Origin of the sequence: Nocardioides flavus (ex Wang et al. 2016), from assembly GCF_014653115.1 — a bacterium.
Lineage (GTDB): Bacteria > Actinomycetota > Actinomycetes > Propionibacteriales > Nocardioidaceae > Nocardioides > Nocardioides flavus.
In genome coordinates, this window is the sequence record NZ_BNAD01000001.1 from 340,597 (window position 1) to 396,087 (window position 55,491).

At 73.0% G+C, this 55,491-nt stretch carries 54 protein-coding genes (2 of these 54 cut by a window edge); 21 read left to right on the forward strand and 33 right to left on the reverse strand.

What is annotated here, in order from left to right; all coding sequences use genetic code 11:
• From IE200_RS01640 to IE200_RS01670, 7 genes are all read left to right on the forward strand, one after another.
• Nucleotides 1–1,257, forward strand: partial view of an SAM-dependent methyltransferase gene (locus IE200_RS01640; RefSeq protein ID WP_191277609.1) — the 3' portion only. The gene continues 93 nt to the left of window position 1, outside the view; 1,257 of the gene's 1,350 nt are visible here — the last part of the coding sequence; its start codon lies beyond the left edge, outside the window; it ends in the stop codon at nt 1,255–1,257.
• Entirely contained in the window at nt 1,254–2,582 is a 1,329-nt protein-coding gene (locus IE200_RS01645) for an SAM-dependent methyltransferase (RefSeq protein WP_191277610.1), read from the forward strand. Before IE200_RS01640 ends, IE200_RS01645 begins: the two co-directional genes overlap by 4 nt.
• Nucleotides 2,583–2,586: 4 nt before the next feature.
• A complete protein-coding gene (locus IE200_RS01650) occupies nt 2,587–3,363 on the forward strand; it encodes a DUF1295 domain-containing protein (protein ID WP_191277611.1) in 777 nt (258 codons plus the stop codon).
• A 72-nt stretch (nt 3,364–3,435) separates the two neighbouring features.
• The gene (locus IE200_RS01655; protein ID WP_229855950.1) at nt 3,436–3,990 is read left to right on the forward strand and encodes an RNA polymerase sigma factor; all 555 of its coding nucleotides are present in this window, start codon (nt 3,436–3,438) and stop codon (nt 3,988–3,990) included.
• A 34-nt stretch (nt 3,991–4,024) separates the two neighbouring features.
• Nucleotides 4,025–4,924 carry a hypothetical protein gene (locus IE200_RS01660; RefSeq protein ID WP_191277612.1) on the forward strand — a complete coding sequence of 300 codons (900 nt, stop codon included), beginning with the start codon at nt 4,025–4,027 and terminating at the stop codon, nt 4,922–4,924.
• Nucleotides 4,925–5,118: 194 nt separating this feature from the next.
• Entirely contained in the window at nt 5,119–5,598 is a 480-nt protein-coding gene (locus IE200_RS01665; RefSeq protein WP_191277613.1) for a cupin domain-containing protein, read from the forward strand.
• Between the two features lie 4 nt (nt 5,599–5,602).
• Nucleotides 5,603–6,154 (forward strand): protein-L-isoaspartate O-methyltransferase family protein, encoded by a 552-nt coding sequence (locus IE200_RS01670; RefSeq protein ID WP_191277614.1) that lies wholly within the window; start codon nt 5,603–5,605, stop codon nt 6,152–6,154.
• Here IE200_RS01670 and IE200_RS01675 read toward each other — a convergent pair.
• A complete protein-coding gene (locus tag IE200_RS01675) occupies nt 6,130–7,266 on the reverse strand; it encodes a heparan-alpha-glucosaminide N-acetyltransferase domain-containing protein (RefSeq protein WP_191277615.1) in 1,137 nt (378 codons plus the stop codon). The two genes, IE200_RS01670 and IE200_RS01675, sit on opposite strands and share 25 nt — an antisense overlap.
• Nucleotides 7,267–7,302: 36 nt before the next feature.
• The gene (locus tag IE200_RS20520) at nt 7,303–7,686 is read right to left on the reverse strand and encodes an MmcQ/YjbR family DNA-binding protein (RefSeq protein ID WP_229855951.1); all 384 of its coding nucleotides are present in this window, start codon (nt 7,684–7,686) and stop codon (nt 7,303–7,305) included.
• A 45-nt stretch (nt 7,687–7,731) separates the two neighbouring features.
• Here IE200_RS20520 and IE200_RS20525 point away from each other — a divergent pair, with 45 nt between their 5' ends.
• The gene (locus IE200_RS20525; RefSeq protein WP_229855952.1) at nt 7,732–8,046 is read left to right on the forward strand and encodes a hypothetical protein; all 315 of its coding nucleotides are present in this window, start codon (nt 7,732–7,734) and stop codon (nt 8,044–8,046) included.
• Between the two features lie 99 nt (nt 8,047–8,145).
• On the opposite strand, the gene IE200_RS01685 is transcribed toward IE200_RS20525, so the two are convergent.
• The 15 genes from IE200_RS01685 to IE200_RS01755 all read right to left on the reverse strand — a co-directional run bounded on the left by IE200_RS01685 (nt 8,146) and on the right by IE200_RS01755 (nt 27,858).
• A complete protein-coding gene (locus IE200_RS01685; protein WP_191277616.1) occupies nt 8,146–9,312 on the reverse strand; it encodes an acyl-CoA dehydrogenase family protein in 1,167 nt (388 codons plus the stop codon).
• Nucleotides 9,309–11,258, reverse strand: coding sequence for an acetyl/propionyl/methylcrotonyl-CoA carboxylase subunit alpha (locus tag IE200_RS01690; RefSeq protein WP_191277617.1), 1,950 nt, complete (start codon nt 11,256–11,258; stop codon nt 9,309–9,311). The genes IE200_RS01685 and IE200_RS01690 overlap by 4 nt, the downstream gene beginning before the upstream one ends.
• Nucleotides 11,255–12,877 (reverse strand): acyl-CoA carboxylase subunit beta, encoded by a 1,623-nt coding sequence (locus tag IE200_RS01695; protein ID WP_229855953.1) that lies wholly within the window; start codon nt 12,875–12,877, stop codon nt 11,255–11,257. Before IE200_RS01695 ends, IE200_RS01690 begins: the two co-directional genes overlap by 4 nt.
• Before the next feature lie 68 nt (nt 12,878–12,945).
• A complete protein-coding gene (locus tag IE200_RS01700) occupies nt 12,946–13,416 on the reverse strand; it encodes an SRPBCC family protein (protein ID WP_191277619.1) in 471 nt (156 codons plus the stop codon).
• Between the two features lie 25 nt (nt 13,417–13,441).
• Nucleotides 13,442–14,578 carry an acyl-CoA dehydrogenase family protein gene (locus IE200_RS01705; protein ID WP_229855954.1) on the reverse strand — a complete coding sequence of 379 codons (1,137 nt, stop codon included), beginning with the start codon at nt 14,576–14,578 and terminating at the stop codon, nt 13,442–13,444.
• A complete protein-coding gene (locus tag IE200_RS01710; RefSeq protein ID WP_191277620.1) occupies nt 14,575–16,323 on the reverse strand; it encodes an acyclic terpene utilization AtuA family protein in 1,749 nt (582 codons plus the stop codon). Before IE200_RS01710 ends, IE200_RS01705 begins: the two co-directional genes overlap by 4 nt.
• A complete protein-coding gene (locus tag IE200_RS01715) occupies nt 16,320–17,099 on the reverse strand; it encodes a TIGR03084 family metal-binding protein (RefSeq protein WP_191277621.1) in 780 nt (259 codons plus the stop codon). The genes IE200_RS01710 and IE200_RS01715 overlap by 4 nt, the downstream gene beginning before the upstream one ends.
• Complete coding sequence (locus IE200_RS01720) at nt 17,096–17,719, reverse strand: TetR/AcrR family transcriptional regulator (protein ID WP_191277622.1); 624 nt, start codon at nt 17,717–17,719, stop codon at nt 17,096–17,098. The genes IE200_RS01715 and IE200_RS01720 overlap by 4 nt, the downstream gene beginning before the upstream one ends.
• A 76-nt stretch (nt 17,720–17,795) precedes the next feature.
• Nucleotides 17,796–20,444: an ABC transporter permease gene (locus IE200_RS01725; protein ID WP_191277623.1), complete on the reverse strand. Its 2,649-nt coding sequence runs from the start codon at nt 20,442–20,444 to the stop codon at nt 17,796–17,798.
• Nucleotides 20,441–21,160, reverse strand: a complete 720-nt coding sequence (locus tag IE200_RS01730; protein WP_191277624.1) for an ABC transporter ATP-binding protein — start codon at nt 21,158–21,160, stop codon at nt 20,441–20,443. The genes IE200_RS01725 and IE200_RS01730 overlap by 4 nt, the downstream gene beginning before the upstream one ends.
• Nucleotides 21,157–21,774 (reverse strand): PadR family transcriptional regulator, encoded by a 618-nt coding sequence (locus IE200_RS01735; RefSeq protein WP_191277625.1) that lies wholly within the window; start codon nt 21,772–21,774, stop codon nt 21,157–21,159. Before IE200_RS01735 ends, IE200_RS01730 begins: the two co-directional genes overlap by 4 nt.
• A 171-nt stretch (nt 21,775–21,945) precedes the next feature.
• Complete coding sequence (locus tag IE200_RS01740; protein WP_191277626.1) at nt 21,946–23,484, reverse strand: hypothetical protein; 1,539 nt, start codon at nt 23,482–23,484, stop codon at nt 21,946–21,948.
• A complete protein-coding gene (locus IE200_RS01745) occupies nt 23,468–24,166 on the reverse strand; it encodes an ABC transporter ATP-binding protein (RefSeq protein ID WP_191277627.1) in 699 nt (232 codons plus the stop codon). The genes IE200_RS01740 and IE200_RS01745 overlap by 17 nt, the downstream gene beginning before the upstream one ends.
• Before the next feature lie 164 nt (nt 24,167–24,330).
• A complete protein-coding gene (locus tag IE200_RS01750; protein WP_191277628.1) occupies nt 24,331–26,553 on the reverse strand; it encodes a 3-hydroxyacyl-CoA dehydrogenase NAD-binding domain-containing protein in 2,223 nt (740 codons plus the stop codon).
• Between the two features lie 93 nt (nt 26,554–26,646).
• Entirely contained in the window at nt 26,647–27,858 is a 1,212-nt protein-coding gene (locus IE200_RS01755) for an acetyl-CoA C-acetyltransferase (protein WP_191277629.1), read from the reverse strand.
• A gap of 91 nt (nt 27,859–27,949) precedes the next feature.
• Between IE200_RS01755 and IE200_RS01760 the strand changes: the two genes are divergently transcribed.
• Nucleotides 27,950–28,540: a helix-turn-helix domain-containing protein gene (locus tag IE200_RS01760; RefSeq protein WP_229855955.1), complete on the forward strand. Its 591-nt coding sequence runs from the start codon at nt 27,950–27,952 to the stop codon at nt 28,538–28,540.
• Here IE200_RS01760 and IE200_RS01765 read toward each other — a convergent pair.
• Nucleotides 28,461–29,213, reverse strand: a complete 753-nt coding sequence (locus IE200_RS01765; protein ID WP_191277631.1) for a hypothetical protein — start codon at nt 29,211–29,213, stop codon at nt 28,461–28,463. The genes IE200_RS01760 and IE200_RS01765 overlap by 80 nt on opposite strands.
• A gap of 141 nt (nt 29,214–29,354) precedes the next feature.
• Here IE200_RS01765 and IE200_RS01770 point away from each other — a divergent pair, with 141 nt between their 5' ends.
• The gene (locus IE200_RS01770) at nt 29,355–30,677 is read left to right on the forward strand and encodes a cation:proton antiporter (protein WP_191277632.1); all 1,323 of its coding nucleotides are present in this window, start codon (nt 29,355–29,357) and stop codon (nt 30,675–30,677) included.
• Between the two features lie 36 nt (nt 30,678–30,713).
• The gene (locus IE200_RS01775) at nt 30,714–31,610 is read left to right on the forward strand and encodes an NAD(P)H-binding protein (RefSeq protein ID WP_229855956.1); all 897 of its coding nucleotides are present in this window, start codon (nt 30,714–30,716) and stop codon (nt 31,608–31,610) included.
• Nucleotides 31,611–31,640: 30 nt separating this feature from the next.
• On the opposite strand, the gene IE200_RS01780 is transcribed toward IE200_RS01775, so the two are convergent.
• The 4 genes from IE200_RS01780 to IE200_RS01795 form a co-directional block, all read right to left on the reverse strand.
• Complete coding sequence (locus IE200_RS01780) at nt 31,641–32,327, reverse strand: CPBP family intramembrane glutamic endopeptidase (RefSeq protein ID WP_191277634.1); 687 nt, start codon at nt 32,325–32,327, stop codon at nt 31,641–31,643.
• Nucleotides 32,328–32,337: 10 nt separating this feature from the next.
• Nucleotides 32,338–33,402 (reverse strand): LLM class flavin-dependent oxidoreductase, encoded by a 1,065-nt coding sequence (locus IE200_RS01785; protein ID WP_191277635.1) that lies wholly within the window; start codon nt 33,400–33,402, stop codon nt 32,338–32,340.
• A gap of 205 nt (nt 33,403–33,607) precedes the next feature.
• Nucleotides 33,608–35,116: a DEAD/DEAH box helicase gene (locus IE200_RS01790; RefSeq protein WP_191277636.1), complete on the reverse strand. Its 1,509-nt coding sequence runs from the start codon at nt 35,114–35,116 to the stop codon at nt 33,608–33,610.
• 326 nt (nt 35,117–35,442) lie between these two features.
• The gene (locus IE200_RS01795; RefSeq protein WP_191277637.1) at nt 35,443–35,865 is read right to left on the reverse strand and encodes an ArsI/CadI family heavy metal resistance metalloenzyme; all 423 of its coding nucleotides are present in this window, start codon (nt 35,863–35,865) and stop codon (nt 35,443–35,445) included.
• A gap of 21 nt (nt 35,866–35,886) precedes the next feature.
• Here IE200_RS01795 and IE200_RS01800 point away from each other — a divergent pair, with 21 nt between their 5' ends.
• A complete protein-coding gene (locus IE200_RS01800) occupies nt 35,887–36,300 on the forward strand; it encodes an ArsR/SmtB family transcription factor (RefSeq protein ID WP_191277638.1) in 414 nt (137 codons plus the stop codon).
• A 48-nt stretch (nt 36,301–36,348) separates the two neighbouring features.
• Here the strand turns inward: IE200_RS01800 and IE200_RS01805 are convergent, their stop codons facing one another.
• The 9 genes from IE200_RS01805 to IE200_RS01840 all read right to left on the reverse strand — a co-directional run bounded on the left by IE200_RS01805 (nt 36,349) and on the right by IE200_RS01840 (nt 46,818).
• Nucleotides 36,349–37,392: a LacI family DNA-binding transcriptional regulator gene (locus IE200_RS01805; RefSeq protein ID WP_191277639.1), complete on the reverse strand. Its 1,044-nt coding sequence runs from the start codon at nt 37,390–37,392 to the stop codon at nt 36,349–36,351.
• 9 nt (nt 37,393–37,401) lie between these two features.
• Entirely contained in the window at nt 37,402–38,880 is a 1,479-nt protein-coding gene (locus IE200_RS01810) for a GH1 family beta-glucosidase (RefSeq protein WP_191277640.1), read from the reverse strand.
• Entirely contained in the window at nt 38,877–39,695 is an 819-nt protein-coding gene (locus IE200_RS20530; RefSeq protein ID WP_229855958.1) for a carbohydrate ABC transporter permease, read from the reverse strand. The genes IE200_RS01810 and IE200_RS20530 overlap by 4 nt, the downstream gene beginning before the upstream one ends.
• Nucleotides 39,692–40,600, reverse strand: a complete 909-nt coding sequence (locus tag IE200_RS20535) for a carbohydrate ABC transporter permease (protein ID WP_229855960.1) — start codon at nt 40,598–40,600, stop codon at nt 39,692–39,694. Before IE200_RS20535 ends, IE200_RS20530 begins: the two co-directional genes overlap by 4 nt.
• Before the next feature lie 146 nt (nt 40,601–40,746).
• Entirely contained in the window at nt 40,747–42,045 is a 1,299-nt protein-coding gene (locus IE200_RS01820; protein ID WP_229855961.1) for an extracellular solute-binding protein, read from the reverse strand.
• 200 nt (nt 42,046–42,245) lie between these two features.
• Entirely contained in the window at nt 42,246–43,694 is a 1,449-nt protein-coding gene (locus tag IE200_RS01825) for a flavin-containing monooxygenase (protein WP_191278128.1), read from the reverse strand.
• A gap of 15 nt (nt 43,695–43,709) precedes the next feature.
• The gene (locus tag IE200_RS01830) at nt 43,710–44,909 is read right to left on the reverse strand and encodes an MFS transporter (RefSeq protein ID WP_191277641.1); all 1,200 of its coding nucleotides are present in this window, start codon (nt 44,907–44,909) and stop codon (nt 43,710–43,712) included.
• A gap of 21 nt (nt 44,910–44,930) precedes the next feature.
• Nucleotides 44,931–45,665 carry a glutamine amidotransferase gene (locus IE200_RS01835; RefSeq protein WP_191277642.1) on the reverse strand — a complete coding sequence of 245 codons (735 nt, stop codon included), beginning with the start codon at nt 45,663–45,665 and terminating at the stop codon, nt 44,931–44,933.
• Between the two features lie 4 nt (nt 45,666–45,669).
• Nucleotides 45,670–46,818: a CaiB/BaiF CoA transferase family protein gene (locus tag IE200_RS01840; RefSeq protein ID WP_308432983.1), complete on the reverse strand. Its 1,149-nt coding sequence runs from the start codon at nt 46,816–46,818 to the stop codon at nt 45,670–45,672.
• A gap of 86 nt (nt 46,819–46,904) precedes the next feature.
• Here IE200_RS01840 and IE200_RS01845 point away from each other — a divergent pair, with 86 nt between their 5' ends.
• Genes IE200_RS01845 through IE200_RS01865 form a run of 5 tightly spaced genes read left to right on the forward strand, consistent with a single transcriptional unit; the run spans nt 46,905 to nt 49,402 of the window.
• Nucleotides 46,905–47,228, forward strand: a complete 324-nt coding sequence (locus IE200_RS01845) for a WXG100 family type VII secretion target (RefSeq protein ID WP_191277643.1) — start codon at nt 46,905–46,907, stop codon at nt 47,226–47,228.
• 3 nt (nt 47,229–47,231) lie between these two features.
• Nucleotides 47,232–47,531, forward strand: coding sequence for a WXG100 family type VII secretion target (locus tag IE200_RS01850; protein WP_191277644.1), 300 nt, complete (start codon nt 47,232–47,234; stop codon nt 47,529–47,531).
• Entirely contained in the window at nt 47,528–48,832 is a 1,305-nt protein-coding gene (locus IE200_RS01855) for a WXG100-like domain-containing protein (protein ID WP_191277645.1), read from the forward strand. Before IE200_RS01850 ends, IE200_RS01855 begins: the two co-directional genes overlap by 4 nt.
• The gene (locus tag IE200_RS01860; protein WP_191277646.1) at nt 48,825–49,085 is read left to right on the forward strand and encodes a hypothetical protein; all 261 of its coding nucleotides are present in this window, start codon (nt 48,825–48,827) and stop codon (nt 49,083–49,085) included. The genes IE200_RS01855 and IE200_RS01860 overlap by 8 nt, the downstream gene beginning before the upstream one ends.
• A 5-nt stretch (nt 49,086–49,090) precedes the next feature.
• The gene (locus IE200_RS01865) at nt 49,091–49,402 is read left to right on the forward strand and encodes a hypothetical protein (RefSeq protein ID WP_191277647.1); all 312 of its coding nucleotides are present in this window, start codon (nt 49,091–49,093) and stop codon (nt 49,400–49,402) included.
• A gap of 7 nt (nt 49,403–49,409) precedes the next feature.
• On the opposite strand, the gene IE200_RS01870 is transcribed toward IE200_RS01865, so the two are convergent.
• Nucleotides 49,410–50,582, reverse strand: coding sequence for a trans-sulfuration enzyme family protein (locus IE200_RS01870; RefSeq protein ID WP_191277648.1), 1,173 nt, complete (start codon nt 50,580–50,582; stop codon nt 49,410–49,412).
• Nucleotides 50,583–50,678: 96 nt separating this feature from the next.
• Here IE200_RS01870 and IE200_RS01875 point away from each other — a divergent pair, with 96 nt between their 5' ends.
• Genes IE200_RS01875 through IE200_RS01885 form a run of 3 tightly spaced genes read left to right on the forward strand, consistent with a single transcriptional unit; the run spans nt 50,679 to nt 53,777 of the window.
• Nucleotides 50,679–51,161: an Lrp/AsnC family transcriptional regulator gene (locus IE200_RS01875; protein WP_191277649.1), complete on the forward strand. Its 483-nt coding sequence runs from the start codon at nt 50,679–50,681 to the stop codon at nt 51,159–51,161.
• A 55-nt stretch (nt 51,162–51,216) separates the two neighbouring features.
• On the forward strand, nt 51,217–51,768 hold the full coding sequence (locus IE200_RS01880) for a PadR family transcriptional regulator (RefSeq protein ID WP_191277650.1): 552 nt from the start codon (nt 51,217–51,219) through the stop codon (nt 51,766–51,768).
• Complete coding sequence (locus tag IE200_RS01885) at nt 51,765–53,777, forward strand: NADPH-dependent 2,4-dienoyl-CoA reductase (RefSeq protein WP_191277651.1); 2,013 nt, start codon at nt 51,765–51,767, stop codon at nt 53,775–53,777. Before IE200_RS01880 ends, IE200_RS01885 begins: the two co-directional genes overlap by 4 nt.
• A gap of 24 nt (nt 53,778–53,801) precedes the next feature.
• Here IE200_RS01885 and IE200_RS01890 read toward each other — a convergent pair whose 3' ends face one another.
• Nucleotides 53,802–54,272 (reverse strand): CBS domain-containing protein, encoded by a 471-nt coding sequence (locus tag IE200_RS01890; protein ID WP_191277652.1) that lies wholly within the window; start codon nt 54,270–54,272, stop codon nt 53,802–53,804.
• 196 nt (nt 54,273–54,468) lie between these two features.
• Between IE200_RS01890 and IE200_RS01895 the strand changes: the two genes are divergently transcribed.
• Nucleotides 54,469–55,491, forward strand: partial view of a long-chain-fatty-acid--CoA ligase gene (locus tag IE200_RS01895; protein ID WP_229855963.1) — the 5' portion only. Its footprint extends 663 nt past the window's final position; only the first 1,023 of its 1,686 coding nucleotides appear in the window; it begins with the start codon at nt 54,469–54,471; its stop codon lies beyond the right edge, outside the window.

The window sequence follows — 55,491 nt, forward strand, 5'->3', positions numbered from 1 at the left end:
GCGGCCGTCGCGAAGCGGCTGTTCCGCGCCGCCGTCTCCCGGCTGGCCGTCACCGTGGTCGAGGAGCCCACCGGACGACGACTCGGCCGGGGCGGACCCGTGATGCGCCTGCACCGCCCCGAGGAGTTCTACGCCCGCCTGGGGCGCGACGGCCTCATCGGCTTCGGCGAGGCCTACCTCACCGGCGCGTGGGACGCCGAGGACCTCGCCGGCTTCCTCACCGTGCCCGCCGCCCGGATGGCCACCCTGGTCCCGCAGCCGCTGCAGCACCTGCGCGCCCTCGTGACCCCCCGGCTGCCCAGCCACCACCGCAGCACCGAGGACAACAGCCAGGCCAACATCTCCCACCACTACGACCTGTCCAACGACCTCTTCCGGCTCTTCCTCGACGAGACACTGAGCTACTCCTCGGCCCTCTTCGACACCACGCAGCAAACGGAGTCCGCGGGGCCGGGCTCGGTCGCCGAGCACCTGGTCGCCACCACCCCTGAGCCGGTCGACCACGACGACCCGCGCCGCCACGGGCCCGACCTCGCCGAGGCCCAGGGCCGCAAGATCGAGCGGATGCTCGACCAGGCCGGCGTGACCGAGGGCACCCGGGTGCTGGAGATCGGCACCGGCTGGGGCGAGCTCGCCATCCGGGCCGCTCGCCGTGGGGCGCACGTGCACACGATCACGCTCTCGGTCGAGCAGCTCGAGCTCGCCGAGGAGCGCATCGCCGCCGCCGGGTTCGCCGATCGGGTCGAGGTCGAGCTGATGGACTACCGAGCGCTCGCGGCCGCCGGCCGTACCTACGACGCGGTGCTCTCGGTCGAGATGATCGAGGCGGTCGGCCACGAGTTCTGGGGCACCTACTTCCAGACCATCGACCAGGTGCTCGACCCGGGCGGCCGGGTCTCGATCCAGGCGATCACGATGCCCCACGACCGGATGCTCGCCACCCGTGACAGCCACACCTGGATCAACAAGTACATCTTCCCCGGCGGGTTCCTGCCTAGCGTCGAGGTGATCGACGAGATCACCCGCGACCGCACCACGCTGCGGCTCGTCGACCAGCTCGAGATGGGCACCCACTACGCCGAGACGCTCCGGCGCTGGGACCGCCGGTTCCTCGCCAACCGCGCGGCTGTCCTCGCCCTCGGCTTCGACGACCTGTTCACCCGGGTGTGGCACTTCTACCTCGCCTACTCCCAGGCCGGGTTCGCCAGCGGCTACATCAACGTCTCGCAGCTCACCTTCACGAGGGGGACCCAGTGACCCAGACCGCTCCGCGCCCCAGCACCGGCACCGCCACCGGCACGACCGGGGGCGTCGCCGCGCGTCTCGCCGAGGCGGTCCGGCCCTTCATCGGCGGGGATCTCCCGGTCCGCCTCGAGGCCTGGGACGGCTCGGTCGCCGGCCCCGACGGCGCGCCCCTGGTGGTGCTCCGCTCCCCCGACGCCCTGCGCCGCCTGCTCTGGCACCCGGGCGAGCTCGGCGCCGCGCAGGCCTACGTCACCGGCGAGCTCGACGTCCCCGAGCAGGACGGCTGGGACCTCGGCTCCGCGCTCACCCACGCCTTCGCGGTCGGGGCCGAGCGCGGTCTGTCCGGCGTACGCCTCTCGCCCCGCGCGATGCTCGACGCGGTCCGTACGGCCGCCGGCCTCGGCGCACTCGGACGTCCGCCGGCACCCCCCGCGTCGCAGGCGCGGATCAAGGGGCGGCTGCACAGCCTGGCCCGCGACCGGTCGTCGATCAGCCACCACTACGACCTCTCCAACGAGTTCTACTCACTGGTCCTCGAGCCGCAGATGGCCTACAGCTGCGGCTACCACGCCACTCCCGACGTGTCGCTCGAGGAGGCGCAGCGCGCCAAGCTCGACCTGGTGTGCACCAAGCTCGGCCTGGAGCCTGGGATGCGGATGCTCGACGTCGGCTGCGGCTGGGGGTCGCTGTCGCTGCACGCCGCCGAGCACTTCGGCGCGCAGGTGACGGGGGTGACGATCGCGGCCGAGCAGAAGAAGTTCATCGACGCCCGCATCGCCGAGCGCGGGCTCGGCGACCGGGTCGAGATCCGCCTGCAGGACTACCGCGAGGTCCCCGAGCGCGACCACTTCGACGCCGTGGGCTCGCTCGAGATGGGCGAGCACGTCGGCGCCAGCAACTACCCGACCTACGTCGAGGTGCTGCGACGCGCGGTGAAGCCGGGCGGTCGCGTGCTGGTCCAGCAGATGTCGCGCCAGGGCGCGGGCGGCGGCAAGCACCCCGGCGGCGGCCCGTTCATCGAGTCGTTCATCGCCCCGGACATGACGATGCGTCCCGTCGGCGAGACCGTCGACCTGATCGAGTCCGGCGGGCTCGAGGTCCGCGACGTCCACGCGCTGCGCGAGCACTACGTGCTCACCGTCCACGGCTGGCTCGAGCGGTTCGAGGCCAACGTCGACCGGATCCGCGAGCTGGTCGGCGAGGAGGTGGTCCGCGTGTGGCGGCTCTACCTCGTCGGCGGTGCCCTCGCCTTCCGCGACGGCCGGATGGGGGTGGACCAGATCCTGGCGGTGCGCCCGGGCGCGCCCCACACCCTCCCGGCCGTGCGTGCATGGTGACCAGATGGTGATCGCCGTGCTCGCCGCGTTCCTCGCCGCCGCCGTCGTCATGGGGTCGACGGCGGCGGTGAGCCGTCGCCAGGACAAGGTGGCGGTGGTCGACGTGGCGTGGGGCCTCGCGTTCGTCGCGATCGCCCTCGTCCTCGCGGTGCTCTCCGCCGACCTCCACTCCTGGCTGCTGGCCGGGCTCGTCACCGTGTGGGGCGGTCGTCTCGCCTGGCACATCGGTCGCCGCTCGCGCGGCCACGGCGAGGACCCGCGCTACGAGAAGATGCTCGGCGCACCCGGCTGGGGCGCCGGCGCCGGCACGGTCATCACCCGGGTCTTCCTCACCCAGGCCGTCGTCGCCTTCGTCATCTCCGCGCCCCTGCAGGTCGCGGCGGCGTACGACGTGCGCTGGTGGCCCGTGGTCTGGCTCGGCGTGGCCGTCTGGGCGGTCGGGTTCTGGTTCGAGGTCGTCGGCGACGCCCAGCTCGAGGCCTACAAGGCGAAGCCGCGGGAGTCGCGGCCGAAGATCCTCGACACCGGCCTGTGGGGCTGGACGCGTCACCCCAACTACTTCGGCGACGCCTGCGTGTGGTGGGGGTTGTGGGTCGCGGGTGCCCTGTCGCTCGGCTGGCTGCCCGGCCTGTCGACCGTGTTCGCACCGGCGGCGATGACCTTCTTCATCCGCAACGTCACGGGCGCCAAGCTTCTCGAGAAGACGATGTCGCAGCGCGAGGGATGGGACGAGTACGCCGCGCGGGTCCCGCTGTTCTTCCCGCGTCCGCCGCGCTCCTGACCACGGCGGGGTTCGCGGCGTTCGACGGGGGTTCTGTGCCGGCCGTGGGTGCCGTCGGGTGACAATGCGCCGGTGGCTGCGGAGGAGGAGGGGCTCGATCATGCGATCGAGGCCATGCGGGCGGGCGACGAGGCGGCGTTCCGTGTCGTCTACCGCCACGTCCAGCCACCCCTCCTGCGCTACCTGACGGTCCTGGTCGGCGCCGCCGACGCCGAGGACGTCGCCAGCGAGGCGTGGGCGCAGGCCTTCCGCGACCTCGACCGATTCAGCGGCGACGCCGACGGCTTCCGCGGGTGGGTCACCACGATCGGGCGCAACCGGGCGCTCGACCACCTGAGGCACCAGCGCCGGCGCCCGGTCGCGGACGACCCGGTCGACGAGCTGGTCGACCTGCCCGACAGCGCCGACGTCGAGACCGACACGCTCGGGCGGGTCAACTCCGAGGCCGTGATCCGGCTCATCTGCGCCCTGCCCCGCGACCAGGCCGAGGCGATCATGCTGCGGACCGTCCTCGGCTTCGACGCGCCCACCGCGGGCCGGATCCTGGGGAAGAGACCGGGCGCGGTGCGCGCCGCCGCCCACCGCGGGCTCAAGCAGCTGGCGAAGAAGATCGCCGACGAGCCGTAACACCCGCCCCCGCCCCGACGCTGAAAGGAGTGAGATGACCGCCCCCGAACCGCACCTGTCCCGCCGTGACGCCGAGCGCCTGCTCGACGCGCCGACGGAGCACGACAGCGCCCTCGGCTGGGCCCTCACTGCCGCGAGCGCGCCCGGGTTCGCCGAGGAGCTGACCCGCGAGGACATGACCGTCGCGGCCTTCCACGCAGCGCGGCTCACGCCGCCACCCGCGGCCCGGCGCGGCTTCGTGTCCCCCACCCGCCTCGGCAGTCGCGCCGCCACCCGGGCGGTCGTCGCCACGGGTGCCGTCGTCGCGCTGACCTCGGGCGGCTTCGCCCTCGCCAACTCCGCGCACCTGCCCGACCTGCCGCTCCTGCCCGACCGCGCCTCGGACCGTGCCATCGAGTCGGCCACCCGGACCCCCACCTCCGGCGCACCCACCTCCGGCGACACGACGTCCGGCTCCGCAGGGTCGCCGTCGAGCGCCCCGGGCTCCGCCACCGGCAGCACGTCCGGGTCGCCGAGCCGGTCCACCGCCCCGACCCCCGACTTCCGCGGCCTCTGCAAGGCGTTCCAGGCCGCCGACCGCGGGACCGGGTCCTCGCTCGGCAGCGCCGCCTTCGCGGCGCTCGCGACCGAGGCCGGCGGCGCCGACCGGGTCGCGACCTACTGCATCGACCTCATCGGGGCGCCGAAGGAGACCGGACGACCCACGGACAGGCCGAGCCCCACCGGCAGGCCGACGCCGACCACGAGGCCCACGCCGACGGTCAGGCCGACCCCCACCTCCCAGCCGAGCCCGACCGTGAAGCCCACGCCGACCGTCAAGCCGACCCCGAGCTCCCAGCCCACCCCGACCGATGCCCCGGGCAACGGCGGTGGCGCCGGCAGCGGCGGCTCCGGCGGCGGAGGCGACAAGGGAGGCAAGGGAGGCTCCACCTAGACGTCCGGTTCACACCGGCGGCGGCCGCGTTCCGCAGGACCGGCTCTCGCGCCCCGTGCTCCGACCTCCCGCCGGAACACGGGATCCCCCCAGAACACGCGAGGTCCGGTCCCACAACGCACAGGCAGCGGCACGGCCCACCCCCGGGGTCGTGCCGCTGTCGCGTGTCGGTGCGGGCCACTAGGTTCGGATCCATGAGCTATCCGCCTCCGATCTACGACGGCGAGTCCGGGGAGGTCTCCGCCCACGTCGTGCGGGCGGGGCTGGAGCCCGCGCTCGTCTACCCCAACGGCAACCGGGTCTTCTACCTCGCCCGCGGCACCGCGACCCAGGGCACGTTCGGGCTCTACCGCTGGGAGTTCGCCGGCCCGGAGAGCGGGCCGGGTCCCCACTTCCACCGCACCATCACCGAGTCGTTCTACATCCTCGAGGGGACCGTGACGATCTTCGACGGCAAGGACTGGGTGGCGTGCCACGCCGGCGACTTCGCCCACGTGCCGGCAGGCGGCATCCACGGCTTCCGCAACGAGGACGGTGCCGCCAAGATGCTGCTCCACTTCGCGCCGGGCGCCCCCCGCGAGGCCTACTTCGAGGGACTCGCGGCCGGCCTGGGCGATCTCGACGGCGACGGCTACGACCGGTTCATGCGCGAGCACGACAACACCTGGGTCTGAGCTCGTGGACGCGGTGCGGACGGCGTTCGACGCAACGCCCCGGCGCGACTTCCTCCCCGAGGCGGTGCGGCGGCGCGCGGCGTACGACGGTCCGCTGGACATCGCGGCCGGCCAGACCAGCTCGCAGCCGCGCACGGTCGTCGACATGTTGCGGCTGCTCGACGTACGTCCCGGGCAGCGGGTGCTCGACGTCGGCGCCGGGTCGGGGTGGACGACCGCGCTCCTCGCGCACCTCGTCGGGCCGACGGGCACGGTGCTGGGGGTGGAGCTCGAGCCGGAGCTGGTGTCCTTCGGCGGCGACAACCTCGCCCGCACCGGCCGTGACTGGGCGACGATCCGGCTCGCCGTCCCGGGTGAGCTCGGCGACCCGGCCGGTGCGCCGTACGACCGCATCCTGGTCTCCGCGATGGCGCGGGCGCTGCCGACCGAGCTCGTCGACCAGCTCGCCGGCGACGGCGTGCTGGTGATCCCGGTGGCGGGCAGGATGCTGCGGGTGGCCAACCCCGGGGCGGTCGTGACCGAGCACGGGCACTACCGGTTCGTGCCGCTGCGCTGAGGTGCGCGGTCGCCGCGGGCCGCGGTCCGGGCGAGGCGTACGGGCAGGCTCGCCACGACCTCCAGCGGTCCGCGCAGGCGCAGCAGCCGGAGGCCCGCGCCGAGGGCCAGGAGCGCGACGACGTGCGTGGCGAACGCCGACGGCTCCTCGTCGGGCCACACCTGCGGGGTGAGCATCACGACGTGCAGGGTGTAGAGGCTGAGCGTCGCGGCCCCTGCCCCGAGGGCCACGCCGAGCACCGCGGTCGCGACCCGCGGGAGGAGCTGCTCGAGGAGCAGGCAGCCGGCGATCACCAGCACCGCGCTGCCGATCGTCTGGGCGAGGTCGAAAGGGGTCGCCGAGTGCGGTGCGACCAGGAGCAGCCAGTCCCACTCGCCGTCCGCGGGCGTGACGCCGAACATCCCGGTCGCGTTCTCCGACGCGACTGCCGGGTCGGCCACGGTGCGCGAGACCTGCGTGGCGAGCACGGCGGTCCCGAGGCCGCCGAGCGCCAGGCCGCCGAGGAGCGAGGTGTCGCGCAGGTCGAGGCGGCCGAGGGCGAGTCCGGCGAGGAGGTAGGCCAGCCACGGCACGACCGGGTAGTAGCCGGTGAGGAGCAGCTCGCCCGCCAGCTGCCCCGGGTCGGCGAGCTGGGCGAAGGTCGGGCTCTCGAAGCCGCGCTCCGGCAGGAGGGGACGGACGAGGTGTGAGATCACGGGGGCGACGACCACCCAGGCGACCGTCAGCGGGACCAGGGTGCGCACGCGCAGCAGCGTGAACGGCAGGCCCAGCACGAACAGCACGCCGTAGTAGGTCAGGATCACCGCGACCCCGCTGTCGAGCCCGCCGAGCAGGAGGCCGGCGAGGGCGATGAGCAACGCCCGGCCGACGATGCCGAGCGAGCGCAGCGCGAGCGGGCGCCCGCGGAGCGGCTCGCGGGTGATCAGGGCCAGGCTCACGCCCGCGAGCACGGCGAAGAGCGCCGAGGCCCGCCCCCCGGCCAGCCACTGCGCGGTCGCGAGCTCGCCGTCGGGGGTGCGCGCGTCGAGGACGTGCGTGGCGACCATGCCGAGCAGCGCGAGGGACCGGGCCACGTCGAGACCGACGAGGCGGCCCGGGCGCGTCGCGGTCATGCGCACCATCCTGCCGACCGTGCCCTGAGGCACCGATCAGCCGCCGGGGCGGGCGACCCGGTCGGCGAGGTGCGCGGGCGCCTGGATGCAGTAGGAGTCGGTGAGCAGCTCGGCGAGCTCGTCCCAGTCGATCCCCGCGTCCTCGTCGAGGACCATCCCGATGACGTTGCCGCCCCAGCCGGAGCGGAAGTAGGGCTCGCCCATGTGCTCGAAGGCGGCCACCTCGTCGGGCTCGCCGCGGAAGGTGACCCGGAAGACCTGGTCCTCCCCGCCGAAGACGTGCGCCACCGTCGCGCCGCCGACGCGCCAGCGCGTGCCGGTCCACGCCGCCTCCTGGGTGCAGCGCGGCAACGCCGAGAGGACCGCGTCGATGCGCAGCACCCACTCCTCCGGCACGAGGGGACGATCGGCGAGGGCCACGGCGCGATCCTGCCACCGGGGTCGGACACTCCGTAGGGTGCCGCCATGAGGTGCGCCGTCCTGCTGGTCGTGGTCCTCGCGGGTGCCGCGTCCTCGTGCGCGAGCGAGGAGTCCGCGCCGGCCTGCGAGGACGTGTCGACGACGGTCCTCGACGGGGGCGTCTCCCACGCGTCCCCGGCGGCCGCGCTGGGCGACCTCCTCGCCGACGCCGACCGGGTGACCGAGCAGGCCGACGACTCGAAGGGCTTCGAGACCGTCACCTTCCGCGGCTACGACGAGGACGGCGACCTGGTCGGGCGGGTGGTAGTCGAGGGCGGGGGCCGTGGCTGGGTCGCCGCCCGCGTCGACACCTGCGGCTAGCAGCACCATGAAGGCAGTTCGCTGCCCGGGCACCGCCGTCCACGCTCAGGCGCCGACTCGGCGTCCCCAACTGCCTTCATGGTGCGCGGCCTCGGGCCGTCAGTAGGACTTCGGCAGCCCCAGCGAATGCATCGCGACGAAGTTGAGGATCATCTCCCGGCTCACCGGCGCGATGCGGCTCGCGCGGGTGGCGACGAGGAGTCCGGCCATGCCGTACTCCTGGCTGATCCCGTTGCCGCCATGGGTCTGCACCGCCCGGTCGACGGCGTCGCAGGCGGCCTCGGCGGCGGCGTACTTGGCCATGTTGGCGGCCTCCCCTGCGGCCAGGTCGTCGCCGGCGTCGTAGAGCGCGGCGGCCTTCTGGTTCATCAGCCGGGCCAGCTCGATCTCGATGTGCGACTGCGCGAGCGGGTGGGCGATGGCCTGGTGCGAGCCGATCGGCGCCTTGAAGACGGTGCGCTCCTTCGCGTACGCCGCTGCCTTGCCGAGGGCGTGACGGGCCAGGCCGATCGAGAACGCCGCCGCCATGATGCGCTCGGGGTTCAGCCCGGCGAACAGCTGCACGAGGCCGCCGTCCTCGTCGCCGACCAGCGCGTCGGCAGGCAGCCGTACGTCGTCGATGAAGACCTGGAACTGCTTCTCCGGCGACACGATCTCCATGGGGATCGGGCGGGCCTCGAACCCCTCGGCGTCGGTGGGGACGACGAACAGGCAGGGCTTGAGCTTGCCGGTGCGCGCGTCCTCGGTGCGCGCCACGACCAGGACGTTGTCGGCCTCGTCGACACCGGAGATCCAGATCTTGCGGCCGTTGAGCACCCACTCGTCGCCGTCGCGGCGGGCGGTGGTCGTGATGTTGTGGGAGTTCGTGCCGGCGTCGGGCTCGGTGATCGCGAACGCCATCGTGCCGGTCCCGTCGGCGATGCCGGGCAGCCAGCGTTGCTTCTGCTCGTCGGTGCCGTAACGGCTGATGATGGTGCCGCAGATCGCCGGGCTGACCACCATGAGCAGCAGCGGGCAGCCCTGGGCGGCGAGCTCCTCGCACACGGCCGCGATGTCGCCGATGCCGCCCCCGCCCCCGCCGTACTCCTCGGGGACGTTGATGCCGAGGTAGCCCGCGCGGCCGATCTCCAGCCACAGCTCGGTCGTCTTCTCGCCGGCGCGGGCGCGCTCGACGAACCACTCGCGGCCGTAGCGGCTCGCGAGCTTGGCGACCTGACGCCGCAGCTCCTGGCGCTCCTCGGACTCGGTGAAGGTGGACTCGGTCATGCCTGCTCCTCGACTACTGCCAGAACCTCCCCGGACGCGACCTGCGCACCGGGCTCGACGTGGATCGCGGTGACCGTGCCGTCGTGCGGCGCGGTCACGGTGTGCTGCATCTTCATCGCCTCCAGCACCAGCACAGCGTCGCCGGCAGCGACCTCGGCGCCGGCCTCGACCTTCACCGCCACGACCGTGCCGGGCATCGGCGCGAGCAGCGAGCCGCTCGCGACCGCGTCGGCGGGGTCGGTGAAGCGGGGGACGTGGACGAGGGCGAGGTGCCCCCACGGCGAGTCGACGTCGACTCGGTGACCCGTGACGCGTACGTCGTGGCTGGAGCGCACCCCGCCGTGGTCGACCACGACCCGCCAACCCGTGTCGGTCGGCTCCGCGGCGACGAGGCGGACCCCGTGGACCTCGTCGTGGAGGTCCACCATGACGGCGCCGGCCCGGTCGTGGCGCCATCCCACTCGTACTTCGGTGCCACGCAGGTCGAAGGCGACGACCTGGGGCGCGGAGTGGACGTTGCGCCAGCCGGTCGGGATGCGCCGTTGCACCGCGCGCCCGGCGACGGACCGCTCGACCCAGGCCATCGCGGCCGCGAAGAACGACGTGGCCTGCTGCTCGGGCGTGCCCGGCACCGAACCGCCCTGCAAGGAATGCAGGTCCTCGCCCAGGAACGCAGTGCTGACGTCCCCGCCGAGGAACTCCTCGTGGCCGAGCACCTCGACCAGCAGGTCCCGGTTGGTGGTCAGCCCGTGCAGGCGGGCACGACGCAGCACGCCGGCCAGGCGGCGGGCGGCCGCCTCGCGGGTCGGCGCCCACGAGACGACCTTGGCGAGCATCGCGTCGTAGTGCGTGGAGACCTCCGAGCCCGAGGCGAAGCCGGACTCGACCCGGATGCCCGGCTCGGCCGGGATCTCGAAGGCGGTGAGCCGGCCGCTCTGCGGCTGGTAACCGGCGGCGGGGTCCTCGGCGTAGAGGCGCACCTCGATGGCGTGGCCGCGCGGCGCGCCGGCCGGCTCCGGCGTGCGGCCCTCCGCGACGGCGAGCTGCTGGGCGACCAGGTCGACCCCGAAGACCTCCTCGGAGACGGGGTGCTCGACCTGGAGGCGCGTGTTCATCTCGAGGAAGAAGAACCGGTCGGCCTCGGCTTCGTAGAGGAACTCGACGGTGCCGGCGCCGCGGTAGTCGATCGCCGCCGCGGCCGCCCGGGCGGCCTCGTGCATCGCCGCGCGGGTGGCCTCGGGCAGGCGCGGGGCGGGCGCCTCCTCGACGACCTTCTGGTGGCGACGCTGGATCGAGCAGTCGCGCTCGCCGTAGACCTCGACCCCGCCGGGGTGACCCATCACCTGGACCTCGACGTGACGGCCGCGCTCGACGTACGGCTCGACGAAGACGGTGCCGTCACCGAACGCCGACGCGGCCTCGGCCTCGGCGGTGGCGACCTCCCGCGCGAGGGCGTCGAGCGAGCGCACGATGCGCATGCCGCGCCCGCCGCCACCGGCGCTGGCCTTGACGATCAACGGCAGGTCGGCCTCCGTCGGCTCGGCCGGGGCCTCCAGCACCGGCACGCCGGCCGCCGCCATCAGCCGCTTGGCCTCGATCTTGGAGCCCATCGCGTGGATGGAGGCGGGCTCGGGCCCGACCCACGTCAGCCCGGCGGCCTGCACGGCGCTCGCGAAGTCGGCGTTCTCGGACAGGAAGCCGTAGCCGGGGTGGATCGCGTCGGCGCCCGTACGACGAGCAGCCTCGAGGACGAGGTCGACGCGCAGGTAGGTCTCGCCGGGCGCGTTGCCCGGCAACCGCACCGCGAGGTCGGCCTCGGCGACGTAGGGCAGGTCGGCGTCGGCGTCGGCGTGCACCGCCACCGTCTCGATGCCCAGGGCGCGGCAGGTGCGGAAGACGCGGCTGGCGATCTCGCCACGGTTGGCGACGAGGAGTCTGGTGATCATGGCCGGAACACCCCGAATCGGTCGGCGCCCCGGATCGGCGCGTTGGCGATGACGCTGAGGCAGATCGCGAGCACCGTACGGGTGTCGCGCGGGTCGATCACACCGTCGTCGTAGAGCATCCCCGAGAGGAAGTAGGGCAGGGACTGCTCCTCGACCGAGGCCTCGACGTAGTCCTTGACGCCCTTAAAGCCCTCGGCGTCGAAGACCTCGCCCTTGGACTCCGCGGACTGCTGGGCGACGATCTCGAGGACGCCGGCGAGCTGGGCCGGGCCCATGACGGCACTCTTGGCGCTGGGCCAGGTGAAGAGGAACCGGGGGTCGAAGGCGCGGCCGTTCATGCCGTAGTTGCCGGCGCCGTACGACGCGCCCATGATCACGCTGAGGTGCGGCACGGTGCTGTTGGAGACCGCGTTGATCATCATCGCGCCGTGCTTGATGATGCCGCCCTGCTCGTAGTCCTTGCCGACCATGTAGCCGGTGGTGTTGTGCAGGAAGAGCAGCGGGGTGTCGGCCTGGTTGGCCAGCTGGATGAACTGCGTCGCCTTCTGCGCCTCCTCGGAGAACAGCACGCCCTGCGCGTTGGCGAGGATCCCGATCGGACGGCCGTGCAGCTGCGCCCAGCCGGTGACGAGCGAGGTGCCGTAGAGCGGCTTGAACTCGTCGAACGGCCGGCCGTTGTGCTCGCTCGTGCCGTCGACGATGCGGACGATGACCTCGCGCGGGTCGAACGGCTCCTTGAGGTCCGTCGGGATCAGGTCGAGCAGGCCCTCGGGGTCGGCGTCGGGCTCGGCCCAGGTGTCGGAACCACCGGTTGACCGGTGGTTCCCGAGCTCCTCGCCCGTTGCAACGGCCGAGAACCCGCTGGAAAGGACTGGAACCCCAGCGGGCTTGCGCCGGTTGAGGCGCGCCACGATCCGCCGCCCGATCCGGATGGCGTCGTGCTCGTCCTCGGCGAGGTAGTCGGCCAACCCGGAGACCCGGGCGTGCATCTCGGCACCGCCGAGCGACTCGTCGTCGGACTCCTCGCCGGTCGCCATCTTCACCAGCGGCGGACCGCCGAGGAAGACCTTGGCCCCGCCGCGCACGAACACGGTGTAGTCGCTCATGCCGGGGACGTACGCCCCGCCGGCCGTCGAGTTGCCGAAGACGAGCGCGATCGTGGGCTGACGCCGGGCGGAGGCCCGCGTGAGGTCGCGGAAGAGCTTGCCGCCGGGGATGAAGATCTCCTTCTGCGTCGGCAGGTCCGCACCACCGGACTCGACCAGCGAGATCGTCGGGAGGTTGTTCTCCTCGGCGATCTGCGAGGCGCGGAAGATCTTCTTCACCGTCCAGGGGTTGGAGGCGCCACCCTTCACGGTGGGGTCGTTGGCGCTGATCATGCACTCGACGCCCTCGACGACGCCGATGCCGGTGACGACCGAGGCGCCGACGGTGAAGTCGGACCCCCACCCCGCCAGGGGCGACAGCTCGAGGAAGGCGCTGCCCGGGTCGACGAGCAGCTCGATCCGCTCGCGCGCGGTCAGCTTGCCGCGCGCGTGGTGCCGCGCGACGTACTTCTCGCCGCCGCCCGCGACCGCGACCGCGTGCTGCGCGTCGAGGTCGGCGAGCTTCTCCAGCATCGCCTCGCGATTGCCGGGTCTCGATACGCCTCCTCGTTCCTCGTCGGCTACTCGACCACCGAGGGCTGTCATTCCTCCACCACGGCCTTCATCCGCTCCAGGGTGGTGCGCATCCCCTTGCGGTTGGTGCGCCCGCGCAGCGCGCCGAGGAGGGTCCAGTAGACCCGGGTGAACAGCGACGGCTCCATCCGGAAGTACTCCGTCACCAGCGTCCCGCCGTCCTTCGGCTCGAGCCGGTAGCCCCAGTTGTTGACCGTCATCGCGTCGGTCCCGACGGAGAACTCGAAGACCTTCTCGGGCTCGCACACCGTGACCCGGCACGGCGACCAGTACGTCGGGCCGACGCCGTTGCGCTTCACGTGTCCGGCGAAGTACGCGCCGACCTCCGGGCCGGTGGACCCGCGGGTCCACTTCGCCTCGAACGTCTCGGGGCTGAACTCCCCGATGCGGGTGACGTCGCTGACGAGGTCCCAGACCTTCGCCGGCGGGGCGTCCATCCAGACCGACACCTCGTCACCCAGGGACGGCAGCTTGATCATCGAGATTCCTTCTCTGTCGTGGTCATCAGCAGTAGCCCATCAGCTTCGCCGTCAGGTCGCGCAGCACCTCGTCGGCGCCACCCCCGATCGGCAGGAGCCGGGCGTCGCGGTAGTGCCGCTCGACCTCGGTCCCGTGCATGTATCCGGTGCCGCCGAACAGCTGGACTGCCCGGTCGCAGACGTACGCCGCGCAGTCGACGGCGGTCTGCTTGGCCAGGCACGCCTCCGCGACGACGAGCTCGCCCGCGACGTGCCGCGCGGCGACCGCGCGGGTGTAGGTCCGCGCGACCTCGACCTGGCGGCGCATCTCGACGAGCGTGTGCTGGACCGTCTGGTTGTCGATGAGCTGGCGGCCGAACGTCTGGCGCTCTCGGGCGTACGCCGCGGCGAGGTCGAGCGAGCGCGCGGCGATGCCGTAGCCGTGGACCGCGAGCGCGATCCGCTCGACGACGAACTGCTCGGCGATCTGGCCGAACCCCGATCCCTCCGCGCCGACGAGGTTGGCGACCGGCACCCGACACCCGACGAACGACAGCTCGGCGGTGTCGGAGCAGTGCCAGCCCATCTTGCGCAGGCTGCGGTCGACGGTGAAGCCGGGCGTGCCCTTGTCGATCACCAGCAGCGAGATGCCGCCGTGGCCGGGGCCCCCGGTGCGGACGGCCGTGGTGACGAAGTCGGCCCGCACGCCGGAGGTGATGAAGGTCTTGGCGCCGTCGACGACGTAGTGGTCGCCGTCGCGGACCGCGGTCGTACGCAGGCGCGCCACGTCGGAGCCGCCGCCGGGCTCGGTGATCGCGAGCGAGCCGATGAGCTCGCCGGCGAGCGTGGGGCGTACGAACCTCTCGACCAGGTCGGCGTCACCGCTCGCCGCGATGTGCGGCAGCGCGATGCCGGCGGTGAAGAGCCCGGCCATCAGCCCGCTCGACGCACCGGCGTTGAACATCGCCTCCTGGAGCTCCACCGAGTCGAGCAGGTCGCCGCCCCCGCCGCCGACCTCCTCGGGGAACGCGACCCCGATCAGGCCGAGGTGGCCCGCCGTGCGGTGCAGCGCGCGCGGGATCTCCCCGGCGTCCTCCCACTCCTGCAGGTGCGGCACCACCTCGCGGCGGACGAGCTCCGCCCCGGTGGCCCGCAGCGCCTCGCGCTCGCCGTCGCTGGTCACGTCAGGCTCACCTCGATCGACACCAGCCGAGACCGCACGAGCTCGCCGAGCCCCTTGGCCTGCGGGTCGAAGCGTGTCGACGCCGCGACGCCCTCGCCGAGCAGGCCGTGCACGACGAGGTTGACCGCGCCGAGGTTGTGCAGCAGCCACACGTCGACGTCGAGGTCGGCGGCCTCCGGCAGCAGGGCGGGGATGCCGCGCGGCGACATCAGCTTGAACAGCCACTGCACCCGCGCGTCGTACGTCTCCTGCGCCACGCCGTCGTGGGCGACCCAGAGACCGATGTTGGCGTCTCCGCCCTTGTCGCCGGAGCGCGCGTGCACGAAGGTCCCGAGCGGCATGCGGCGGGTGAGGGTGTCGTGGCGCCCGGGGTACGGCGAGGGGCGCGCGCCGGGTGCCTCGGTGTCGGAGGCGTACGTGCCGGGGTCGGGGACGACCTCGCGCCGGCCGTCGGCGTGGACGACGGTGTGGGTGACGTCGCCGCGATCGACGTACGCCGCCCGGTAGACGCCGTAGGGGGTCGCGGCCGCGGGCGGCGCGGTCATCGTGAAGCCGGGGTAGGAGCCGAGGGCGAGCTCGACCGCGGCGGAGGTGAAGGCGCGGCCGACGGGGTCGGGCGAGGGGTCCTTGACCGTGCAGCGCAGCAGCGCGGAGGCGGCCTCCTCGGTGTCGGCGTCGACGGGCGGGACCCGGACGTCGGACCAGGTCACCTCGGCCGCGGTGAGCCGCGGGCCGAGCTGCTCGCGGACCCAGGCCGCCTTGGCCTCGACGTCGAGCCCGGTCAGGACGAACTCGGCAACGTTGCGCCAGCCGCCGAGCTCGTTGACGCAGACCTTGAGCCGCTCGGGCGGCGCCTCGCCGACGACGGGGGCGATCGCGACCCGGTCCTCGCCCTGCTGCTCGAGGCGCACCGAGTCGAGGTGCACGGTGACGTCGGGGCCGACGTAGCGGGTGGACTGGATCTCGTAGACGAGCTGCGCGGTGACGGTGTCGACGGTGACCGCCCCTCCGGTGCCGGCGTGCTTGGTGATCACGCTGGAGCCGTCGGCGGCGACCTCCGCGACCGGGAAGCCGAGCGGACGATCACGGTGTGGCAGGTCGAGGAAGCCGCTGAAGTTGCCTCCCGTGGCCTGGGTGCCGCACTCGATGACGTGCCCGGCGACGACCGCACCCGCCAGCTCGTCGTACGCCGTCGTGTCCCAGCCGTGGTGGGCGGCCGCCGGGCCGACCACCAGCGAGGCGTCGGTGACCCGGCCGGTGACGACGACGTCGGCGCCGGCGCGCAGGGCCGCGGCGATGCCGAAGCCGCCGAGGTAGGCGTTGGCGGTGAGGGCGTTCTCGAAGGACAGGTGACGCACGTCGTCACCCTCGACGTGGGCGACCCGGGGGTCGAGCCCGAGCCCGGACGCGACCTCGCGGACCTTGTCGGCGAGACCGGCCGGGTTGAGGCCTCCCGCGTTGGCGACCATCCGTACCCCCTTCTCGAGCGCCAGGCCGAGGCAGTCCTCGAGCTGGCGGACGAAGGTGCGGGCGTAGCCGAGCGACGGGTCCTTCATCTGGTCGCGGCCGAGGATGAGCATGGTGAGCTCGGCGAGGTAGTCGCCGGTGAGGACGTCGAGCTCGCCCCCCTCGAGCATCTCGCGCATCGCGGTCAGGCGGTCGCCGTAGAAGCCGGAGCAGTTGCCGATGCGTACGACCCCGCTGGTCGAGGAAGGACGAAGTCCTGTCACCAGACCCTCGGTCATCGCGGGGCCCGTCCCTCGCCCGGCTGACCGGCGAACGCCTGCGCGACGTCGAGCCAGCGGTCGACGTCGGCGCCGTGGGCGACCAGGTCGGTGTCGGCGCGGTTGACGCGCTGGGTGACCAGCCGGCAGAAGTCGCCCGCACTGCCGGTCAGGGTCTGGGCGGCGTCCTCCGGGCCCCACGACCACACCTCGCCGCTGGGAGCGACGAGGTCGATGCGGAACTCCTCCGCCGGCAGCTCGAGGCCGTGCAGCTGATGAGCGAAGTTGCGGGTGCGGACGCCGAGGTGCGCCACGTGGCGGATCCGGTCGGTGTCCTCGACGGGCGTGCCGAGGGCCTCGTGGACGTCGAGGCTGTGGGCCCAGGTCTCCATCAACCGCGCGGTCGCCATCGACGTGGGCGACATGGGCGGGCCGAACCACGGCATCTTCTCGCCGGCCGGCATCGCGACGAGCGCGGCGCGGAGGTCCGCGCGGGCCCGGCGCCACCGCCCGAGCAGGTCGGCGTCGCGCGCCACGGCGTACGCCTGGGAGTCGACGTAGCCCTCCGGGTCGGCGATCGCCTCGAGGACGACCGCGTCCCACGCCTCCTTGTCGGTCGCCGCCGTGAGCGCCACCTCGTCGGTCCACGCGAGGTGCGCGACCTGGGTCGCGACGTCCCAGCCCGGCGCGGGGGTGGGGGTGCGCCAGCCGCCCTCGTCGAGGCCGGCGACGAGCTGCTCGAGCCGGTCCCCCTCGGCGGCGAGGTCGGCGAGCACCTGGGTGAGGACGTCGGTCATCGGGCGGGCTCCTTCGCGAGCTCTCGGTCCAGCACGTCGGCCCAGGCGTCGAGGATGCGGCGCCGGCGAGCGGTGTCGTCGGTGATCGTCTGCGCCAGGCCCAGCCCCCGCACGAGGTCGAGGGTGGCCTGCACCAGCTCGCGCACGCCCGGCCGCGACTCGTCGGCGCCGAGGGCCGCGACCGTGAGCCGGTGCGCCTCACGGCCGACGCGCTGCTCGAGCGGCGACACCGCGGCCAGCAGCGTGTCGTCGGTGCGCGCGGCGACCCAGAGCTCCAGCGCCGCGGCGAAGACCGGGGAGGAGAAGTGGTCGCCCAGCATCCGCAGGACCGCACGCGTACGGCGCCTCCCGCCGGGCAGCTGCCCGACCGCCTCGGCCAGCTCGGCGCCCCGTCGCTCGGTGAGGTGCTCGACGGCGGCGACGACGAGGTCGTTCTTGGTCGGGAAGTGGTGCAGCTGGGCGCCCCGGCTGACGCCCGCCCGCTCGGAGACGAGCGTCGTCGACGTCCCGGCGAACCCGCGCTCGACCAGCAGCTCCACCGTCGCCTCCAGCAGCCGGGCACGCATCGCGCGGCTCCGGTCGGCCTGCGGCACGCGGGTCGCCGGGGCGGGTGAGGGCATGGGCCAAGACTGCCGCTCGACAAACAAACAGTCAAGCCTGACTTTATTTGCCTCAGTGCCTGACGTGGGAGGTCGGCTAGTCCAGCCGCGCCACCAGCGGCAGCCGCGACCTGGCGGTCAGCCCCACCACGGCGGCGGTGAGCAGCGGGAGCGCGACCACGATCACGGCGACCAACAGCCAGGGCACGGCGAGGAACGGACCGGCCTCCTCCCCCGACGGGCCCATCTGGGCCGCGGTGAGCGGTCGCGAGATCGCGACGCCGGGGATGAACCCCACAGCGGCTCCGAGGACCGACCCGACGAGACCGACGACGACCGCGTACGACGCCGCGACCCGTCGGCGGGTCCGCGGAGCCGCGCCCACGGCCGACAGCGTGGCGAGGTCGGGACGGGCGTCGGAGAGGGCGAGGAAGGTCGCGGTCAGCGTGCCGCCCAGCATCAGCAGGCCACCCAGCGCGCCGAGGACGAGGAGGACGACGACAGCCTCGTCGGGGCGCTCGTAGCCCCGCTCGACGTAGGTGTAGGTGCCGTCGGTGACGCCGCGGACGGCCTCGTCGACGCGGGTCTCGGTCGCCTCGTCGAGGTCCCCGGTGAGGCGCAGGTCTCGGGTCATCACCTCGAGGCCGAGCTCGTCGGTGACCGCCGTGGGCAGGATGGTCGACGCTGGCGCCGGGCCGCTCGTCGCCTGGTCCCACGGGACCATCACGGCGTCGAGGCGGTGGACCCGCCGGTCGACTGCCTGCTCGCTGCCCTCGCGCCACGTCTCCTCCACCAGGCTGGCCTCGACGTCGCCCTCGGCTGCGAGGGTGAACACGACGGTGCGTCCGGCTGCGAGGGCGCGGTCGACATCGCCGAGCACGTCGCCGACGACGCCTGCGCCCGCCGCGGTGTCGGACACCGCGACCGAGGGACCGTAGACCGAGAGGCCCCACCCCTCGCCGTCCTCGAGGTCGGGCGGGAGCACGACCTGCTGGGACGTCCAGCCGTTGGGGTCGTACGACTCGGCGAGGCCGTGGGTGCGCTCGACCTCCACGCCGGGGACCGTCTCCCGCACGACCTGCTCGATGCTGCTCCACACCGGCTCGGGGTCGGGCGCCTCCTCGCCCGGCAGGACGTTGGGTCCCCACGAGACCACGCCGGTGCCCATCGGGGCCTGCGGCCAGTAGGTCGCCTCGTTCGACTCCTCGTCGCTGGCGTTGGCGATGCCGAGGGCCACCACGCCGGCGACGGTCGCTGCGACGGCTGCGACGGCAGGCACGGTGCGCGCACGGTGGCGCGCCGCGTCGCGTGCGGCGTAGCGGGCCGTGAGCGGGAGCCGTCCGGCGAGCCGGGCCACAGTCGAGACCACCACGGGTACGACGAGGATCATGCCGAGCACCGAGAGGATGGCGGCTCCTGCGATCCAGAAGGCCCCACTGCCGCCGCCGGCGGTGACGGCACCGTACGCCGAAGCGGCCACGCCGATGCCGAGGAGCACCAGCCCGACCACCGGTGTCGACGCGCGGGGGCGCCGGTCACCGCGCCGGCCGGCGAGGACCGCGACCACGTCCTGGCGACTGGCCAGCCAGGCGGGGACGACGGAGGCGAGCAGGGCGGACACGAGGCCGAAGACCACGATCGCGGCGAGGTAGGGCCACGGCGCCTCGAACGGCCCGAACCACTCACCGTTGAAGCGCTGGACGAACGGCAGCGCCGCCCACCCGGCCAGCACGCCGAGGACGAGGCCGGCCACCGAGGCGACCAGGCCGAGGACGACACCGCTGGCGATGATCACCCGGCGTGCCTGGGCCGGGGTGCCGCCCGAGGCCGCGATCAGGGCGAGGGTGCGCGCGTGCCGGCGGGCGCCGACGGCGAAGGCCGGGCCGGCCAGCAGGACCACCTCGATGAGGGCCATCACGATGATCAGCGCGGCGACGGCGTACGTCTCCTCCTGCCCGGTGCCGTAGCCCAGCTGCTCACTCATCGACGCGTCGTCGGGCGGGTCCGCCAGCACCGCGCGCGACACCACGACGGCGCCGATCGCGTTGAGCTCGCGCACCTGCGACCAACTCACGGGCCCGGCGTCGACGAGCCACTCGCGCAGGTTGACCGCACCGGAGCGCATGTCCTGCGAGGAGCCCAGCACCACCGGGTAGTCGTAGGCGGTGGCGTCGCGGCCCGCGCCGACGATGCGCAGGGCGGTGCCGGCGACGTCCAGCTCGTCGCCCACGGCGAAGCCCTTGTCGAGCATCGCACCGTTGACGACGACCTCGCCCGGGGCATCGGGCAGCCGACCGGCCTCGAGCTCGAAGAGGCCCTCGGCGATCGGGTCGGACAGGTCCACGCCGATGGTGGAGAAGTCGAACACCCGGTCGTCGAGCCGGGTCGCGGCGCTCCCGTCCTCGATCGGCACGAGCCGCGCGTCCTGACCGAGGACCGCGCGCAGCTCGTCCTCGGTCAGGGGGGCGTCGAGGTCGACCTCGCCGACGGGCGTCCACCCCGACTCCAGGGGATCGGGAGCCTGCACGAGGGCGCCACGACCCTCGGTCCGCACGCGCGCGTCGGCCGCACCGAGCACCCGGTCGGCGCGCTCGACCCCGCTGACCTCCGCGGTCTTGATGACCACGGCGGCGGCGCTGACGGCCAGCACCGGCAGGCTGATCATCACCAGCACCAGGATGCTGCGTCCCCTGTGACGCAGGGCGTCGCGCCACGCGATGCGCAGGGCCGGTCGCCAGCCCCTCATGCGCGGTCGCCGGCGAGGAGGATCTCGGGCTCGTCGGCGCCGGTCTCGTCGACCACCACGCCGTCGCGCAGGAAGACCACGCGGTCGGCCCAGGCGGCGTGCCGCGCCTCGTGGGTCACCATCACCCCGGCCGCCCCCGCGTCGCACCTGGCCCGCAGCAGGCGGAGGATCTCCTCGCCGGTGTCGGTGTCGAGCGCACCGGTGGGCTCGTCGGCGAGGATCAGCCGGCGCTCGCCGACGATCGCGCGGGCGATCGCGACGCGCTGCTGCTGCCCGCCGGACATCTCGTCGGGGAAGCGGTCGGCGAGGTCGACGATGCCGACCTCCTCCAGGGCGGTCAGCGCGAGGCGCCGCGCGATCCGGCCCTTCTCCCCGTCGAGCTCGCGCGGCAGGGCGACGTTCTCGGCGGCGGTGAGCGCGGGGATCAGGTTGAAGTCCTGGAACACGTAGCCCACCGACGTACGCCGCATCCGCGCGCGCCCGGCGTTGTCGAGCGTGGCGAGGTCGGTGCCCTCGATCCACACCGAGCCGCTGGTCGGTGCGTCGAGGCCGCCGGCGAGGGTGAGCAGGGTCGACTTGCCGGAGCCCGAGGGCCCCATGACCGCGACGAGCTCGCCGGGGTGGGCGCGGAAGGTGACGCTGCGCAGGGCGTGCACCTCGGTGGCACCCTCGCCGTGGACACGTGACACGGAGGCGAGGTGGAGGACGGCGTTCATCGGACGATCTCCTCGCTGGGCGCGGCGGCGGGTGCGTCGCGGCGTACGGGCGGTCGGTCGAGCGCGGCGCGGCGCAGACGGGCCTCGCAGTGGTCGAGCCAGCGCACCTCCGCCTCGGCGTCGAAGACGAGGGCGTCGAGCACGAGGCTCCACGCCAGGTCGGCGGGCTCCTCGGGGGTGGCCGCGCGGCCGGTGCGCTTGAGACGGGTGTAGTCCTGCAGCGACGCCATGGTGGCGCTGCGCTGGCGCTGGATGATCGTGGCGACGTCGACCCCGGGGATCGTCACGGCGATCGCGAGCTTGATCGCGAGCTCGTCGCGCGGGGGCTGGGAGCGAGGCACCGGCGTGGCGAACCACTCCGACACCTCGCTCCGCCCCGCCTCGGTGGCGCGGTAGCTGACGTGGCGCTCGCCCTGGTCGGCCTGGTCGTCGGCACCCCCGTGTCCGACGACCTCGACCAGGCCGTCGCGCTCCAGGCGCGTCAGCGTGGTGTAGACCTGCCCGATGTTGAGCGGCCAGGTCTCCCCCGTGCGCTGCTCGAACTCCGCCCGGAGCTGGTAGCCGTACATCGGCCCCTGCTCCAGGATCGCCAGCATCGCCTGTCGGATCGACATCCGCGCCTCCGTGATCGGTCCGTCGCCCCCGTGAGCGATGGATACCGGGTATGTATACCACGTATGCATGGCCGTCGGAATCACCGGTTACCCGGTGGTTCTTCGGGTTCCAGTCCTTTGCAACGGGCAAGAACCTCAGCGATCACCGGTTGACCGGTGGTCGCGACACGCTCAGACGGCGGCGACGGTCAGCACGACCCGCGCCCGCTCGTCGGCGGCGAGCCAGCAACGCCGGGCGCGTACGAGCCGACGCCCCGACCACGCGAGGAACGGCAGCGCGGCCACCGCGGGCACCCAGGCCCAGGGCACGACGGCGAGCCCGGTGAAGAGCAGCGCGGTCAGCGTGGTCACGAGCGAGAGCCGCCCGGCGTACCCGGCCATCGCGGCGTGCGGCGCCGGCGTGGCGCGCGGCGAGGACAGGTCCACGGCGTACGGCGAGCGCACGGACCAGGTCATCACGATCGCGAGCACCTGGACGACCACCACGAGCCAGCACGAGAGGACGGCGACGCCGACCACCAGGGGCGGCAGCCCGTTGCGCAGGAGCGCGAGCACCACGGTGACGCCCGAGACGAGCGCCATGCACTCGGCGACGACGAGCGCGCGCACGTCGAACACGTCGCCCGCCGCGACCGGCAGGGTCTCGCGCCAGACCATCCCTCTGCCGTCGAGGCACCAGGCGTTGACACCGAAGAGCAGCGCCGCCCCGCTGGCGGTGAGGCCCGGGAGCACCATCACCGAGCCCCACTCGAGCCCAGCCACCAGCGCCACCAGGCCCGGCCCCAGGCCGAGCACCAGCAGGCCCCGGCGCATGCCGACCGAGCGCCACACCGAGTCGCGGTCGAGGCGTCGCAGCAGCGCCCGCTCGGGCGAGGTCCACCGCGGCTCGGGCGCGTGGCGCGCCTCGTGGACCCCGGACTGCACGCGTAGCTCCTCGCGCGGCGGAAGGCCCAGCGCCCAGGCGGCCGGGCGGGCGCCGACCACGACGGCGGCCGCGGCCAGGACCAGCAGGACGACGACGGCCAGCGGCCAGCGCGGGGTCTGCGCGGTCTCGGCGAGCCACGTCGTCGGCAGGCTCCGTACGAGGGGGCCGAGGACGCCGGCGAGGTGCAGGCCGGCCAGGGCCGCGAGGACCGCCCCGCCGACGACGCGGACGACGACCACGCCGTGCGGGGAGCGGCGTACGCCCTCGACCGCCCAGCCGACCGCCTGCCCGAGCGCCGTCGCCGCGAGGACCCAGGCCAGCACCACGACCTGCGCACCGAGCAGCCCGCCGGCCGGGGCGACGAGGGCGGTGACGGCGAGCAGGCCCCACAGCTGGACGAGCCACGCCAGGTTGACCGGCGCCAGCAGCAGCGCGCCGAGGTGCTCGGTGACGGGGCCGACCGGGTGCACGGCCGCCTCGCTGCGGGAGAGCAGCTCGCGGCCGCCGCCGCTGCCCATGGCGGAGCTGACGGCGAGCAGCAGGAAGCCGGCGAACGCCGCGCCGAGGTTGCCCTGGACGGAGGTCAGCGCCTGCTCGACGGCAGGCGCACCGACAGACCTGACGTCGAAGCCGCTCGGTGCGATGGCGAAGGCCGCCGTCAGCGCGAGCACCACGGCGACGCCGAAGGCACTGGCCCGGCGCCGGCGTACGGTCCGCGCGCGGAAGGCGACAAGGTGGCCGGTGTCGCGGGCGGCGTCGAGCCAGCCGTCAATCGAGGAGCGCACGGTAGGCCTCGCCGGTGAGTTCGCCCGCCTGCATCGCGGCCACCCGGTTGCCGCCGCGCAGCACGACGGCCTCCCCGCACGCCTCGAGCGCGAGGTCGCGCAGGTGCGTGGACAGCAGGACGCAGGCGCCGCGGGCGCGGGCATCGGCGACGACCTCGAGGGTCGCGTCCACGCCGAGCGGGTCGACGCCGTCGAACGGCTCGTCGAGCAGCAGCACGGCCGGCTCGTGGAGCGCGGCGAGCACGACGCTGAGCCGCCGGCTCATGCCGTGGCTGAAGCCGCCGACCACGCGGTGCGCGACGTCACCGAGCTCGAAGCGCTCGAGCAGGTCGCGACCGCGGTCCTCCCAGTCGGGCATGCGTCGCAGGCGGGCGCTGAGCTGGAGGTGCTCCCACGGCGTGGCCCGCGGGACGAGACCGCCGACGTCGGGGCAGTAGCCGACGGCCCGCTTCACGCCGAGCGCATCGGTGGCGGCGTCGTGGCCCGCGACCGTGACCTCGCCGGCCGTCGGCGGCACCACGCCGGCGAGGACCTTCATCGTGGTCGACTTGCCGGCGCCGTTGCGTCCGAGGAGCGCGGTCGCCTGCCCTGCCTCCGCGGTCAGGTCGACGCCCGCGACGGCCTCGACGTCGCCGAAGCGGACGTGCAGGTCGCGGACGACGACGGCGGGGGCATGGGTCACCGCACGATTCTCGCCGACCGGGCGGTTCCTTGCTGACGAATGCGCCGACCGGGCGCTTCGTGCCCGTCCCGGACGCCGACCGGGCACTTCGTGCCCGTGTCGAGGCACGAAGTGCCCGGTCGGCGGGCGTGACGGGCACGAAGCGCCCGCTCACGTGCAGTGGGTCAGGCGGGGAAGGTCTCGCCCTTCTCCGCCATCTCGCGCAGGCGCGCCGTCGGGCGGAAGCGCTCGCCGTAGGCCTCGGCCAGCTCGTCGGCGCGCGCCACGAAGGCGGCCAGGCCGACCGGCCCGACGCCGTGGCCGGTGTCGTCGAGCGCCTGCCAGCCGGTCATGAACTGGGCCGCACCGCCGGTGAGCGCCGGGAAGCCGATGCCCATGATCGAGCCGATGTTGGCCGCGGCTGCGGAGGTGATGACGCCCTCCTCGAAGCACTTCGCGGTCTCCAACGCCTCGATGAACAGCATCCGGTCGCGGATGTCGCGGATCGGGATCTGCTGCTCGGCAACCGGGAACGTCTCGGCGAGCCCGGGCCACAGCGCCGTACGGCGGCCGTTCTCGTCGTAGTCGTAGAAGCCCGCGCCCTTGAGCCGCGAGGGCCGGCCGAGGCCGATCATCGTGGAGATGACCTCACCCGCGGGGTAGTCGCCGAGGTCGGTGCCCTCGCGCGCGGCTGCGTCCTCGGTGGCCTTGCGGATCTTGGCCATCAGCTCCATGTTGAGCTCGTCGCTGATCTGCAGCGGCCCGACCGGGAAGCCCGCCGACGTCGCGGCCCGCTCCAGCGAGACCGGGTGCACGCCCTCGGCGAGCATCGCCAGGCCCTCGTTGATCTGCGTGCCGATGACGCGCGAGGTGTAGAAGCCGCGCGAGTCGTTGACCACGATCGGCGTCTTGCGGATCTGCTGGACCACGTCGTACGCCTTGGCGAGCGCCGCGTCGGAGGTCTCCGCGCCGCGGATGATCTCCACGAGCGGCATCTTGTCGACGGGGCTGAAGAAGTGCAGGCCGATGAAGTCGGCGGGGCGGTCCACGCCGGTCGCGAGCTCGGTGATCGGCAGGGTCGAGGTGTTGGAGCACAGCAGCGCGTCCGCGTCGACGTACGGCGCGACCTCGGCGAAGACCTTGGCCTTGAGCGACGGGTCCTCGAAGACGGCCTCGATGACCAGGCCACAGCCGGCGAGGTCGGCCGCGTCGGCGGTCGGGGTGATGCGCGCGAGCAGCTCGTCGGCCTTGTCCTGGCTGATCTTGCCGCGCTCCACGCCCGTGGCGTTGAGCTTGGCGGTGTACGCCTTGCCGCGCTCGGCCGCCTCGAGAGAGACGTCCTTGAGCACGACCTGCATCCCGGCACGGGCGCAGGAGTAGGCGATGCCGGCGCCCATCATCCCGGCGCCGAGGACGGCGACCTTGGTGGCCGTCCACTTCTCGATGCCCTGCGGGCGCAGCGATCCGGAGTTGATCGCCTGGAGGTCGAAGAAGAAGGCCTGGATCATGTTCTTGGCCTGCTGGTTGACGACCAGGTTGGTGAAGTAGCGGCTCTCGATGCGCGAGGCGGTGTCGAAGTCGACCTGCGCGCCCTCGACCGCGGCGCTCATGATCGCGCGGGGCGCCGGGTAGACCGCGCCCTTGGTCTGCTTGCGCAGCAGCGCTGGGAAGGCCGGCAGGAACTGCGCGAGCGCCGGCGTCCTCGGGGTGCCGCCGGGCATCTTGTAGCCGACGCGGTCCCACGGGTTCTTCGCCGCGTCCTCGTCGTCCTTGTGCTCGAGGATCCACGCCTTCGCGGCGGGCAGGAGCTCCTCGCGGGTCGGCACGACCTCGTCGATGAGCCCCTTGGCCAGCGCGCCCTGCGGGTCGAACTGGGTGCCCGGCATGAGGACGTCCATCAGCGCGGACTGGAGGCCCAGCATGCGTACGACGCGGGTGACGCCGCCGCCGCCGGGCAGCAGGCCGAGAGTCGACTCGGGCAGGCCGATCTTGACCGAGCGGTCGTCGACGGCGATGCGGTGGTTGGCCGCGAGCGCGATCTCGAGGCCGCCGCCGAGGGCGGCGCCGTTGATGGCGGCGACCACCGGGCGGGGGAAGGTCTCCAGCCGGCGGAGGCTGGACTTGACCGCCTCGCCCACCGCGAAGATCTCCTCGGCGTCGGCGGGCGTCGCCTTCATCATGTTCTTGAGGTTGCCGCCGGCGAAGAACGTCTTCTTCGCGCTGGCCAGCACGACGCCGGTGACGTCGTCGACCTCGTCGTGCAACCGCTGGACGGCTGCCTCCATCGAGGCCTGGTAGAGCTCGTTCATCGTGTTGGCGCTGGCCGTCGGGTCGTCGAGGGTCAGCGTGACGATGCCGTCGGCGTCGCGGTCGTAGCGGACGGCGGTCTGCGTCTCAGTGGTGCTCATCGGGTGGGTCTCCTTCGCGCCGCCCAGGTGGCGGCACATTGCACGTTGAGGTGGGCGCCGGCTGCGATGTGCCGCCACCATCGGTGGGGTGGGTCAGACGAGCTCGACGATCGTGGCGATGCCCATGCCGCCGCCGACGCAGAGCGTGGCGAGGCCGCGCTTCTGGTCGCGGCGGGCGAGCTCGTCGACGAGGGTGCCGAGGATCATCGCGCCGGTGGCGCCGAGCGGGTGGCCCATCGCGATGGCGCCGCCGTTGACGTTGGTGACGTCATGGCTGATGCCCATGTCACGCATGAACCGCATCGCGACGGCGGCGAAGGCCTCGTTGATCTCCCACAGGTCGATGTCGTCGACCTCGAGGCCGGCACGGGAGAGCGCCTTGCGGGCGGCCGGGGCGGGGCCGGTGAGCATGATCGTCGGGTCGGCGCCCGACACGGCGGTCGAGATGATCCGGGCGCGCGGCGTCAGGCCGAGCGACGTGCCGACCTCCTCGGTGCCGATCGCCATCACGGCCGCGCCGTCGACGATGCCCGAGGAGTTGCCGGCGTGGTGGACGTGGTCGATCGCGGGGATCCAGTGGTACTTCTCCAGCGCCACGTCGTCGAAGCCGGCGTCGCGACCGATCTGGGCGAACGACGGCTTGAGGCCGGCGAGGCCCTCGACGGAGGTGTCGGGGCGCACGGTCTCGTCGCGGTCCAGGATCGTGACCCCGCTGACGTCGCGCACGGGGATGACGGAGCCGTCGAAGTAGCCGTTGGCCCACGCCTTCGCGGCGCGGTGGTGCGACTCCGCGGCGTACGCGTCGACGTCGGCGCGGCTCCAGCCCTCGATCGTGGCGATCAGGTCGGCGCCGATGCCCTGCGGGACGAAGCCGGTCTCCAGCGCGGTGGCGGGGTCCATCGCCCAGGCGCCGCCGTCGCTGCCCATCGGCACGCGGCTCATCGACTCGACGCCACCGGCGATGACGAGGTCCTCGAAGCCCGATCGCACGCGCTGGGCGGCCTGGTTGACGGCCTCGAGGCCGGAGGCGCAGAAGCGGTTGAGCTGCACGCCCGCCACGGTCTCGGGATAGCCGGCCTTGAGGGCGGCGGTCTTGGCGATGTCGCCGCCCTGGTCGCCGATGGGGGTCACGACACCGAGCACGACGTCGTCGACGCGGGCCGGGTCGAGCGTGGGGTTGCGGGTCTTGAGCTCGTCGAGGAGTCCGACGACCAGGTCCACCGGCTTGACCTCGTGCAGCGAGCCGACGGCCTTGCCGCGGCCACGAGGTGTGCGGATGTGGTCGTAGACGAATGCTTCTGCCATGCGGCTGATTGTGACACCATTACTGTCACAGTCCAACAGGTGTGGCGCAGGTCACCCGGGTCCGGGACGAGCGGCACGAGAGGATGGGCGGGTGGACACCGAGCTGCTGACGCTGGACGAGCTGACGGAGCGTACGGGCGTGAGCGCGCGCAACGTGCGCTTCTACGCCTCCCGCGGGCTCGTCCCCGCACCCGTGCGCCGCGGCCGCTCGGGCTACTACGGGCCCGACCACATCGCGCGGCTCGAGCTGGTCCGCGAGCTGCAGGGCCACGGCTTCACGCTCTCGGCCATCGAGAAGTACGTCGAGCGGATCCCCGCGACCGCCACCCCCTCCGACATCGCACGCCACCTCTCGCTGCTGGCGCCGGTGACCGGCGACCGCGACGTCGACGTGTCGGGCGACCTGTCGGGGATGGGCATCTCCCCCGACGCGGCCCAGGCGGTGGCGGAGGTCTACGCCGCGCACGGCCGCCAGGTCGCCGAGGAGCTCTCGGAGATCGTGCGCACCAAGGTGTGGCCGCAGTTCCGCGAGGCCGGCTACACCGCCGAGCAGCTGCGTGAGTTCATCCACCGGCTCAAGCCGCTGACCATCGCCGGCCTGGTCACGGCCTACGAGCAGGCGATCGACGAGAGCCACGCGGCGTACGAGAGGAAGCAGCCGGGCGAGGCGCCCCCGACCTGAGAGTCCACCCCGTCCAGGCGACGACGACGAGGGCCAGCACCGCCCGCTGCCAGCTGACCGCGCCGGCGACGACGTACGCCCCCGCGGTCACGGCGACCAGCCACCCGGGCGCGGGGCCGGGGCGCGGTCGCACGAGGTCGTGGGCGAGCACCGCGAAGCCCGCCAGCGCGAACGCGGTCGCTGCCACGACGAGGCCGTCGAGCAGCGGCACGGCGAGGGCGAGCAGCGCCAGGCTCGCGCCGACGTCGAGGCCGGGGTCGCGGCGGCGCAGCTCGAGGAGGAGGACCACGAGGCCGACGACGGCGAGGAAGTCCCACGCGTCCAGGGCGCGCACGAGGCGTACGTCGTCGGCCCCGCCCCCCAGGTCGAGGACGAGCACCGCGACGGTGAGCACCTGCCCCACGGTGAACAACGCGACCGCGAGCACGGTCAGCGCGTGCCGGCCGAGGATCGCGGCCAGCGACGCGACCGCTCCGAGGAGCGCAACCGCGCTCGCGAGCAGCACGGCGTGACTGGCCACCCACGCCGCCGGGTGCGAGCCGTCGACCGCGGGCCGCGCGTGGCTCCAGCGCAGCCACGCCTGCCCCAGCAGCTGGGTGGCCGCGGCGGTGACGAGGAGGGTGGCGGCGGCGCGGCGTACGGACGGCGAGGCGGCGAGGGGCGTCGGGCTCACCGGCCCATCATGGTGCAGCGGAGCCGGACGGGGCGCGCACCTCGTCCCGTCCGCCCGGGTGTCGTCACCGTGACCGGGAGGATGGAAGGCTGTCGAGGTGCTGGCCCGTCCTCGACCCTGCGACCCCGACCCCGAACGCCGATGACCGGGGGCGCGGTCTACCTCATCCTGGGCCTGTCGCTGCTCGTGACGACGGTCCTCCCCCACGTGAGCCGGCGTGTGGCCCTCTCGCCGCCGATGGTGCTCGTCGGCATCGGGCTCGTCGTCGGCCTGCTCCCCCTCGGCGAGGACATCAGCCTGCAGCCGGAGGACAACCGCGAGCTCATCACCCACGTCACCGAGTTCACCGTGCTGGTCTCGCTCATGGGCGTCGGTCTCGCGATCGACCGGGTCCTCGACGTGCGGTCCTGGCGGTCGTGGCGCTCGTGGTCGCCGGTGTGGCGGCTGCTGCTCGTCACGATGCCGCTGACGATCCTCGGCACGATGCTCCTCGGGTGGTGGGTGGCGGGCCTCGCCCCCGCCGTGGCGCTCCTGCTCGGCGCGGTCCTCGCCCCCACCGACCCCGTGCTGGCCTCCGACGTCCAGGTCGGCGAGCCGCTCACGGAGGACGTCGCCGAGGCCGAGGAGCACGAGGGCGTCGAGGAGGACGACGACATCCGGTTCGCCCTCACCGCCGAGGCGGGGCTCAACGACGGTCTCGCCTTCCCCTTCGTCCACCTCGCGCTCCTGCTCCTCGCCGGCGGGATCGGGCTCGCGGAGGCCGTCACGTGGGTCGGCTGGTACGTCGTCGGCAAGATCGCGCTCGGCCTGGCCGTGGGGTGGGGTGCGGGGTGGCTCTTCGGCCGGCAGGCCTTCCACGCCAGGAACGAGAACCTCCGGTTGGCCGACGCCGGCGAGCCGCTCCTCGCGCTCGCCGCCCTGCTGACGTCGTACGGCGCCGCCGAGCTCGTCGGGGGCTACGGCTTCCTCGCGGTCTTCACGTGCGCGGTGGGCCTGCGCTCCTCCGAGCGCGGCCACTCCTACCAGCGCGCGATGCACGCCGTCGTCGAGCGCCTCGAGCGGTTGATGACGCTGCTGGTGCTGCTGCTGCTCGGCATGGCGATGACCCGCGGCCTGCTGGACCACCTCGACTGGCGCGGCGTCGGGGTGGCGCTGGCGCTCGTGCTCGTCGTGCGGCCGCTGGCCGGCTTCGTGGCGCTGGCCGTACGGCCCCGCGACGAGCGGGAGGACGGGGGGCTCGACCGCGGCGAGGTCATGGCCGTGTCGTTCTTCGGGGTGCGCGGCGTGGGTTCGCTCTACTACCTGGGCTACGCCGTCACCCACGAGCACGTGCCGGACGAGCCGTGGCTGTGGTCGACGGTCGCCTTCACCGTCATCGTCTCGGTGCTGCTGCACGGCGTGACCGCCACACCGGCGATGGACCGGATCGACGCCCGCCGCGGCCGCACCGGCGCGCGCGGATGAGCCCCGCTGCTGGCGCGGGCTGACACGATGGTCGCCATGGCCACCGTTCTCGTGACCGGCGCAACCGGCTTCATCGGCCGCCGGCTCGTCCCCGCCCTGCTCGACGCCGGGCACGACGTCCGCGCAATGACGCGACGTCCCGACTCCTACGACGGGCCCGGCGAGCCGGTCGGCGCCGACGTGGCGGACCGTGCGTCGCTCGACGCGGCGCTGCGCGGGGTCGACGTCGCGGTCTACCTCGTGCACTCCCTCGACGACCCCGACTTCGAGCGCAAGGACGCCGAAGCGGCGCGCAACTTCAGCGCGGCCGCCGCGGGTGCCGGGGTGAAGCAGATCGTCTACATGGGCGGCCTCGGCGACGACGACGACGACCTGTCGGCGCACCTGCGCTCGCGCCGCGAGGTCGAGCACCTGCTCGGCGGCGACGGCGTGCCGGTCACGGTGCTGCGGGCCGCGATCGTGGTCGGCCACGGCGGCATCTCGTGGGAGATCACCCGTCAGCTGGTCAAGAACCTGCCGGCGATGGTGGTGCCCAAGTGGGTGCACACGCGCACCCAGCCGATCGCGCTCGACGACGTCGTCCGCTACGTCGTCGGCGTCGTCGACCACCCCGACGCCATCGGCCGGGTCTTCGAGATCGGTGGCACCGAGCAGCTGACCTACCTCGAGATGATGGAGGTCGCCGGCGAGCTCATCAACGGCCGCTCGATCCCGATCGTCACGGTCCCGGTGCTCACGCCGCGGCTGTCGTCACGCTGGCTCGCGCTCGTCACCGACGTCGACGCCACGACCGGGCGCAACCTCATCGACTCGATGTCGCACGAGGTCGTCGTGAAGGACACCTCGATCCGCGACGTCGTGCCGGGCGAGCCGCTGTCCTACCGCGAGTCCGTACGCCGGGCGCTGGCCGAGCGCGAGGCCGCCGGCGCCTGACCCGGCAGCGCGGCCGGCGGCTCCGCCGGCTCAGGCGAACAGCAGCGGTAGCACGAAGAGCATCGACAGCGACCAGGTGATGTGGGTGAGGATCGGCGCCAGCACGCCGCCGCTCGCCCGCCGCTCCAGGCCGCACACCGCGCCGATCACGATCGCGGCGAAGCCCAGCATGATGTTGCCCGTCGCGAGGGTCGCCACGACGTAGGCGAGCGTCGTCCACAGCACCGGGTGGCGCGGGATCGCGGCGTACATCGCGCCGCGGAAGAAGAGCTCCTCGGCGATGCCGTTGAAGAACGTGATGATCGCCAGCACGGTCAGCGAGCCCTCGTCGGCGTACGCCAGGACCGAGCTGACGTAGTCGGCGAGCGGCTCGATCTCGCGCACCACCAGCGCGCCCAGGACGAAGATCCCCACCAGCAGCAGGCCGAGCAGGATCGGCGCCACCACCGGCCGGATCAGGCCCTCCCCGTGCGCGATGCGGCCCAGGTGCAGGCGCCCGGACAGGAACGCGCCGGCGGCCCACACGCCCGCCAGGACGACGGCGGCGACGTAGAAGACGTTGCTGCCCGGCTCGAGGCGCAGCGACCAGCCGAGGACAGCGGCACCGACCAGGACGACGACGGCGGCGACGAGCTGGCGTCGACGGAAGGCGGCGTCGGTGTCGCGCTGGTCGCGCGGCACCACGTCCCACAGCGAGCGCCGGATGAAGGTCCGCATGGCCTCCAGCCTAGGAGCCCGCCAACAGCTCGCGGACGCGCGGGACGACTTCCTCGCCGTAGAGCCGTACGGACTCCAGGCGCTGGTCGTGCGGCAGGGAGCCGACGGAGTACTTCAGCTGGAAGCGCGAGAGGCCGAGCGTGCGGGCGGCCCAGGCGATCTTCTGCGCGACCGTCTCCGGCGAGCCGACGAACAGCGCGCCCTGCGGGCTCGCGGCCTGCTCGAACTGGATCCGGGAGTACGGCGGCCAGCCGCGCTCGCGGCCGAGGCGGGTGTAGAGGTCGGCCTGGTGGGGGTAGAGCTGCTCGCGCGCCTCCTCGTCCGTCGCGGCGACGTGACCGGGCGAGTGCATGCCCACCGGCAGCTCGGGCAGCTCCATGCGGCGCAGCGCGTCGCGGTAGAGGTCGGCGAGCTGGACGAAGGCGGCCGGCGAGCCGCCGATGACCGCGAGCATGAGCGGCATGCCGTACTGCGCGGCGCGCACCACCGACTGCGGGGTGCCGCCGACGCCGATCCACGCCGGCAGCCGGCCCGCGGCGGTCGTCGGGAAGACCTGCTTGTCGACCAGCGGCGGGCGGACGGTGCCCTCCCAGGTCACCGGCTCCTCGCGCTGGAGCGCGGCGAAGAGGTCGAGCTTCTCGGCGAAGAGCCGGTCGTAGTCGGACAGCTCGAGGCCGAACAGGCCGAAGGACTCGATGAACGAGCCCCGGCCCAGCTGCACCTCCGCGCGTCCGCCGGACACGGCGTCGAGGGTGGCGAAGCGCTGGTAGACCCTGATCGGGTCGTCGGAGGAGAGCACGGTGACGCCGCTGCCGAGCCGGATCCGCTCGGTCTGCCCGGCGATGGCGGCCAGGACGACGTCGGGCGCGGAGATGGCGTAGTCGGGGCGGTGGTGCTCACCGAGGCCGATGTAGTCGATGCCGACCCGGTCGGCGAGGACCGCCTCGGCCACGACCTCGCGCAACGTCTGCGGGTGGTTGCCCGGCGCGCCGTCGAGCGACGCGTCGCCGAACGTGTCGAGGCCCAGGGTGGGCCGCTCGCGCGTACCGAGGACGCTGTGGTCGAAGTCGGGCATGACGCTCCTTCGTGTGTGGTTGAAGGGTCAACCACGAGGCCTGCCCGGGCATTCCGGCAGTCCTCTTCGTGCGCTTCTCCCCCGTTGCAACGGGCTGGAACCTCACCAACCACCGGTTGACCGGTGGTTCCGACGAGGGGACCCGGAGACGACCTCGCCCCTGAGTCTCGGAGGAGACTCAGGGGCGAGGGACGACTGGCTGGGGTCAGCGACCGCGGCTGAAGGACGACGCGCTGTGCCCGCGGCCGCCGCCGGAGGTTCCGCCGGACTGTCCGCCCGACTGGCCACCGGACCGACGACGACGGTTGCCGCCACCCTGGCTGCCACCGGCCGACGAGCCGCCGCCGGACGGGCCGCCCGAGCGACGGCGCTGGCCGCCACCGCCGGACCCGCCGCCGGGGGTCTCGCTGGTGTAGCTGGTCGGGTTGCCGCGGCGCGACTGCCCGTTGGTCTGGCCGGACCGGCGGGCGCGCTTGCGCTGCGCGTTGGCGCCGGTGGACCGTCCGCCGCCGCCGGACGCGGGGGCCTCGACGACGAGGCCGCCGGGCACCAGCGTGCGCTCGCCGGGGGCGAGCTGGACCAGGACGGGGTGGTCGGGTCCGTGGACCTTGGTCGTGGTCGGCTTGATGCCGGCCTGACGGGTCAGGTCGCGCACGTCGCGCTGCTGCTCGTCGGTCATGAGCGTGATGACGGTGCCCTCGTTGCCCGCGCGCGCCGTACGGCCCGAGCGGTGCAGGTAGGCCTTGTGCTCGACCGGCGGGTCGGCGTGCACGACCAGCGACACGTCGTCGACGTGGATGCCGCGCGCGGCGATGTCGGTGGCGACCAGCGTCGTGGCGGTGCCCGAGTGGAAGGCCTCCATGTTGCGGGTGCGCGCGTTCTGCGACAGGTTGCCGTGCAGCTCGACGCTCGGCACGCCCGACTTGTTGAGCTGGCGGGCGAGCGCCTTCGCGCCGTACTTGGTTCGGGTGAACACGACCGTACGGCCGGGCGCGCTGGTCAGGTCGACCAGCACCGGCACCCGCTGCTCGCGGGTCAGGTGCAGCACGTGGTGGTGCATGGTGGCGACCGGCGACTGCGCCGAGTCGGCCTCGTGGGTGACGGGGTTGGTCAGGAAGCGCTTGACCAGGACGTCGATCGCCTTGTCGAGCGTCGCCGAGAACAGCAGGCGCTGACCCGACTGCGGGGTCTTGTCCATGATGCGGCGAACGCCGGGCAGGAACCCGAGGTCGGCCATGTGGTCGGCCTCGTCGAGGACGGTGATCTCCACGGCGGAGAGGTCGGCGTGGCCCTGGCCCATGAGGTCCTCGAGGCGACCGGGGCAGGCGATGACGATGTCGACGCCCTTCTTGAGCGCGGTCACCTGCGGGTTCTGGCCGACGCCGCCGAAGACGGTGCGGGTGGTGAGGCCCGTCGCCTTGGCCAGCGGGGCGAGGGAGGCCTCGATCTGGCCGACCAGCTCGCGGGTCGGGGCCAGGATGAGCGCCCGGGGCTTGCGCGGCATGGCCGGCAGCTTGCTCGCGTCGAGGCGGGCGACCAGCGGGAGCAGGAAGCCGTACGTCTTGCCGGAGCCGGTGCGGCCACGGCCGAGGACGTCGCGGCCGGCGAGGCTGTCGGGCAGCGTCGCGGCCTGGATCGGGGTGGGAGTGGTGATGCCCTGCTGCTCGAGGATCTGGACGAGCGAGGAGGGGACGCCGAGGTCGGCGAAGGTCATGTGACTGCTTTCGGTTGGCGTCTCGCCACCGTGAGCCGCAGTCCCGGATGGACCGGTGTGGTGCGGCGTACGTGCCTCAGTGTGAGGGAGGGTGCCGCGCCGAGCGTGTCGGGCGGCGACCTGCGCCCGGGGCAAGACCGGCCGGGCGTCTGAGGTCCCAACGCTAGCGGTACGCGCGGTGTTCCGGTGAATCCCGCGCGGTGTGCGACGAGTCTCAGTCGCGCGACCGGCCGCCAGTAGCACCATGAAGGCAGTTCACCCGTCCGGGTCGAGCGGCCACGCCCAGCACTCGGGCAGGCGGCCCGAACTGCCTTCATGGTGCGGGCTCAGGCGCAGCAGACCGCGCCGGCCGCAGCGGGCTCGGCGGGCTGCGCCGCGGTGGGCGCGTCGTCGGTGATCGTGTAGACCTCCCACCGCTCGCCGTCAGGCGTCCCCTGCACCCAGAACTTGTCCTGCTTGGCGTAGCAGCAGGTGGTGTCGCGCTCCTCGGTCGTGGCGAAGCCGGCCGCGGCGAGGCGCGTCAGCTCGGCGTCGACCGTGTCGACGTCCTCCACCTCGACGCCGAGGTGGTTGATGCTCCCGCCCTTGCCCGCGTTCTCGATGAGGACGAGCTTGAGCGGCGGCTGGGCGACCGCGAAGTTGGCATAGCCGGGGCGCACCTTGTGCGGCTCGGTGCCGAAGAGCGTGGAGTAGAAGTCGATCGACGTCTCGAGGTCGTCGACGTTGAGGGCGAGCTGCAGGCGGGGCATGGTGTTCCTCCGTAGATATTGATGGATGTCGATGTCCTGACCTTGCACCAGGACATCGACATCTGTCAATATCTATCTGTGTCGAAGTCTTCGCTGACCCTCACCCCTGCCGAGACCGTCGCCTGCTGCTCGCCCCTGGCGCGCGAGCCGCTGTCGGTCGACCAGGCCGAGCGCGTGGCGCCGCTGCTCAAGGCGCTCGCGGACCCGGTGCGGCTGCGGCTGGTCTCGATGGTCGCTGCGAGCGAGGGCGGCGAGGCCTGCGTCTGCGACCTCACCGACGCCTTCGACCTCTCCCAGCCGACGATCAGCCACCACCTCAAGGTGCTGCACGAGGCAGGCCTGCTCGACCGGAGCAAGCGCGGCGTGTGGGTCTACTACGCCGTACGCCGCGAGGTGCTGGCCGACCTCTCGGCGCTGCTCGGCGGGACGGCGTGAGCGCCGGCCGGGGCTGACCAGGATACCCGGACCTGCCCGGAGGAGACGTCAGGCGCTGTCGCGCCGCACGAGCGTCGGCGGGATGATCAGCCGCATCGGGTGCGCCGAGTCGGGGTCGTCGACGCGCTCGAGGAGCAGGCGGGTCGCGCGCTCGGCCATCTCGGTGACGGGCTGCCGCACGGTGGTGAGCGGCGGCGAGGTGCGCTCGGCGACGCCGAGGTCGTCGAAGCCGACGACCGCGATGTCCTCGGGGACGCGGCGCCCGAGCCCGGCCAGCACCCGCAGCGCACCGGCGGCCATCAGGTCGGACGCGACGACGAGCCCGTCGAGGTCGGGGTGGCGCTCCATCAGCGCGCGGGTCGCGGCCTCGCCGCCGTCCTCGGTGAAGTCGCCGTGCTCCACGGCGTCGGCCGGCAGCCCGGCCGCCGCCATCGCCTGGCGCCAGCCGGCGAGCCGGTCCTCCGCGGCGGTCATGTCGGCCGGCCCGGCGACGGTGCCGATGCGGGTGCAGCCCCGCGCGAGCAGGAGCTCGGTGACCTCGCGCTCCCCCGCGGTGTTGTCGACGTCGACGTACGCCACCCGGTCGCCGCCGGTCCACGGCCGGCCGCCGAAGACGCAGGGCAGCCCGATGTCGGCGAGGTGCTCGGCGAGGCGGTCGTCGCGGTGGTGGGAGGTGACCAGCGCGCCGTCGACGTGCCGGTTGGTCAGGTAGCGCAGCGTGCGCGCGGTGGACGCCCCCGGCCGTGCCAGCAGCAGCACCAGCTGGATGTCGCGCTCGGCGAGCACCCGGTTGACCCCGCGCAGCGTGCCGGCGAAGAACGGGTCGGAGAAGACCCGGTCGTCGGGCTCGGGCACGACGACGGCGATCGAGTCCGTACGCCGGGTGACGAGGCTGCGCGCGGCCGGGTTCGGGACGTAGCCCAGGGTCCGCACCGCGGCGTCGACGGCCGCCTGCGCGCGGGCGCTGACCCGGTTGCCGCCGTTGATCGCCCGCGACGCGGTCGCACGGGAGACCCCCGCGACCCGCGCGACCTCGTCGAGGGTCGGCGAGGCCGACCCTGCTGGTCTCGACGTGGTGCGGGGCGTGGTCACACCGTCACGCTAGCTGCCGGGCCCCTCGGTCGCGGGCAGGACTCCGGTGCGAGCCACGTCGGCGTACCAGTGGGCGCTCGACTTGGGCGTGCGCTGCAACGTCTCGTAGTCGACGTGCACCAGCCCGAAGCGCTTGGCGTAGCCGAAGGCCCACTCGAAGTTGTCGCAGAACGACCACTGGAAGAAGCCGCCCACGTCGACGCCCTCCTCGATCGCGCGGTGGACCGCCCGGAGGTAGGAGTCGAGGAACGCGATCCGGTCGGGGTCGTGGACGCGACCGTCCGCGTCGACCCGGTCGTCGAAGGCCGCACCGGTCTCGGTGAGGTGGATCGGCAGGCGCGGGTACTCGTCGTGGAGGCGCCGCAGCAGGCGGTGGAGGCCGTCGGGCTGGATCTCCCACCCCATGTCGGTGACGGGCAGGCCGCGGCTGGGGAAGGTGACGTGCTCGGAGCCGACGAACGGCGACAGCGACACGCGGTCGGGGTGGTCCGCCCCGATGCCGACGACGTCCGTGCGCGGGTGACCCGAGACCTCGTTGCCGTGGTAGTAGTTCACGCCCAGCACGTCGATCGGGGTCGAGGTCGTGGCGAGGTCGCCGTCGCGCACCACGTCGTACCAGGGCTTGTCCTGCCACAGCAGGTGGGCGGTGTCGTCGAGCACGTCGGCTGGGTACGCACCGCGGAAGACCGGGTCGAGGAAGAACCGGTTGTGCAGGCCGTCGATGCGGCGCGCGGCGTCGACGTCCACGGGGTCGGCCGGGTCGCTCGGGTCGGCGACGGTGAGGTTGAGGCTGAGGCCGAGCCGGTCGGCGCCGCGGCTGCGCAGCTCCTGCACGGCCATGCCGTGGGCGAGCAGCAGGTGGTGCCCGGCGACCAGGCCGGCCGCGCCCTCCTGCCGGCCGGGGGCGTGGTGGCCCGCGGAGTAGCCGAGGAACGCCGAGCACCACGGCTCGTTGAGGGTGGTCCAGGTCGGGACCCGGTCGCCGAGGGCCTCGTGGACCGAGATCGCGTACTCCACGAAGCGGTGGGCGGTGTCGCGGTTGGTCCAGCCGCCCGCGTCCTCGAGCACCTGCGGCAGGTCCCAGTGGTAGAGGGTCAGCCACGGTGCGATGTCGTGCGCGAGGAGCTCGTCGACGAGCCGGTCGTAGAACGCGAGGCCGGCGGGGTTGACCGGCCCGGCGTCCGGGCGTACGCGCGGCCACGCCACCGAGAAGCGGTAGGTGGTGGCGCCGAGGTCGGCGAGCAGGGCGACGTCGTCGGCCATCCGGTGGTAGTGGTCGCAGGCCACGTCGCCGGTGTCGCCGTTCATCACCGCGCCCGGGACCCGGGAGAAGGTGTCCCAGATCGAGGGTGTGCGGCCGTCCTCGGCCACCGCGCCCTCGATCTGGTAGGACGCGGTCGCCATCCCCCAGCCGAAGCCGGTCGGGAACCGGACGGAGGGGGCCGGGTCGGCCCCGGTGGCGGTGCGGATCGTGGTGGGGACGCTCATCCCTTGACTGCTCCTTGCATGATGCCGGCGACCATCTGGCGACCGGTGAGGACGAAGAGGACCAGCAGCGGGATCGTCGACAGGGTCGCGCCGGCGAGCACCAGGCTGTAGTCGACGTAGTAGCCGCTCTGCAGCTGCTGGAGTGCGATCTGGACCGTCGGGTTGCTGGCCGGCAGCACGATCAGCGGCCAGAAGAAGTCGGTCCAGGTGGCCATGAAGGTGAACAGCCACAGGATCCCGGCGGCCGGACGTGCCGCGGGCAGCGCCACCGTCCAGAAGGTCCGGAAGAGCGAGCACCCGTCGACCCTGGCCGCGTCGACCAGCTCGTCGGGGACCGCGTCGAGGAGGTACTGGCGCATGAAGAAGACGCCGAAGGCGGTGACCAGGCTGGGCACGATGAGCGCCCAGACCGACCCGACCCAGCCGAGCTTGGCCATGACGATGAAGAGCGGGATCACGCCGAGCTGGGTGGGCACGGCCAGCGTCGCCACGACGAAGACCAGCATCGGCGTACGGCCGCGGAAGCTGAGCTTGGCGAACGCGAAGCCCGCCAGCGTCGAGAAGAACACGACCGAGGTGGCGACCGTGCCGGAGACGATGAGGCTGTTGGCCAGCGCCTTCCAGAACGGGACCGCGTCGATCGCCCGCTGGGCGTTCTCCCAGAAGTGTCCGCCCGGCAGCAGCGGCGGCACCCGCTTGGTCAGCACCTCGCGGTTGTGCGAGCCGACGAGGAAGGACCAGTAGAGCGGCGCGCACGAGCCGAGCACGAACGCGGTGAGCAGTCCGTAGACGAAGAAGCCTGGACGGCGGTTCATCGGCGGACTCCCTTCGTGGTGATCTTCTTCGTCGAGCCGGCGGCGCGGCGACTGAGCAGCAGGTTGAGCAGGGCGAAGACGATGATGATCAGGAAGAGCAGCCAGGCCACGGCCGAGGCCATGCCGAGGTCGCGCACCCGCCAGCCGAGCTCCCAGAGGTACATCGTCAGCGTCTGGTACTGGCGGTCCGCGCCGCCGAGGCCCTGGGTGTCGAAGAGCCGCGGCTCGGCGAAGATCTGCAGGCCGCCGATGGTGGAGGTGATGATCACGAAGATCACCGTCGGGCGGATCATCGGCACCGTGATGGAGACGAACTGGCGTACGCGCCCGGCCCCGTCGAGCGAGGCCGACTCGTAGACGTCGCGCGGCACGGCCTGCATGGCGGCGAGCAGGATCAGCGCGTTGTAGCCGGTCCAGCGCCAGTTGACCATCGAGGCGATCGCGACGTGGCTGGCGAGGGTGTCGACGTGCCAGCGGATCGGGTCGAGCCCGATCCACTGGATGACCTCGTTGGCCAGGCCGTAGCGGTCGCCGTAGAGGTTGCCGAAGATCAGCGCCACGGCGGCGGGCGCCACCACGAAGGGCAGCAGCACGCTCATCCGCCACAGGGTCCGGGCCCGCAGCTGGGTGTCCAGCAGGCCCGCGAGGGCCAGGGCGATGAGCACCTGCGGCACCGACGACAGCAGGAAGATGCTGATGGTGTTGCGCAGGGCGTTCCAGAAGTAGCGGTCCTCCAGCACCCGGCGGTAGTTGTCGAGCCCGCTGAAGGCGCCCTGCCCCGAGAGCAGGCCCCACTCGTGCACCGAGACCCATGCCGTGTAGCCGAGCGGGAACATCCCGACGACCAGGAACAGCAGGAAGAACGGTGAGACGAAGACGTAGGGCGTGACCTTGACGTCCAGCATCGTCAGACGCTGTCGCCAGGCCGCGCGCTCGTCGACGTCACGTCGCGGCCCCTGCCCGGGGGGCCGTGAGCCGGCCGGGGACACCGAGGAGGCGCCGGTGTCCCCGACTGGCTGCACGGCAGCGGAACCCGCCTTCATCGCGAAGGTCAGCCGAGCCGCCCGATGTCGGCGAGGAAGGAGTCCCAGGCCTCGTCGGCCGACTCCTGACCCTCGTCGACACGCTGGATGGCCTGCTGGAACGCGGTGTTGATGTCGGCGAACTTCGGACCCTTGTGGGCGATGAACGGCACGGCCTCGGCGCGGTCGGCGAGGATCTCACCGGTGGGCGCGTCGTTGAAGAACTCGTTGGTCGAGCCGGTCAGGGCCGGGTCGTCCAGGGCGTCGACCTGGCTCGGGAAGGTGCCCTTGGCCTGGAAGGCCTTGATCTGCTGCTCGGGAGCGGTCAGCCACTTGGCCAGCTCCTTGGACTCCTCGGTGTGCTCGCCCTGGGCGGGCACGGTGAGGTAGGAGCCGCCCCAGTTGCCGCCGCCGCCGGGGAAGACGTTGGCGATGTCCCAGCCCTCGACGCCGGCCGCGTTGCCCTCGATGACGCCGAGCATCCAGCCCGGGCAGGCCATCGTGGCGAAGCCGTTGTCCTGGAAGGACGCGGTCCAGTCCTCGCTCCACTGCGTCAGGCCGGTGGAGAGGCCGTCGGCGGCGTTGGCGGTGATGGTCTCGAAGACCTCCTTCACCTCCGGGTTCTCGGCGGCGATGACGGTGTTGTCCTCGTCCTCGAAGGAGTACTCGACCTGGTTGATCATGGCCTGCGCGGTGCCGCCGGACGAGTCGTACCAGGCGGTGTCGGGGACCTTGTCGACGAACTGTCGGCCGGCCTCGAAGTAGGAGTCCCAGTCGGTGAAGAGCTCGGCGACCTTGTCGCGGTCGGTGGGCAGGCCCGCCTTCTCGAACAGGTCGGCGCGGTAGCAGATGCCCTCGGGGCCGATGTCGGTGCCGTAGCCGATGAGCGCGCCGTCCGGAGTCGTGGCGGCCTCGTTCTTCCAGTCGAGCCAGCGACCCTCGACCTCGGGGTCGGAGAGGTCGACGAAGGCGTCGGACTCCTCCATGAGAGCCGACCACCAGTCGACCTCGACCGCCTCGATGTCGGAGAGGCCCGAGCCCGCGGCGAGCTTGGTGTAGAGGTTGTCCTGGTGCTCGTTGGCCGTGCCGGCCTTCTTCTGCTCGACGACGACGTCGTCCTGCATCGCGTTGTACTCCTCGATGAGCTCCTCGTAGCCGAACTCGTTGAAGGTCGCGACGGTGAGCTTGATCTTGCCGTCCGCCGTCGTGCCCTCGTCGTCACCGCCGCCGCCGCACGCAGCCGCGGTCGTCGCGAGGGTGAGCGCCAGGATCGCACTCGTGGCGAGTCGCACCCGCCGGGTCTTCTGGGTCTTCCGAACTGTCTGCACCGCTGCACTCCTGCCGTCCTGCCGGGCGCCGGGCTGGTCGCCGGCTCTGGTGAGATGGACGGTCCGAGCTGCTGTGAGAGCGCTTCCACTTCCGTCCGCGGAGCACTATGACTGCCGTCACAGGACGATGTCAACGGACCGTGTCGGATCGGCGCCGGGCTGAGCGTGAAACTGGTGGGAGCGCTCTCACCATGTGACACTCAGGACCAGCGCAGGACCCCGTCGTCGAGGCGGGCGGTGCGGATCGTGGCCGCGTCGCGCAGGTAGTCCTGCTTGAGCGACCACGGCGCGGACGTGCCCTGGCGGGGCAGCGTGTGGACCACCCGCTGGACGTAGCCGGCGTCGAAGTCCATGAGCGGCACCTCGTCCACCGAGCCGTCGCGCACCGGCACCACCGTCCGGGCACCGGTGGACCTCATCCGCCGCAGCACCCGGACGACGTACTCCCCGACGAGGTCGGCCTTGAGCGTCCACGACGCGTTGGTGTAGCCGACGGTGAAGGCGAAGTTGGGCACGCCCGAGAGCATCATCGCGCGGTAGGCCATCGTCTTGTGCGGCCTGACCGGCTCGCCGTCGACGCTGATCTCGGCGCCGCCGAAGAGCTGGAGGTTGAGGCCGGTCGCGGTGACCACGACGTCGGCCTCCAGGTGCTCCCCCGACTCGAGCGCGAGCCCGGTCTCGGTGAACGTCGCGGTCCGGTCGGTGACCACGGAGGCCGAGCCGTCGCGGATCGCCGCGAACAGGTCGCCGTCGGGGACCAGGCACATCCGCTGGTCCCAGGGGTCGTAGGCCGGCCGGAAGTGGGTGTCGACCGCGTAGCCCGGAGGCAGCGCCGCGATGGTGGCCTTGCGGACCATCCGGCGCACGAGGCGTGGCCGGTGCCGGCTGAGCCGGTAGAGCGCCGACTGCACGGCGATGTTCTTCCAGCGCACGACGCCGTAGGACCGGCGCTCGCCGACCAGCCGGGTCAGGCGTTCCTTCACCGCGTCGCGGCCGGGGACGGCGACGATGTACGTCGGCGAGCGCTGCAGCATCGTCACGTGGGCGGCGCCCGAGCGCGCCAGCGCCGGCACGAGCGTCACGGCCGTGGCGCCGGACCCGATCACGACCACCCGACGGCCGGTGACGTCGAGGTCCTCGGGCCAGTGCTGGGGGTGCACGACCTCGCCGCGGAAGCGGTCGACGCCCTCGAGGTGCGGCGTGTAGCCCTGGTCGTAGTCGTAGTAGCCGCTGCACGACCACAGGAAGTCGGCGGTCGTGGTGCGGCTCTCGCCTCCCTCGACCTCGGCGGTGACCGTCCAGCGCGCCGTCGCGGAGTCCCAGGACGCCGAGACGACCTTGTGGCCGTAGCGGATGTGGCGGTCCACGCCGTACTCGCGAGCGGTCTCGCGCACGTAGGCGAGGATCGAGGGACCGTCGGCGAGCGAGACGTCGCCGCGCCACGGCCGGAAGCGGTAGCCGAGGGTGTGCATGTCGGAGTCGGAGCGGATCCCGGGATAGCGGAACAGGTCCCAGGTGCCGCCGCTGGCCTCGCGTCGCTCGAGCACGGCGTACGACGTGCCGGGCAGGTCCTTGGCGAGGTGGGCCGCGGCGCCGATGCCCGAGAGGCCCGCGCCGACGATCAGCACGTCCACGTGCTCGTCGACCATCGCCACGCCTCGAGCCTAGGCGAGGGGTGCGCGCGGCCGGCGGAGGTCCCGGGCCATCGCCAGCAGCCCCAGCACGGGACCGGGCAGCAGGAGCCAGGCGACCTCGGGGCCGAGGTCGCCGACCGACGCCGACGTCCACGCGATGGCGCCGATGGTCAGTGCGAAGCCCAGGCCGTTCTGGATCGCCAGGGCGCTGCCGACGAGGTCGGGTGGGCAGGCGCGCGCGGAGAGCGCGCTGAACTGGGCCGAGTCGGCCACCACCGCCACGCCCCACACCAGCAGCACGGCGAGCACCAGCGGGACCGGTGCAGGCGCGAGCAGCGGGAACAGCAGGCAGACCGCCCCCGAGGTGGCCAGCGCGGTGGCCGCCACCCGGACCCCGCCGACCCGACGGCCCCACATCCCGCCGGCCACGCTGCCGGCGGCGCCGGCCGCGATCACCGCGAAGGTCCACGCACCGACCTCGCCCGCGCCGGCGTCGGCGTCGAGCAGGGGGACGAGCAGCAGCGGCACGAGGGTCCAGAAGGCGTACAGCTCCCACATGTGCCCGAAGTAGCCGAGCGCCGCACCGCGGTAGGCCGGGACCCGGAAGGCCTGCAGCACCGCGCCCGGCTGCAAGCGGGTCGCTCCCGGCCGGGGCAGGTGGGGGCCGTCGCCGAGCGCCACCACGACGGCGCCGGCCACGAGGGCGAGCGCGGAGGAGGTGAGCACGACCGCCTGCCAACCCCAGCCGACGCCGACGGCGGAGACGAGGTGCGGGAGGGCGGTGCCGAGGGTCAGCATGCCGACGAGCCAGCCGAGGGTCTCCCCGGCGCGGTCCGGGGCCCACGACACGACCAGCTTCATCCCCAGCGGGTAGATGCCGGCCAGGCACAGGCCGGTGCCGAACCGCCAGGCCGCCCCGGAAGCGGTGCCGTCCGCGAGCAGCGCGAAGCCGGCGTTGCTCGCCGCGCCCAGCACGCAGGCCACGCCGAAGATCCGGCTCGCCGGGAAGCGGTCGGCCAGGCTGGAGACGGCCGCGAGGACGGTGCCGATCGCGAACCCGGCCTGGACGGCGATGGTGAGCCGTCCGAGGGCGGCGTCGTCCAGCCCCCACGGCCCGCGCAGGTCGGCGGCCGCGGCGTTGGCGCTGAACCAGAGCGAGGTGCCGAGCAGCTGCGCGACGACCACGACGGCCACCGCGACCAGCGGTCGCGGCTGCCGGTCGACTCCCATGCCGTCAGCGTGCCAGAGCGGTCAGGTCCGGGCGTACAGCTCCACGAACCGCGCGAGCAGCCGCACCGGCTCGGTCACGACCGCCTCGCGCGCGGCCGCCTTGAGCTGCTCCTGCTCGTGCGGCTCGTAGTAGCCGTGGGCGCTGTAGGCGTCGATGCGGTCGCAGATCGCGACCGGGTCGAGCTCGGGGTGGAACTGGGTGGCGTAGACGTGGCGGCCGAGGCGGAAGGCATGGACCGGGCAGGTGTCGGTCGAGGCCAGCAGGACCGCCCCCTCGGGGAGCCGCGCGACGGCCTCCTTGTGGCCGAGGTAGGCGAGGAACTCGGCCGGGAGCGTGCCCAGGAGCGGGTCGGCGCGGCCCTCGTCGGTGAGCCGTACGGGCAGCGCGCCGATGGGTTCGCCGTACGTCCGGTCGACGATGCCGCCGGCCAGCGTGCCGAGCACCCCGACGCCGTAGCACGCGCCGAGGAAGGGGAAGTCGGCCCCGACGACCCGCAGGGCCAGCTCACGGAGCTCGGCCTCGGCGCGGCGCTGCACGGGTGACTTCGACTCCTCCGGGTCGGAGGCGTTGAACGGGCCGCCGCCCAGGACGATCCCCGACCAGTCGGCGAGGTCGACCTCGCCGAGCGGACCCGCCTCGAGGCGTACGCGCACGAGCTCCTCGGGGCGCAGGCCGGACCCGGTCAGCACCGCGTCGTACTCCTGCTGGGCGACGTCGTCCTCGGCGCGGGTGCCGAGGAAGAGGAAGGGGCGCACCGGCTCAGGCTTGCACGGCCGCGCCACTGTCGAGGAGGGCGTCCACGCCGTCCACGCCCCAGGCGACGAGTGCCTCGCGGGTGTGCTCCCCGGGGCGGGCCGGCGCGCGGCCGAGCTCGGCCCCGGTCCGGGAGAAGCGCGGCGCGGGGGCCGGCTGGGTGACGCCGTCGCGCTCGACGTACGTCCCCCGCGCGGCGAGGTGCGGGTGCCGCGGCGCGTCGGCGAGCGGTACGACGGCGGCGACGCAGGCGTCGGTGCCGTCGAACACCTCGCTCCACTCGGCCTGCGTCTTCTCGGCGAACCGCCGCACCAGGGCGCCGCGGATGGTCGTGTGATTCGCGGGGTCGTCGCGGTCGGGCAGGTCGACGCCGATGCGGGCGACCAGCTCGGCCCAGAACTGGGGCTCGAGCGCGCCGACGCTCATGTGCTGCCCGTCGGCGGTCTCGTAGAGGTCGTACCACGGGGTGCCGCCGTCGAGCAGGCCCGAGCGGCGCTCACCCGACGCCACGCCGAGGGCCGCGAACGTCCAGGCCATCGCGTTGAGGTGGGCCGTGCCGTCGACGATCGCGGCGTCGACGACCTGCCCCCGGCCGCTGGTGCGCGCCTCGAGGAGCGCGGCGAGGACGCCGATGACGAGGTAGGTCGAGCCGCCGCCGAAGTCGCCGAGCAGGTTGCCGGGGAAGTGCGGCCGGGCGCGGTCCTGGCCGAGGCCGTGGAGCGCGCCGGTGGTGGCGATGTAGTTCATGTCGTGGCCGGCGACGTGGCTCCACGGACCGTCCTGGCCCCAGCCGGTCATCCGGCCGTAGACCAGCCGCGGGTTGCGGGCGTGGCACTCGGCCGGTCCGAGGCCGAGGCGCTCGAGGGTGCCGGGGCGCATCCCCTCGACCAGCACGTCCGCCTGCTCGACCAGGTCGAGGACGGTGGCGACCGCGTCGGGGTGCTTGAGGTCGAGCGCGACGCTGGGGCGGCCGCGGTTGAGGACGTCCTTGTCCCCGAGGCTCATGATGCCGCCGCCGGGACGGTCGATCCGGATCACGTCGGCGCCGAGGTCGGCGAGCAGCATGCACGCGTGCGGGCCGGGCCCGATGCCGGCGACCTCGACCACCTTCACGCCCCGCAGCGGACCGGTGCCCTGCCCCAGCTCGTACGTCATGGGCCCGATCATGACACCGGTGCTGTCAGGGTCGCGAGGTCGGCGCCGCGGGTTCACCTGCGCGGCCATCGGGAAGGACGGACCCCATGGAGCAGGTCAACCTCACCCACGCCGCGTTCGCCCAGGCGATCCGCGACGTGCAGGACGCCGCGTCCCGGCTGCATCGCGACCGCGAGCGGATCGACGAGCGGGTGTCCGGCTACCTCGGCAGGGGCTGGACCGGGCTGGCCGCCGACTCCTTCGTCGACGCGTGGGCCGAGTGGAAGACCGGAGCGACCGACGTCCTCGAGGGACTCGTCGCGATGGGCGAGCTGCTCGACGCGACCCAGAGGGACTTCATCCAGCAGGACGACGCCTCGGAGCAGGCCATGAACCAGATCGCCGCACGCATCATCGATCGGCTCGGCTGAGCCGTGAGCGACGCCTTCACCATCGACCCCAACGAGCTCGACGCAGTTGTCGCCGACATCGCCCGCACGGAGGCCGCCCTCGAGACGCTCACCAACGACATCGAGCGGCAGATCGCCAAGCTCCACGAGTCGTGGGAGGGCCTCGCCGCCGTCGCCCAGCGCGAGGCGCAGGAGGAGTGGGAGCAGGGTCTGATGATCATGCGCCAGGCGCTCTCGGAGCTGCGCGCGGCCGCCGATCAGGCCAGCCGCAACTACACCGAGGCCGCCGACGCCAACCGGTCGATGTGGGAGTCACTCGGATGAGGCTCGAGGTCGACAGCGGTGGCTACGACTCAGCAGCCGAGGCGCTGGAGAGCGGCAACCCCGTCCTCGCCGGCGGCTACACCTCGCTCACCGGCAAGCTCGGCGGGTACTCCTCGATGGCCGGCGACGAGACCTCCTCCGAGGACTTCGTCAAGAACTACGACTCCGCAGCCGCCGAGACCGTCGCCGCATTCGCGGAGCTGACCACGGCGTTCGGCAACCTGTCTCTCCTCACCGCCGCGAGCGGCGCCAACCACCGCGAGGCCAACCGCAAGTCGGTCTACAAGAAGGCGGGTGTGCCCGCCGGGAACGACAAGGAACCCCAGCCCGAGATCGTCTCGACCGACACCCCGCCCAGCTCGGTCGGCGGCGACAACGCCGACATGCCGGAGTTCTGGAACCTCATCGTCGACCACCTCCAGGGCTGGGCCTGGCCCAGCGCCGACACGGGCAAGCTGCGCGAAGCGGCCTCGACCTGGCGTGCCGCGGCCGGCACCATCGACCGCGCACCGTCCTACGCGAGCGTGGCCTCCTCGCAGCTCGGTCGGCAGCGGTCGCCAGAGGTGGCCTTCGCCACGTCGGCGCTGCGGGAGTTGCGCACGAGCTCGACCGACCTCGCCGAGCAGTGCCGCGAGCTTGCGACGGCTTGTGACGACTATGCCGAGCAGGTCGACAAGACCCGCGAGACGATCAAGGACCTCGTCCGCGACCTCGCCATCGAGATCGGGGCCACTGCCGTGATCAGCGGCATCGCCAGCTTCGTGACCTTTGGTGGTGCCGCCGTCGTCGGAGGGGGTGTGGCAACGGCCCGTGCCGTCTCCTGCGCCAGGAACATCATCAAGGCACTGGTCGCGCTGAAGGCCGTACGTGCCGTCGCTGTCATGGCTCGCACCCTGCCCAAGGTGCGCGGCATCCGGACGGCGCTGAAGAAGTTCCAGACCATCCGCGCCGTGCGGCGGTCAGCCAAGAACGTCGACAAGCAGCTGTGGTCGCCCGGCCGATTCAGGTCGAACCCCAAGAACGCGTTCAAGCACTTCAAGAAGCACAAGGACGAGTTCCCCGAGCTCAAGAACTCCAAGGAGTACGTCGAGGCGGCGAAGAAGTTCATGACCGACCCGCCTGCCGGCACGTACACACGCGTGCGAGAACCGGGCGGTGACATCCTGCGCTACGACCCGAAGTCGGGGACGCTCGGGATCATGACCAAGGACGGCGTCATGAAGACGATGTTCAAGCCCGAGGCAGCCAAGGTGCAGCAGAACGGCTTCCGCGACGTCTGGGACTATTTCCTCCATGGGTAGCGCCAACAACTGCCGCGTGTGCGGCTACGACTGGGGCGAGCCGCCGTGGGGCGCCAGCGGGCAGGAGCCGACGTTCTGGATCTGTCCCTGCTGCGAGGTCGAGGCGGGCTACGAGGACATCACCCCGGTGGGGGCCAAGGCCTACCGGGCCGAGTGGCTCGCCAAGGGGGCGCCGTGGTCCGATCCGGACGAGCCGCACGACGGCCTCACCACCGAGAATCGCCTCACCCACGTCCCTCCCGGCTTCGAGTGACGGCGATGAGCTCCTCGTCCGGCGACCCGCTGGTCGTGCACACCGGCAGCCCGGAGGCCGCGTCCCTCCTGCGCCGCAACCTGACCGCGATCGCGGACCAGCAAGCCGGCAGCGCCACGGCCCGGATGGTGCGTGACGTGCTCGCCGGACGACGCGACCTGTCCGACCTCGAACGTGACGGGGACTTCATGGCACTGGTACGCAGCGGGGTCCAGCAGTACGAGGACCACCTCGCGTCACTCTCACCCGAGGAGGAGGAGCGGCTCTACGCCGAGGCGCGTGAGATCGCGGAGCAGGACGAGCGCGACGCCACCTGACCCACTGTCAGCCTCGCGCCACCTCCCCCAGCGCCCGGGCGAGGTCGGCGCACAGGTCCTCGGGGTCCTCGAGGCCGATCGAGAGGCGCAGCACGTCCGCGTCCGGCTTGGCCTCCGCGGCGACCGGGCGGTGGGTGAGGGCGGCCGGGTGCTGGACGAGCGAGTCGACCCCGCCGAGGGAGACGGCGTGGGTGAACAGCTCGACCGCCGCGGTCACCCGCGACGCCGCGGCGTACCCGCCGTCGACGCGGAACGCGAGCATCGCGCCGGGGCCGCGCATCTGGCGGCCGACGAGCCCGAGCGGGTCGCACTCGGGCAGGCCCGGCCAGAAGACCCCTGCGACGGCGGGGTGCGAGGCCAGCCACGCGGCGACCTTGCCGGCGCCGTCCTGCTGCGCGCGCACCCGCAGCGGCAGCGTGGCCAGCCCGCGATGGAGGAGGTAGGCGCCCATCGGGTGCAGCAGCGCCCCGGTCACGGCGCGGACGCGGCGCAGCGCGGCGGCCCACTCCTCGGAGCAGGCGATGACGCCGCCCATCGCGTCACCGTGCCCGCCGAGGTACTTGGTGGCGCTGTGCAGCACGAGGGCCGCGCCGTGGTCGGCGGGGTTCTGCAGGACCGGGGTGGCGAAGGTGTTGTCGACCAGCACCGGCACGGCGCCGGCCGCGGCGACGACGGCGTCGAGGTCGACGAGCTCGAGGGTCGGGTTGGCCGGCGTCTCGAGGACCACCAGGCAGGTGTCGGGACGTACGGCCGACGCCACCTCGTGCGGCGCGCAGTAGGTGGTCTCGACGCCGAGCATCCCCGAGGCGAGCAGGTGGTCGGTCCCGCCGTACAGCGGGCGCACGGCGACCACGTGCCGCCCGGCGCCCTCCGCGACGGCGGCCAGCACCGCGCCGGTGACCGCGGCCATCCCGGTCGAGAACGCCACCGCCGCCTCGGTGTGCTCGAGCCCGGCCAGCGCCTCCTCGAAGCGCGCGACGGTCGGGTTCCACAGCCGCTGGTAGACCATGCCGCCGGCCGCCGGGTGGCCGCCGGTCGCCATCGCCTCGTACGACTCGCCGCCCGCATCGATGCTCGGCAGCGGGTTCGTCGTGGAGAGGTCGAGCGGGAGCGCGTGGACGCCGAGCGCGCCCAGGTCGGCGCGGCCGGCGTGGACGGCGAGGGTGTCGAGGCTGGTCATGCGCGTCACCGTCGCGGAATCCTCGCCTTGTCGCAATACACTCCGAACAACTGCACGCGAGGTTCCCTTCACGCCGAAGATCACGAGGATGACGCCATGGCCAGCCAGCCCCCACCGGTGGATCCTGCACCCCTCGACGCGCTCGACCGGCGCCTGCTCGCCGAGCTCGCGGCGGACGGCCGGGTCACCAACGCCGCGCTCGCCAAGCGCCTCGGGATCGCCGAGTCGACCTGCCTGCAGCGGGTGCGGTCGCTGCGCGAGCGCGGCGTCGTGCGCGGCGTCCACGCCGACGTCGACCTCGCCGCCCTCGGCTATCCCATCCAGGCGGTCATCAAGGTGCGCCTCGGCAGCCACAACCGCGACCACGTCGCGAGCTTCCACGAGGTGCTGGCCCACGTGCCGGGCGTGCTGCGGATCCTGCACGTCGGCGGCGAGGACGACTACCTGCTGCACGTCGCGGTCTCCTCGACCACCCAGCTGCGCGACCTGGTGCTCGAGCACCTCAACGTGCACCCCGTCGTACGCCACACCGAGACGCAGCTGGTGTTCGAGGAGATCGCGGGGGCCGGGGTGCTCTGAGCTGTTGCCGGAGTCACGCTTGCAACTCGTTGCATAGGTCGGGCACGATGGTGCCATGGCTCTCGAGCACGCCCTCCTCGTTGCGCTCAGCGAGCGCCCCGCGAGCGGGCTCGAGCTGACCAAGCGCTTCGAGACGTCGCTGGGGTTCTTCTGGCACGCCACCCACCAGCAGATCTACCGCGTGCTGGCGCGGATGGAGGCGGACGGCTGGGTCACCGTGGAGGTCGTCGAACAGGACGGCCGGCCCGACAAGCGCGTCCACACGCCCTCCGACACCGGTCGCAAGGTGCTGGCCGAGTGGCTGGCGACCCCGACGCCGATGGAGACCTTCCGCAGCGAGCTGGCGGTCAAGATGCGCGGGGCGTCGTACGGCGAGCGCGCGGCGCTGCTGCGCAACCTGCGCGAGGTGCGCGCCGACCACGCGCTGCGCCTGGCGACGTACGAGCGGATGGAGCGCGAGCAGTTCCCCGAGCCGGCCGGCCTCGAGCCGCGGCTGCGCGACCGCTGGCTGGTGCTGCGCGGCGGCATCCGGCTCGAGCGCTTCTGGATCGACTGGATCGACGAGTACCTGCAGGCCCACGAGCCCCACACGATGGAGACGTCATGACGCACCCCCGCTACCCCCACCTCCTCGAGCCGATCACCCTCGGCACCGGGCCCGACGGCCTGACCCTGCGCAACCGCGTCGTCATGGGCTCGATGCACACCGGGCTGGAGGACCACCCGTGGGACATCGACAAGCTCGCGGCGTTCTTCGAGGAGCGGGCCCGCGGCGGCGTCGGGCTGATCATCACCGGCGGCTACGCCCCGACCAAGCGCGGCTGGCTCAAGCCGTTCGCCTCCGAGATGACCAACCGCCTCCACGCGATCCGGCACCAGCGCGTCACCGGCCCGGTGCACGAGGCCGGCGGTGCGATCGCGCTGCAGGTGCTGCACGCCGGTCGCTACGGCTACCACCCGCTCTCGCAGAGCGCATCGGACAAGAAGTCGCCGATCACGCCGTTCAAGCCGAGCGCGATGTCGAGCAAGGAGGTCGACCACACCGCGACCGCCTTCGCCAAGAGCGTCGCGCTGGCCCGCAAGGCCGGCTACGACGCGGTCGAGATCATGGGCTCCGAGGGCTACCTGATCAACCAGTTCCTCGCCGCGCGCACCAACGACCGCGACGACCAGTGGGGCGGCTCGGCCACGCGCCGCATGCACTTCGCCGTCGAGGTCGTACGCCGCTCCCGCGAGCTCGTCGGCCCCGACTTCCCGATCGTCTACCGGATCTCGCTGCTCGACCTCGTCGAGGGCGGCCAGACGTGGGAGGAGACGACCGAGCTCGCCCTGCACCTGCAGGCCGCCGGCGTCACCGTCCTCAACACCGGCATCGGCTGGCACGAGGCCAGGGTGCCGACGATCATCACGCAGGTCCCGCGCGGCGCCTGGCGGTCCTACACCGCGCGCCTCAAGCAGGTCGTCGACGTGCCGGTCTGCGCGTCGAACCGGATCAACACCCCCGAGCTCGCCGAGGACATCCTCGCCTCGGGCGACGCCGACCTCGTCTCGATGGCGCGCCCGCTGCTGGCCGACCCGGCGTTCGTCGCCAAGGCGATGGACGAGCGGGCCGACGAGATCAACACCTGCATCGCCTGCAACCAGGCCTGCCTCGACCACGTGTTCTCCAACGAGCGCGCCTCCTGCCTGGTCAACCCGCGCGCCTGCCACGAGACCGAGCTCGTGCTCATGCCCGCGCTGCGCAAGCAGACCGTCGCCGTGGTGGGCGCCGGCCCGGCCGGCCTCGCCGCAGCGACCAGCGCGGCCGAGCGGGGCTTCGACGTGACGCTGTTCGAGAAGTCGCCCGAGCTCGGCGGCCAGTTCCGCCTGGCGATGGCCGTGCCCGGCAAGGAGGACTTCGCCGACACCCTGCGCTACTTCACCCGACGCCTCGAGGTGCTCGGCGTCGACGTACGCCTCTCGACCGCGGCGACCACCGCCGACCTCGCCGGCTTCGACCAGGTCGTCGTCGCGACCGGCGTGGAGCCCCGCATCCCGGACATCCCCGGCATCGACCACCCGTGCGTCGCGTCGTACGCCGAGGTGCTCAGCGGCGCGGTCGTGCCCGGGCGCCGGGTGGCGGTCATCGGCGCCGGCGGCATCGGCGTCGACGTGAGCGTCTTCCTCACCCACGAGCACGAGGACCTCGACGACTGGATGGCCCACTGGGGCGTCGGCGACCCCGCGCTCACCGCGGGCGGGCTGACCGAGCCCAAGCCGCGCACGCCGGCGCGCGAGGTGACGCTGGTGCAGCGCAAGACCACCCCGATCGGGATCGGTCTTGGCAAGACCTCCGGCTGGGCGCACCGCGCGGTGCTGAAGCAGTCGAAGGTCACCCAGGTCAGCGGTGCGACCTATGACCGCATCGACGACGAGGGCCTGCACATCACGGTCGACGGCGTCGCCCGCGTGGTCGAGGTCGACACGGTCGTGGTGTGCGCCGGCCAGGACTCCGTGCGGGACCTGTACGACGCGCTCGACCGCGACGCCCACCTGATCGGCGGTGCTGACGTCGCCGCCGAGCTCGACGCCAAGCGCGCGATCAAGCAGGGCACCGAGGTCGTCGCCGGGCTGTAGCCCGACCGGAGGCGTCCGGCGGGGTCACTCCTGCCGGACCACGACCCGGGTGCCGCTCGGGACCACGACCACGTCCTCCTCGTGGGCCGCGACGTCGACGAGCACCTCGAAGAGGTCGCGCATCGAGACGAACCCCGCGATGTCGTCGCCGTCGACCACCGGCAGGTGCCGCACCCGCGCCTCGACCATCCGCCGGGCGGCGTCGAGGAGCCGGTCGTCGGGGCCGGCGGTGACCAGGTCGGTGGCCATGACCTCGCCGGCCGTCACGTGCTCGGGGTTCGCCCCCTGCGCGAGGTGGTGCACGACGTCGCGCTCCGAGACGACGCCGACGAGGTTCCCGTGCCTGACGACACCGACGGCGCCGATGCCGTCGGCGGCCAGCGCCTCCGCGACCTGCTGCAGGGAGGCGTCGGCGTCGAGGGTGGCCACCGGCCAGACCATCACCCGGGCGACCGCGTCCGTGGGGTGCAGGCTGCTCCTGCTGCTGGTGTACATGGGGTCCTCCGCTCGTCGAGACTCTCCTGCTGACCTGAGCCTGTTCCGTCGCCGGAGCCGGCGTCAGGGGCCTTGGTCCCCGCCCGGAGGGGCGAAGTCCTCCTGTCCTCCGGCCGGTGCCGCCGCCGGCCCGGCGAAGGATTACGTTGGGTGCAGTCGCGGTGATCCCCGGCGACACCCCGAGGCGAGGAGCGCCGTGCCGGCTCAGCAGCAACCCCTGTGGGCAGGGTCGTACGCACCGGGCGTCCCGCTGCACCTCGACTACGGCGACACCACGGTGCTCGACCTGTGGGAGGACGCGGCGCGTCGGCACCCCGACCGCCCGGCGTTGGACTTCCTGGGACGGGCCTGGACCTACGCCGAGGTGGCCGACGAGGTGGCCCGGGTGGCGGGCGGGCTGCACGCCCTCGGCGTACGTCCCGGCGACAACGTCGCGCTCGTCATGCCCAACTGCCCGCAGAACGTGATCGCCTTCTTCGCCGTCCTGCGCCTCGGCGCCGCGGTGGTGGAGCACAACCCGCTCTACACCGCGGCCGAGCTGCGGCACCCCTTCGCCGACCACGGCGCCCGGGTGGCGATCGTGTGGGACAAGGTCGTGCCGGTCGTCGAGGAGCTGCGCGACTCCTCGGCCCTCGAGCACGTGGTTGCCGTCGACATGACCACCCGGCTCCCCTGGACCAAGCGCCTCGCGCTGCGCCTGCCGGTCGCGAAGGCGCGCGCGGCTCGCGACCAGCTCACCTCCCCCGCCCCCGGGGCGATGCAGTGGGACGACCTGGCCTCCGCGCAGCCGCTGGACGGGTCGCACCCGCGGCCGGGGCGCGACGACGTCGCGCTGCTGCTCTACACCTCGGGCACGACCGGGGTGCCCAAGGGCGTGCCGCTGCTGCACCGCAACCTCGTGGCCGACGTGACCCAGGGCCGCGCCTGGGTGGCGGGCCTTCGCGAGGGCGAGGAGACCTTCCTGGTCGCGCTGCCGCTGTTCCACGCCTACGGCGTCACGGTCAGCGTCCTGCTCGGGGTGGCCCTGGCCGCCAAGCTGGTCCTGCTGCCCAAGCCCGAGATCGTCCTGATCATGGACGCCGTCGCCCGCGAGGTGCCGAGCTTCGTGCCCGCGGTGCCGCCGCTCTACCAGCGCATCGTCGACGAGGCGGAGCGCCGCAACGTCTCGATCCGGGGCATCCGCTACGCGCTGTCCGGCGCGATGCCGCTGCCGGCTCGC

Bases quoted from the DNA above. Each gene is read 5' to 3' on its own strand.
- IE200_RS01650 (WP_191277611.1), top strand. From the start codon at position 2,587: ATGGTGATCGCCGTGCTCGCCGCGTTCCTCGCCGCCGCCGTCGTCATG.
- IE200_RS01660 (WP_191277612.1), top strand. From the start codon at position 4,025: ATGACCGCCCCCGAACCGCACCTGTCCCGCCGTGACGCCGAGCGCCTG.
- IE200_RS01665 (WP_191277613.1), top strand. From the start codon at position 5,119: ATGAGCTATCCGCCTCCGATCTACGACGGCGAGTCCGGGGAGGTCTCC.
- IE200_RS01675 (WP_191277615.1), bottom strand. From the start codon at position 7,266: ATGACCGCGACGCGCCCGGGCCGCCTCGTCGGTCTCGACGTGGCCCGG.
- IE200_RS20525 (WP_229855952.1), top strand. From the start codon at position 7,732: ATGAGGTGCGCCGTCCTGCTGGTCGTGGTCCTCGCGGGTGCCGCGTCC.
- IE200_RS01685 (WP_191277616.1), bottom strand. From the start codon at position 9,312: ATGACCGAGTCCACCTTCACCGAGTCCGAGGAGCGCCAGGAGCTGCGG.
- IE200_RS01690 (WP_191277617.1), bottom strand. From the start codon at position 11,258: ATGATCACCAGACTCCTCGTCGCCAACCGTGGCGAGATCGCCAGCCGC.
- IE200_RS01695 (WP_229855953.1), bottom strand. From the start codon at position 12,877: ATGCTGGAGAAGCTCGCCGACCTCGACGCGCAGCACGCGGTCGCGGTC.
- IE200_RS01700 (WP_191277619.1), bottom strand. From the start codon at position 13,416: ATGATCAAGCTGCCGTCCCTGGGTGACGAGGTGTCGGTCTGGATGGAC.
- IE200_RS01710 (WP_191277620.1), bottom strand. From the start codon at position 16,323: ATGACCGAGGGTCTGGTGACAGGACTTCGTCCTTCCTCGACCAGCGGG.
- IE200_RS01715 (WP_191277621.1), bottom strand. From the start codon at position 17,099: ATGACCGACGTCCTCACCCAGGTGCTCGCCGACCTCGCCGCCGAGGGG.
- IE200_RS01720 (WP_191277622.1), bottom strand. From the start codon at position 17,719: ATGCCCTCACCCGCCCCGGCGACCCGCGTGCCGCAGGCCGACCGGAGC.
- IE200_RS01725 (WP_191277623.1), bottom strand. From the start codon at position 20,444: ATGAGGGGCTGGCGACCGGCCCTGCGCATCGCGTGGCGCGACGCCCTG.
- IE200_RS01730 (WP_191277624.1), bottom strand. From the start codon at position 21,160: ATGAACGCCGTCCTCCACCTCGCCTCCGTGTCACGTGTCCACGGCGAG.
- IE200_RS01735 (WP_191277625.1), bottom strand. From the start codon at position 21,774: ATGTCGATCCGACAGGCGATGCTGGCGATCCTGGAGCAGGGGCCGATG.
- IE200_RS01750 (WP_191277628.1), bottom strand. From the start codon at position 26,553: ATGAGCACCACTGAGACGCAGACCGCCGTCCGCTACGACCGCGACGCC.
- IE200_RS01755 (WP_191277629.1), bottom strand. From the start codon at position 27,858: ATGGCAGAAGCATTCGTCTACGACCACATCCGCACACCTCGTGGCCGC.
- IE200_RS01770 (WP_191277632.1), top strand. From the start codon at position 29,355: ATGACCGGGGGCGCGGTCTACCTCATCCTGGGCCTGTCGCTGCTCGTG.
- IE200_RS01775 (WP_229855956.1), top strand. From the start codon at position 30,714: ATGGCCACCGTTCTCGTGACCGGCGCAACCGGCTTCATCGGCCGCCGG.
- IE200_RS01780 (WP_191277634.1), bottom strand. From the start codon at position 32,327: ATGCGGACCTTCATCCGGCGCTCGCTGTGGGACGTGGTGCCGCGCGAC.
- IE200_RS01785 (WP_191277635.1), bottom strand. From the start codon at position 33,402: ATGCCCGACTTCGACCACAGCGTCCTCGGTACGCGCGAGCGGCCCACC.
- IE200_RS01790 (WP_191277636.1), bottom strand. From the start codon at position 35,116: ATGACCTTCGCCGACCTCGGCGTCCCCTCCTCGCTCGTCCAGATCCTC.
- IE200_RS01795 (WP_191277637.1), bottom strand. From the start codon at position 35,865: ATGCCCCGCCTGCAGCTCGCCCTCAACGTCGACGACCTCGAGACGTCG.
- IE200_RS01800 (WP_191277638.1), top strand. From the start codon at position 35,887: ATGGATGTCGATGTCCTGACCTTGCACCAGGACATCGACATCTGTCAA.
- IE200_RS01810 (WP_191277640.1), bottom strand. From the start codon at position 38,880: ATGAGCGTCCCCACCACGATCCGCACCGCCACCGGGGCCGACCCGGCC.
- IE200_RS20530 (WP_229855958.1), bottom strand. From the start codon at position 39,695: ATGAACCGCCGTCCAGGCTTCTTCGTCTACGGACTGCTCACCGCGTTC.
- IE200_RS20535 (WP_229855960.1), bottom strand. From the start codon at position 40,600: ATGCTGGACGTCAAGGTCACGCCCTACGTCTTCGTCTCACCGTTCTTC.
- IE200_RS01825 (WP_191278128.1), bottom strand. From the start codon at position 43,694: ATGGTCGACGAGCACGTGGACGTGCTGATCGTCGGCGCGGGCCTCTCG.
- IE200_RS01830 (WP_191277641.1), bottom strand. From the start codon at position 44,909: ATGGGAGTCGACCGGCAGCCGCGACCGCTGGTCGCGGTGGCCGTCGTG.
- IE200_RS01840 (WP_308432983.1), bottom strand. From the start codon at position 46,818: ATGACGTACGAGCTGGGGCAGGGCACCGGTCCGCTGCGGGGCGTGAAG.
- IE200_RS01845 (WP_191277643.1), top strand. From the start codon at position 46,905: ATGGAGCAGGTCAACCTCACCCACGCCGCGTTCGCCCAGGCGATCCGC.
- IE200_RS01855 (WP_191277645.1), top strand. From the start codon at position 47,528: ATGAGGCTCGAGGTCGACAGCGGTGGCTACGACTCAGCAGCCGAGGCG.
- IE200_RS01860 (WP_191277646.1), top strand. From the start codon at position 48,825: ATGGGTAGCGCCAACAACTGCCGCGTGTGCGGCTACGACTGGGGCGAG.
- IE200_RS01865 (WP_191277647.1), top strand. From the start codon at position 49,091: ATGAGCTCCTCGTCCGGCGACCCGCTGGTCGTGCACACCGGCAGCCCG.
- IE200_RS01870 (WP_191277648.1), bottom strand. From the start codon at position 50,582: ATGACCAGCCTCGACACCCTCGCCGTCCACGCCGGCCGCGCCGACCTG.
- IE200_RS01875 (WP_191277649.1), top strand. From the start codon at position 50,679: ATGGCCAGCCAGCCCCCACCGGTGGATCCTGCACCCCTCGACGCGCTC.
- IE200_RS01880 (WP_191277650.1), top strand. From the start codon at position 51,217: ATGGCTCTCGAGCACGCCCTCCTCGTTGCGCTCAGCGAGCGCCCCGCG.
- IE200_RS01885 (WP_191277651.1), top strand. From the start codon at position 51,765: ATGACGCACCCCCGCTACCCCCACCTCCTCGAGCCGATCACCCTCGGC.
- IE200_RS01890 (WP_191277652.1), bottom strand. From the start codon at position 54,272: ATGTACACCAGCAGCAGGAGCAGCCTGCACCCCACGGACGCGGTCGCC.